The organism is Olivibacter sp. SDN3 (assembly GCF_014334135.1).
GTDB lineage: Bacteria > Bacteroidota > Bacteroidia > Sphingobacteriales > Sphingobacteriaceae > Olivibacter.
The window spans coordinates 5,075,091-5,132,761 of sequence record NZ_CP060497.1 but is presented as its reverse complement, the minus strand read 5'-3'; the positions used below and the strand labels follow the sequence as shown (position 1 = coordinate 5,132,761).

Genomic DNA, 57,671 nt, shown 5'->3' with positions numbered 1-57,671 from the left:
TTAACTGGATGCTCAATAGCATATCAATCTGATTGAAACGTTGTTTATCTACTTTATTCCGCTGCTTTCCCCAAGTTTCTTGCATGTCTTTGACCCCTTGCACTCCCATGTCGTAGTGCTGACATAGCGCTTCCCAAAGGCTTTCTCCGGAACGTAGCTGATAAGTCCAGGGTAGATGGTGAAACCAGAGAATAAACTCTTCGGGACATGTTTTTAGATCTTCAAATTTCTTACGTACGGGATCTGCATATTGACTTAAGGCATTGCTTCCCGTACTTGTTCGATCAAAGCCGATACCCTGTTCATCTGCGTTGTGGTAATAAACGGAAGTCCAATCTGCTCTGGCTTTATCCTTAATCCAAGGTCCGGGACCATAATGGTGATCCCAGCCCATGAGGTGATGTAGCCCTAATGGCGTCATATATCGAACAATGGTCTCCCGTGATTCCATCATCATCTGTTGCACATCCTTAACAAAACCTTGGTCATTTGTAAAAGTAAGACGGATCCAATTTGCTGCGATTTCTGCCGCACTACCATTTGGATTCCAAGCAAATTTACCATAGGCATACCAATTGGCCTGTCCAAAAGGATGGCCTGTCCAATTTCTGTCAGATCCAATATTCGCCACGCCTGCCATAGCGGTGAGCGTTTGTTCATCTAAGCTGCCCTCGATTACTTTGTAGACATAGGACTGCTCGCCTTTACTGTAGGTGTCTGATTGTAAGGTCTCCTCGAACAGTGGGCCTAGGTAAGCCAAGTGGGTGGCAAAGCCAAGATATTCCTGCGTTAGTTGAAACTCCATCATTAAAGGCGTTTGCGGCATAGCGCCAAACAGCGGATGAAAAGGTTCGCGCGGCTGGAAATCAATAGCGCCATTTTTAACTTGGACGATAACATTTTCTGCAAATTCGCCATCTAGTGGTTGAAATTCGCTATATGCCTGTTTGGCACGGTCGTCAGGAACTTCGTCGTCATATACAAAGGCACGCCACATGACGATTCCTCCATGTGGTTGAAGCGCTTTGGCCAATACGTTAGCTCCTTCCGCATGGTCTCTTCCATAATTTTGTGGTCCGGGCTGGCCTTCAGAATTGGCTTTTACCAAAAAACCACCAAAATCCGGAATATGTTTATAGATTTCCTGAATTTTTTCATGCCACCATTGAATAACAGTAGAATCTAATGGGTCGGCTGTGTTTAGCCCGCCTATTTCTAAAGGGGCACTGAATCTGGCGGTGAGATAAACCTTGATACCATAAGGGCGAAAAACTTCAGCTAACGCTGCGGCTTTTTCCAGGTAGCGCTCGGTCAGTGTGAGTGCGTTGGCGTTGACATTGGTGAGCACGGTGCCATTGATGCCAACAGAAGCGTTAGCCCGTGCATAGTCGACGTAACGTTGGTCGATATAATCCGGTAATTTGTGCCAATTCCAGAGCGAATGGCCTGCATACCCTCTTTCAACACTGCCATCTAAATTGTCCCAATGGTTCAACACTCTGTGTTTTATGTGGGGTTCTTCTTTTATGTCGATATGTGAAATAGGTCGATGCGTTTGAAGAAGCTGTAAAAAATGGAAAATGCCATACAAAGTGCCGATCTCGTTCTGTCCGATAATCAGTAGGATAGTAGCACCATCGACCGTTGTTTGTTTGATCATAAAGCCTTCTTCCTTTAGCCTTAGCTGCTTAATGTCTATTGCCAGGTTTAAGGAGGGGATATTCTCCAATGTGCTTACGACAAGTGTATTATTGTTAATAGCTGCTTGCTCCTGCGGCAAGTGGTTTAACATATCTTTAAGGCCATTCAGTAACTCCTTTTTTGCTAACCTCAATGTCTGACTATTGGCCGGAAAAACGATATTGCGCAAAGTCGTTTTGTACGTCTGAGCCAGAGGATCATTTATAGGTTGATAATTTAACCATAGTTTATACCCGTCGTCAGCCATTGTTTTAAGGCCCGTAAACAGTAAACATAAGAATAAACATATACTAGTGATACGTGGTTTAGTCATGGCCTTTATTTATTATTGTTTTTTAAGGAGGAGTCTCTTACGATTAATTCATGCCTTAATACGATGGAATGAGTGAGTGATATAGGTTGATTATTGTATAGATGGTTAATCAACGTTTTGGCTGCAAGTTCTCCCATTTGAAAGCCCATATAGTTAATGCTGCTAAGGGTAGGTTCGATCACTTTAGATACAGGGTCGTTATTAAAACCTACAAATGCAATATCATTTGGAATATGTAGTCCGTGTTGTTTCAGCTCGTGCATACAACTGGAAGCACAGTTATCATTTGATACGAAAACGCCATCAGGGATTTCCTTCCTATTGATTATCTGGTGGGCGGCCTGTATGCCGTCTTCCTGTGAAAGACCGTTAAGGAGCAGAGAGTCATCACTGTAGGGCAGGTCGTGATCTTTTAAAGCATCACGGAAACCTTTCCAACGATCCTGATAAACATTTTTTGACAGGTTAGCGGTAATATGTACAAGTTTTTTGCAGCCTTGATCAATTAAATGTTTGGTGGCTTCGTAGCCAGCTCTGTAATTGTCGAGTACTATATTGGGGAAGTTAGGATGATCGAATATCCGGTCGAAAAATATTACGGGGATTTGCTTTTTGAGAAATTGATCAAAGTGTTGAATACTTTCCGTATCGTAAGCCAAAGAAACTAGCAGGCCATCAACTCGATTGTTGAACATCGTATTGGCATTTTTGATCTCTTTATCTACCATTTCCTGTGATTGACTGATAATAAGGTTAAATCCTGCATCGTTGATAACTTTTTCGATACCCGCGATGGTGTCCGACATGAAATGGCTATTTAATCGGGGAACAATAGCCCCAATAGTGTTGGTTCTGTTGGTTCTTAGGCTGCTGGCAACAGCGTTCGAGCGATAACCCATACTTTTAGCTGTTTCTGCTATTTTTTTTCGTGTACTTTTTTTTATTGCAGGGTTGTTTTTTAAGCCTCTACTTACTGTGGTCGGAGAGATATTGAGTGCCGCAGCAATATCATAAATAGTAACCTCCTTGTTTTTATTGGTAATCATTTGGATTAGTCATCATTGGTTTAGGTAAAAGTAATAAAAAAAATGCAATCGGTTGCATTTTTTTTATTACTTATAATAATGGAATATTGATACGCTTTTGTGGAAGGAATATAAGTGCGATGCCCTTGGCTGTCGAAAATAGATGCACTATGCCCAATAGAAAGACATCTAGAATGGTTTAGGAGTTTATGGGAATGATCGGAGAAAAAGGTTTTTTTGTATACGACCTTAAGTGCTGGTAATAGCTAGTAGACACAGATGCGTGCGCGTTAGGAAGCTAGGACAACTTATTATTTAGTTCCTTTCTCTAATTTCTTTTTGATATATTTTACAAGCGACGGTTTGGCCTCATTTTCTTCCATATTGCTTAGCTCGAGTTCCAATGCGGTAGTACTTTTTTGTATTTCAACTAAGGAAATGATCAAGGAGACAGTGAAGAAAATAAGACTCAATCCGAAGAGGAGTTCAGCCCAGGGTGACCATTGCATAAATACAAATAGCATGCAAAGTACACATGCTACAAAACTTAAAACACCATAAGCTTGCATGTATTTGATAAGTTTAAGGCGATATCGAAGGTTTTGAATCTGTCCGTGAATGATGCCGCTTTGATTATTGTCTAAATATTTAGCATGTAGGCTTCTAACCAATGTTGCCAATGCTAAGAAACGATTGGTATAGGCAAGCATAATTAAGCTTATTGCAGGGAATAACAAAGCTGGTGTAGTTATGGTAATCATTTTAAAAGGCTTTTGATATACAAACTGATAAAATTTACTATTGTTTACGCTATTGAATTCAACGGATTTTCACTTGGCAAATATCCTTTTTATTATCTTATTTACTTGCCATGGTAACTTTGTTGCTGTTTCCCGTTCATTAAAATAGTTTGATATGATAAATTGTTGCAATACGCTTAAAACACGAATTCTATTACTGTACATTTTCTTTGGTAAAGATAAGAGATGCGCACAAGAATTTCGGGGAAAATAGCATTTTACAGAACTTTGCGTTTTTATTTTTTGTTATAAGTAAAAATTAGAAAAAATATTGGCAAAGTCTATCTGTTTGTTTCTGCTATTGAGCTTTTATTTGGTGCCATTAGCGCTCGCCCAAGTCAGTGACTCGACTCATTATCATATGAGTTATTCGTCTTCAGGTTCGGTTAATAAAACGGGAGACGGTACGGCTTATCTTTTGAATAACGGGTTGAAATTCAATGTGAAGAAGAAAGATATTTCGTTGAATTTCAATAATAATTGGGTTTACGGACGGCAACGGGATATCCTTACCAACAATGATTTTTCCAGTTCATTGGATTTTAATCTCTATAAAACATTCCCGCATTTTTTCTATTGGGGTTTAGCAAATTACAATACGAATTATTCGTTAAAGATCAACAATCAATTACTAACGGGTTTAGGTATTGCATATAACTTCTTAGATGGTGATGAAGCCTATTTAAACTTAAGTAATGGCGTACTTTATGACAAAAGCGATCTTTTACAAGATGACACTGTCCGGGAAATATATGATACTTTCAGAAATTCGCTCCGCTTGATGTTTCGGTTTAATATTAAGTCGTTTATTGTATTGGAAAGTAGTAGTTTTTGGCAGCAATCGTTTAATCATCAGAACGACTATATTATACGTTCAAATACAAGCCTTTCTTTCAAATTGAGCGATTGGCTCAGTTTAACGACGGCTTTAAGTTATAACAGATTGAATAGAACAGCAAGTGAAAATTTATTGCTGACTTATGGACTTACACTGCAAAAGTATTTTTGAAAAGCCCTTTTCATCTTCGTTCATTTTTTAGAATTATCCAATTGACCAGATACTACATTACGGTGCATTTCCCCCCAGTCAGAGATGTTTTTTAACATGTCGTGCATTGATTGGCCAAGTTCTGTTAATTCATATTCTACTCTGGGAGGCACCTCAGGATAAATAATGCGGTTAATGAGCTGGTCTGCTTCCAGTTCTCTTAACTGAGCAACCAGCATCCTTTCAGATATATCTGGAATTAACTTACGTAATGTACTGTAACGTATTTTGCCTTCATTTAACAATCTCCAAAGTATATTAGATTTCCACCGGCCACCAATAAGTGAAAGCGCATATCCCATGCCACAAGTTGCATTTATTTTTTTTTCATTCAAGGTATTTGTAGAACTCAATTTTTTCATTTCTTATTTTTTTGTTAGTACTTAACAATTTTGTCAGTTCTCACAAAAATAAAGTAATAGACTTACTTTTACGAAAAAATGAAATTATTATGGAAAAATTAAAAGGAAAAATTGCCTTTATAACTGGTGGAAGCCGGGGGATGGGAGCTGCCATTGCTAAACGTTTGTCGAAAGCTGAGGCAACAGTAGTTTTTACACATTCGGGTAGAAACCCGGAGCAAGCGGCTTACGTTTTAGAGCAGATTAAAGAAAGTGGCAAAAATGAAGGTCTTTCGTTGGTGGCAGATAATAATGATACCCAGTCATTAATCGATGCCCTGAAAACTACCATCGATAGGTATGGTACAGTTGATATATTGATCAATAATGCAGGTGTTTATATAGATAAACCTATTGTAACATATTCGTTAAAAGATTTTGAGGAAGTGATGAATGTAAATGTGAAGGCAGTATTTGTTGCTTCGCAATATGTTGCCCGCTATATGAAGCGAGGAGGCAGAATTATTACCATAGGAAGTAATATGGCGGAACGCCTGGCTTTTCCTGGTGGTAGTTTGTATTCGATGAGTAAAGCAGCCCTTGTAGGTTTGACGAAAGGGTTGGCTAGAGATTTGGGAAGCGCAGATATAACCGTCAACTTGGTTCAGCCAGGTCCTGTTAACACCGATATGAATCCTGAAGATGGCGCTTTTGCTACAACGATAAAGGAGATGATGGCGATCGGTAGATATGGTACAGTTGATGAAATCGCAGGTTTAGTTTCTTATCTCGTCAGTGATGAAGCACGCTTCGTCACTGGTACATCTATTACCATTGACGGGGGATTTAACATATAGTACCGCAGGTTAACGGGAAAAGGAGGAGGACCTCTTTTAAAAATGTTAGATAAGCAGTTGATGCATTCTACGAAGTCAATTCACTTATATTATTTACCATACTGAAGAGAATGGTTAATTATACATCAGTAGTTTTCTATAGCATATGATCGAGTATAATTGCCTATTTAGTTTTTGTTTGGATAAAGCCAACAAGGCTTAAAACCTTTTAGCCGAAGGTGAAATTTAATTATTTCTCATTATTTCTCATTATTTCACATGTTGCTTTGGTGGGTATACAATTCTAAGCTTCTATCCCGATATAAATAGTATATCTATATATTTGTAACGATTTGTTACGTGATTTTATATAAGGTATTGTACTACTGATCTTTAATTGCTCTACAAGCCTGTTTAAAAAAATTATTCCAACCGTAACCAAAAACAGATACGATGGTATTTGTTTTGAGAAGTGTAGGCCCATCAAAAAATGATGGGCTCTTCTCTTTGAATAGCTTTGTTTTAAAGGATAATTAGGGATCCTCGCTCGAAGATGCTTTGTTTTTCACATTTTTTCACATAAATATACCGTTAATTCATCATTAAATTATCATTTCTAACCTAATTGTATAGAACTTTACAAAGTATTATATACATTTGTAACACAATCATCGGCATGATTTCCTCATGTGTGAGTTTGATACAGGAGAGTATATTAATTGCTTAATTATAAAGATCTTCTACAGTTACGGTTGGATATTTTAAGTGTAGAGACCACCTACTGATTTATTTCGGTAGGTGGATTTTTTATGGTATTCCCTATTAAACATGTTAAATTTAGTATGATTCACTGAGATAATTATCGAGTTGATCGATCACCTTTTATTTCATCAACAATTATATGCTACAAAGTAAGTGGTTAAGTTAAGCTTACTTTATAGCAAAAAAGTTAATTTAAAGTCTCTTCTACAGTCCCACAACTGAGCATTTTATCTCCGAAATAAGGGTTTTTAATAGATTTTGATGGGCTTAACCAATTGGCTCCCTGGTTGTTGAACGCCATAGGGCAATGTGCTATATAAAACTCACCCGAACTTACACCTTCAGCTTTTGCTAAGTTAATAAGTGCATCGCTCATAGGAGAGAAATTAGCACGTTGCTCTTCAATGGTACCCGAGGCCAAAATTTCACCGGCTGCCGTTTTAATGCTCTTTGAGTTAGCAGGTAGATGCTCCGCGGCCTCTTCGATTAGAAGAGCCGCCTCCTTTGCTTTTTTAGCATCTTCTGTTACCAATGCTTCCTGCAAGGTCAGATAATGGGGATAGATAGCATTGAAACTATCGTTGTTCGAGGTAGCCGTTATTGAACTATTGTCTTCAACAACATTTTCTTCATGCTGTTTATGATCTTGATGCTTATCGCTATTATCAGCGGATGTACATGACATAAAAAAGCTTAAGGCAGCGATAACCGCGATTCCGATTTTTAAATGAGTTGTTTTCATATTATATGTTAATTGTTTAATTACTTTATTACTATTGATCTAACGGTTGTCCTCCTTTTTTCAAAACATATTCACTATAGAGTAGATATGCTCCACTGATAACTACCCGTTCTCCTTCTTCCAGTCCAGAAATGATTTCTGTACGGTTCAGTGATGCGTTGCCGATAGTAACTGCTTTCGGCTCAAACCGTTCATTTGTTGTGGTCACCCAGACATGACTACTTTTTCCGTTGTTGATAATGGCGTTGGTTGGGACGGTTATTGTTTTCGAGGCCGATGAGCGAGACAGTAAAATGGTGGCAGGCATACCTGCTTGGAGCATTTGGTGCGCGTGATTATCAATCGTTCCCCTGAGTTGCCTAACTTGTGCGTTATTTTGTAAAACGGGTGTGATGAACTGTATAGTCATTTTATGATGCGTAGTATCGTTACCTATCAAAACACTAAGTTCTTGCCCTTCTTTTATCAATGATGCTTCATGCGGATAAATATCGGCCTCTACCCACAAATTTTGATAGTTTTCTAGATTGAACATAGATGTCCCCTCATTTACATATTGTCCTTCCGTTACTAAAATCTCTGCTATTATACCAGTGTTTTGTGCGTATATGGTGACGGATGGTGCGGGCTGCCCTTTTGCCAACAAAAGATCTAATTGCTGGGAATTTTGTCCGTATAATAGTAACTTTTGCTTGGCAGCCTCGAAAATAGCTGCAAACCTTTTATCTTTTGCAAATTGCTTAGCTTGTTTGTGTGTTATTAGAAATTCTTGCTGCAATGTGAGCAGTTCTTCAGAGTATAAAGTATAAAGGGGTTGCCCTTTACGTACAGCGATACCAGTTTCCTTCACATATAGTTTTTCAATACGTCCATCATTCCGACTACTGATATAGTTAGTGCCCTCGGGATTTACGACAAGCCTACCATTAATTGAAGTATAATTATTGAACGCTCCTGTCCCGACTGCTACTATACTAATATTAGCTAATACTTGCTGATCTTTACTTAGTGTTAAAAAGGCATCTTTATTATTTTTGTCGAAAGGAACGAGATCCATACCACATATCGGACAAGTGCCAGCTTTGTTCTGTATGATTTGTGGATGCATAGGACATGTATAAGTATTTGTTGCTGTTGCATCCACTTCTGTTTCCTTATTTTCTTTGCTATTACAGGACGCTAACAGCAAAGAAGGTAGGATCGCGGACCACAGGAGTGTTTTTAAAAAATATTTTCTGTTCATGATGCTTCTCTATAAAATATCTATTCATCGTCTGAAATAATGAAGTCTTCACTATCAACTAGATAAGACGCGTTTTCGGCGATAAGCCAATGTTCAATTGGATTTAGTACCTGTATCATATTTGCAGTACTAATCCCTGTATTGACAGAGATCGGACGAAATATTCTCCCTTCTTTTCTGAATACGACACTTTTCTTTCCTAAGCGGATAACTGCTTGTTTTGGGAGCCAGTAACCTTCGTGTGTGGTTATTGCTACGGTTCCATTTAGTAATTCTCCGACAGTAAATGCGTTCTTTTTTAAATAAACCCTCGCCAGACTAAAATTTTCACCCGCGTTAAAGGTTGGTTGAATGAGCCTTATTTCCCCCAGGTAACTTTCGTCAGTATCACTTAATTTATTAAACAATACCTTTTTGCCCTTTTGAATTTGTGTGGCTATTGAAGGCGGAATCGCAAACTCGGCGATTAAATCTGTATTTGTGTAGATGTTAAAAATTGTTTGCCCGGTTGAGAGGTATTGACCCGTTCGCAGTATAACCGGAGCTGGAGCACTGGCAGATGAGTTAGAAATGTCTTGCTGGTTGCTTGATGAATTATTCATACCATCCATTTCTCCCTCAGGAGCATCTCCTACGGAAGCCATTGTATTTACTGTAGAAGAGGGTGGGGTCACTGGTTTTTCAAGAATATATCCACTGGCAGGACTATAAATTGGAACCCGGTATAAAACATTTTTTGATTGTAAAAGTTGCTGTATTTGCTCAGCGCTGAAACCTAAATACTGTAATTTCTGAACCGCTGCTTGCAATAATTTTTCATCCTGCTGTTGATGTAGCATTAATAACTCGCGTTGAGCAGTTACTAATTCAGGTGAATAGATCTCCAAAAGGAGCTGGCCTTTCTTGACTGGTTGGTAATTATACTTGACATATAAACGTTCAATTCTTCCACTTATCCTACTACTAATAGAGGTGGCATTACGATTGTCGTAAATGATCCGTCCGGAGATATTAATAGGTAATACTTTGGAACCTTTTTCCACCGAAATAGTTGGTGTATTGCTAACTATTTGCCGATTAGTTGCTCCCGTAAGCTGAAGGATTGTTGTGTCAACAGTTTCATATCCATGAGCTTCATGAGATGTTGCGTGTTCTTCCTTTGTTGATGAACAAGCCTGTATAAATAATAGTAACACTAGTGCTAATATTTTATTTATATAATTCCTTTTCATAGTTTACAATCATTTGATAGAACTTTAACTTCTCGTCAAATAAGGTGTTTTGCATCATGTTAAGTGCTTCCCAATCAGCTAATAAAGTAGGTAGTTGCTGTTTGTTTTCACGGTAAGATTGAAAGTTTGCTTCCATTGAGCGTTGGAGTGCTGGAATAACTTTCTGTTCTATTCTTCTAATGCGCTCTTTCATACTAGCTATTTCATGCTGCATGCCATAGATCATTCCTTGACTTTCAAGTAGCATTCCTTGGCGTTCTTTCTGCATGGCCTCAAGATTCAGTTGCATGGCCTTTGTTTCGCTTTTATACATCTTACTACTCCATGGAGCTATTGGGATACTTACCATTCCCATTATACTGTATGCCCTAGGCATCATGTTTCCCAGAGGAGCCATGTGGTCAAAACGGATTTTAAAATCGGGTTTCCGTTCGCTTCTCATGGCATCAATGCCGTGACGCATCGTTTGTATATCGGCATTCATTTTTTGGATATCTTTTCTCCGTTCTGCTAACACTGTGGTGTCTAACGAAGCTTCCAATATAAATGTTGGTTTAAAAGCCGTATCTATAGCAAAGGAGTTATTTGCAGATTGATTCATCAAGCTGTTTAACCATGCTCTAGAGCGGGCAATTTCTGCTTCTTGCATACGCAACATATTATGATTTTCTTCCAGTTGAGCCTCGAGCTTGTATACATTGCTAAGTTGTGACTGGTTATACTCGTAGCGGATAGTTTCCAGTTGCTTCATACTATTGATTAACTGTTCATTTTCTTTTAGAAGATTTATACGTTTTTCAGCGATAGTCCAGTTATAGTAGAGCGTTTTTGCCTGTGCCTTTAACTCGTTGAGATCAACTGCACGGTTAGCTTCTTCTATCACACTTTGCGATTGAATGTACTGTTTGTTTGCTTGTTGTTTGCTGGGATTAGGTATCTCTTGTTCGATATTGAACATAAGCGCTCCTTTGTCGCCATCGTTCATGACCCGTTGTCCGGGATAGGGAGTCATAAAAGTACCAGCCCCCACCATCGGCGCCATCCATGATGTAGCAGATTGTGCACTGTATTCAAAACTTTTTCCTTTTAAAGCATAAACTTTAAGTTTTACGTTCTGTTGATCAATACGTTGTAAGATCGTATCAAGCGATAACACCTCATTGCTCTGTTGAGCATGCAATGCCATCGGTAGCAGCAGAATGGTGTAAATAACTTTTAATGTGCTGTATATGAAATGTTTAATGTTTAGCATCATAAATTTCCAATTTTCCATATTTGCGTAGTTCGTATTCTTTCGTCATCAGAAAAATTAATGGCGTAACCAATAAAATATGTGTGGATGAGGTGAGTACACCACCGATCATAGGTAGTACAATTGGTCGCATAACATCTGTACCCACACCGGTAGCCCATAGCACCGGAAGCAAACCAAATAAGGATACGCAGACCGTCATGAGTTTGGGCCTTAATCTTTTTGCTGCTCCTCTGATAACATATTGTCTGAGATCTTCTTTAGTTATCGTTTCGCTGCTATTTCCTTTTAATTTTACCAGTTGCTGCATCGCGTCGTTCAGATAAATTACCATGACAATACCTGTTTCTACAGCTATTCCGAACAAAGCGATAAAACCTACGGCGACAGCTACAGAAAGATGGACTCCCCAGAAGTAGATCATGTAAGCACCACCTATTAATGCAAACGGAATGGTTACTAAGCTTAAAAAGGCTTCCCTTATGGAGTGGAATGCAAAATATAAGGCAAAGAAAATAATTACCAATACAACAGGTGCTATCCATAGGAGCGTTTGTTGTCCGCGAATAAGGTTTTCGTACTGTCCGCTCCACTCGAGAAAATATCCTTCAGGAACAATATTATCGGCGTTATTCAATTTTTCCATTGCATCTTGCACGGTGCTTCCCAGGTCCCGGTCACGTACGTTAAACATGACCGCCCCGCGAAGAATGGCGTTGTCTGAAGTGATCATGGGTGGGCCGTTTTCGTAATCGATTGTTGCTACAGCACTAAGCGGAACTTCGCCAAAAGTAGGGCTCTGTAAGGGAACACGACCTAGTTGGGAGATGCTATTACGATGATCCTGTAATAAACGCAGGTTGATGCTGAAGCGTCTGCGACCTTCAATGGTCTGACCAATATTGGCACCCCCAATGGTTGATTCGACCGTTTGATTGACGTCATCGACGGTAAGCCCATATCGGGCAAGAGCTTCTCTATTCACATCCACATGCAGATATTTACCGCCCGTAATCGGTTCAACAAATAAATCTTGAACTCCTGGCGTTCCTTCTAAAGCATCGCGTACCCGCTCTGAAATGCCGGCTATTGTATCGATATTTTGACCAAATACTTTGACGCCTACGTCAGTTCGAATACCGGTAGCCAACATGTTTATCCGGTTAATTATCGGTTGAGTCCAACCATTAACAACTCCGGGAATCTGTAACTTTGTATCTAATTCTTGTATCAGCCTTTCTTTTGTCATGTTTTCACGCCATTGGTTCTTGGGTTTCAACATAATGATCGTTTCAATCATGCTAATAGGAGAATTATCTGTAGCTGTACTCGCTCGACCTGCTTTACCCAGCACCTTGTCTACTTCTGGTACGCTTTTAATAATTTTGTCTTGTACCTGTAATATACGTTTCGCTTCGCTGTTACTAATGTCTGGTAAGGTCACCGGCATGAAAAGAATACTTTGTTCGTCCAAAGGAGGCATAAATTCTGTTCCCAGCCTTTTCAAGAGGGGGATGGTGATTAGCAGTGCAATGACATTGATCGCGATGGTTGTATTCCGCCATTTCAATACGCGCTTGATCAATGGCTCGTATATTTTCTCCAAAAATCGATTAATTGGATTGGCGTTATCTGGTCGGAATTTTCCTTTCATGAAGAACGAAATCAGTACAGGTGCTAACGTAATGACCAATAAAGCGTCAACCATCATAATAAACGTTTTCGTAAAAGCTAATGGATGGAAAAGTTTGCCTTCTTGGCCAGTAAGCATGAATACTGGTAAAAAGGAAGTGATGATGATAATAGTAGCAAAGAAAACTCCGCGGCTAACCTGTTTGCTGCTTTTTCCGATGATTTCCAGGCGTTCTTCTTCGGAGATCCATTGGGGTGTTCGTTTAAACAATCTTTTCAACCAATTCATGTTACTTACTTTTTAAATGCTCCTGTTGTTCCCTACTTTCATATTTCTCTGCTAAATGCTTATAAGCATTTTCGCTCATAATAATGCCGTTATCTACGATCACACCAATTGCCAACGCGATACCTGTTAAGGACATGATGTTCGATGAAATATCAAAGGCATTCAGTAAGATGAAGCTGATCGCAATAGTGATAGGAATCTGTATAATAATACTTAAGGCACTTTTCCAGTGGAATAAAAAGATAATGACAACTAGGGATACTACGATCATTTCTTCTATTAAGGTATGTTTGATAGAATCTACTGATTCTTTAATAAGTTTTCCGCGATCGTATACAATATCAAATTTCACACCTTCTGGAAGACCTTTCGTTACTTCTCTCATTTTATTCTTTACCTTTTCTGTAACCTCTGCAGCATTCTCTCCATAACGCATGACCACAATACCTCCTACGCGTTCTCCTTCTCCGTCTTGATCAAAAATACCCAAGCGCGGTTCTCCCGTCATCTGTACTGTGCCAATATCCGATATCCGGATCGGATTACCCTGTTGATTGGAGATGGGAATTTGTTCGATATCTTCTCTAGATTGTAGATAACCACTTGTTTTAATAATATATCCTACGTCGCTCATTTCAAATTTACGTCCACCACTTTCATTGTTATTGGTACGCACGGCGTTTATTACATTTGGTACCGACAGTTTATAGTATAGCAACTTATTGGGATCAATGGTTACCTGATATTGTTTTTGGAAACCGCCAAAAGATGCGATTTCACTCACCCCAGGTACATTCTGAAGCGCAAATTTTACATACCAATCTTGTATGGCACGTTGCTCTCCCAAATCAACATTAGGAGCATCCAAGGTATACCATAATACGTGGCCAACACCGGTACCGTCAGGTCCGAGCGTTGGTGCTACACCGGTTGGGAGCGTGCTACCTATTGTACTCAGCCGTTCCAGAACACGTTCCCGTGCCCAATAGATATCCGTTTCGTCGTCAAAGATGATGTAGATGAAGCTCATGCCAAACATAGAGCTGCCGCGAACGTATTTAATACTGGGAAGCCCTTGTAAATTAGTGACTAACGGGTAAGTTATCTGATCTTCAATGAGTTGCGGGGATCTGCCCATCCATTCTGTGAAAATAATAACTTGATTTTCGGATAAATCGGGAATGGCATCAATAGGATTTTTTTTAACAGAAAAGGCTCCCCACACGAATAATCCGACGCTAAGCACCAAAACAATATAGCGGTTACGCAATGACCAATCGATGATGTTGTGGACCATGGATTTAATTTATAAACGATGAAAGATTTGAATAGCTGTGTAGCAGCATTGTAAAATCAGAGGGTTACTGATTTGCTGGAAGGTTACAAAGTAGTACTATACAAAGCAATTATAATTGCTAAATATATGATACACACTAAGTAACATCTAGATAGAAGGGTATTAAATTCTGTAGATACAATTTAGCATATAGATGGTGTGATATGCTTTATCGGGAGGTGCATGACTAAATGGATAATCTATCGCAATATTCGTTAACGTTTTTGCAGGACGTAAAACATCCGTGTGAAGAAGTATGGCAGGCAGCTCCTGAAGATATTTATACGATATCTCTGTAGCCGCTTTGTGATCTTTCTCTAGTTTAAGCTGTTTGTGTTCTTCTTTACAACATTTTTTTTCAGCGGAAGATTTGTCTTTTGACATGCCACAGGCACCGCATTTGCTCATATCTATTTGCCACAAAGTAGTTTCCACATATCGATCCATACAATAATGGGTATATGTGCTAAACCCGGTGGCGATGCCAAGGTATAAAAAGGCCAATATGAAAGCAAATAACTTTTTCACTAGTACAAAGGTATAAAAAAAATAAATAGCAGCTTTTATATTTTGACCAGAAGAAGTTATATAGTTTATGGTTTTTTGCATGTAGCGTTTTCAAAACTGCATTAAACTGATATATCATAATACAAACTATCCTTATATTTACTTCCGTCTAATACTCTTAATATGATAAAGTTCAAATACTCCGTATTTTTTTTCGTTTTATTCTTTTTTCAAGCAGCGCATGCTCAACAGCACGAAGATTCGCTATATATCCGCAATTATTATGAAAAGATTGAACGGTACATCCCGATGCGGGATGGTGTAAAGCTGTTTACTTCGATTTATATTCCAAAAGACAAATCGAAAAAATATCCCTTTTTGATCAATCGTACTCCATATACTGTTGCTCCCTATGGTGAAAGCGAATATAAACCCAGTTTGGGGCCTGACCCACTTTTTATTAGAGAAGGATACATCTTCGTTTATCAGGATGTTAGGGGAAAATGGATGAGTGAAGGAACATTTGAAGACATCAGGCCACATATTGGTAATAAGAATAACAACAAACAAGTGGATGAAAGTAGTGATACTTATGATACGATCGACTGGTTATTGAAAAATATAGACAATAACAATGGTAAAGCCGGTATATATGGCATTTCATATCCTGGTTTCTATTCTACCGCAGCTCTTCCCGACGCCCATCCGGCTTTGAAAGCCGTATCGCCGCAGGCACCGGTGACAGATTGGTTTAGAGGAGACGACTTTCATCATAATGGTGCTTTCTTTTTGGCAGATGCGTTCAATTTTTATAGCGGATTTGGTGTGCCGAGACCCAGCCCCGTAACACCTGATAACACACCTAAAAAAATTGCTTTTACGATGAATGATAATTATGGATTCTTTATGGAACTGGGTGCGATTAAACATGCGAAGGAGAGATATTTTGGCGACAGCATTAAATTTTGGAATGCGCTAATGGAACATGGTGTACTGGACACTTTTTGGAAGGCACGCGAAATTACCCGCCATTTAAAAAATATAAAACCCGCGGTGATGGTGGTAGGCGGCTTCTTTGATGCTGAAGACACTTACGGCGCTCTGCGAACCTATCGTGCTATTGAAGAACAAAATCCAAAAGGAACCAATCATCTGGTTATGGGGCCATGGTTTCATGGTGCATGGGTGAGAAGCAATGGTAGCTCTTTTGGAGATATTGTTTTCGGACAGGAAACGAGTACTTGGTATCAAACAAACATGGAACTGCCTTTTTTTAATCACTATTTGAAGGGGAAAGGAACTTTTGATCCGGCAGAAGCCACTATTTTTATCACAGGAAGTAATGAATGGAAAGCTTTTGATGCTTGGCCGCCAAAAGACACAGAGAGGAAACGACTTTATTTGCATGCTAAAGGTAAGCTGAGTTTTGAGAAACCTACCGAAGTGGATAGTTACGATGAGTATATAAGCGATCCAAATAATCCGGTGCCCTATCAGCAAGGCGTTCATGGGTCGAGGAGCAGGGAATATATGATAGACGATCAGCGCTTTGCTGCTAAAAGGCCTGACGTTATGGTCTATCAAACGGAGGTACTTACTGAAGACGTTACTCTTACTGGAGAGCTATCCGCGAAGCTGAAAGTTTCCACAAGTGGTACAGATGCCGATTACGTCGTTAAACTAATTGACGTTTATCCTGACGATGCCGAGACCCCGGAAGCTGGTGAAAAGGAAAAGGATGTGATTATGGGAGGCTATCAGATGCTTGTACGGGGAGAGGTTCTGCGTGGAAAATTCAGAAACAGCTTCGAGACACCTGAACCTTTTGTTTCAGGAGAAATTACGGATGTGCAGTATGCATTGCCTGACGTGGCGCATACCTTTAAAAAAGGTCATCGGATCATGATACAGATACAGCACTCATGGTTTCCCTTGGTTGATCGCAATCCGCAACAATTTATAGATATCTATCGCCAGGCAGAGGACGATGATTTTCAAAAGGCGACTAACCGTCTTTATCACGATAAGATAAATGCTTCTCATATTGAAATAGAAGTGCTGTGAGGGATATAATAAGTTTCAAAACATCACTTTGAGATAAACCGATCGTGCGTGGGCATACTACAACAATAGTTTCGGAATTAATCCATCTTTTCGTACATGTAAAAAAAATGCTTATACCAGGTGATATTTCCTTATGAATTTACACATATTATATAAAGCTATGGATATGGAAGTTTTCGATACAAATAAAAGTACTTCTCCAATTTCCGATGAGCAATGTTTAGCGCTGTATAAGGAAGTATTCCCGGCCGTTGCGAGATACATTGGAAAAATGGGAGGGACGCTCAATGAAGCCAAAGATGTTTTTCAAGACGCGCTAATCATTTATTATGAGCAGGTACTTCGTGCTGCTGTCCATATAAAGCGCTCCGAAAAAGCCTATATTTTTGGTGTTTCCCGGTACTTATGGTATCAAAAACAAAAGCGTGAGGATAATAATAGTTACAGACCAATAGATGACCGTCTTGAGGAGGTGAGTGATGGAGCTTACGAAGAGATCTCCGAAAAACGCTTGTTGATTTTATTATCGAAAGCCGGAGATCGGTGTATGCAATTGTTAACCGCATTTTATTATCATAAGCTTTCTATGAAAACACTCGCTGAAAAATTTGGCTTTGCCAGTGAGCGTTCTGCAACCGTACAAAAATTTAAATGTTTAGGAAAGATAAGAGACTTTGTGAAGGAAAAGGCACTACAATATGAAGACTTTATTTAATCATACTGAGCACTTAGAGGCGTATATTTTGGATAAGCTTTCACCCGAAGATCGATTAATATTCGATGCACAATTGCTATTGGACCGCGAAGTGCAGGATAATTTGCACTGGCAAAAAAGGAGTTACGGAATCGTGAAAGCTCATGGCCGGGAACAGCTGCGAACGCAATTAAAAAAAATTGAACAAGAGCTTTTTTCAAAATCTGTTCATAAAAATTTTGTACAGCGTATCCTGAGTTATTTTTGATGCTGATAAAGTATTCAGGATAGAAACCGCTTATTAATGATAATCATTTAACTCATAATCAAAATGATGGAATTTAGAAAATTTGCTGTATCCCATTTTGGGATAAGTGGGAACACCTATGATCAGTACGCAAAGAAAATGAGTCAAAAAGTACATTTGTCGATGACTCCCTATATTACGGAGGAGCGACAACTCAATGTAGCACAAATGGACGTATTTTCCAGACTGATGATTGATCGTATTATATTTCTGGGAGAGCCCGTTGACGATAGGGTAGCCAATATCATTCAGGCGCAGCTGCTATTTTTACAATCTGCCGATCCGCTTAAAGACATTCAACTCTATATCAATTGCCCGGGAGGATCTGTTTACGCAGGTTTAGGAATCTACGATACGATGCAATATATTTCACCAGACGTAGCAACCATCTGTACCGGAATAGCATTATCTTTTGGTGCAGTGCTGTTGTGTACGGGAACACCGAAAAAGAGGGCAGCATTGAAACATGCTCGTGTAATGATCCATCAACCGTCCGGTGGTATGCAGGGTACGGCAGCAGATCTGGAAATCAATGCACGGGAGATCCTGAAATTGCAGAAGGAGCTGTATCAAATAATTGCAGACCACAGCGGACAGTCTTATGAATGGGTGCATACATCATCTAGCCGTGATTATTGGATGACTGCTGAAGAGGCAAAAAGCTATGGAATGATCGATGAGGTGTTGCAGCGAAAATGATTTACCGGGGCCTATTCGGTTCAGCCATTTATAGGTAAGCGTTGACATAAATAGCGAAAGCGTCACCAAGGTATAACCGCTGGTGACGCGTTATTATATTACGTTTAGTAACGTTTTACTTCTTTTGTGCCCGACCGCTCTTTCGATCACTTTTTCTACCGATTGCATATCCGCCACCGCCACCGATAGCTGCGCCAATGGCCGCACCACGGAGCCTTTTATCTTTGTCGATCAACGCACCGACACCAGCTCCAACACCTGCGCCAATAGCGGTTCCTTTGGCGGCGTCACTCCAGCCTTTCTTCTTGTTTGTGGCAACGGGTTGCTGCGGTGTATTCGATGTACCAACTTCATCATACTGCTCTTCTTGATTGGTGTTTTCATTGTCGGCAGCTGATGGACGACCGTATGGCTGTTGAAAGTCTTGATCGGCCGTCTCTTCTTGTGCTAAACCCGCTTTCTCAGCTGCTTCGGCATTTCTAAAGCTGTCGAGCGTTAAGCTATCTTTAAGGTGTTTTAATGCCGCTTCTTTTGCAATAGCTTCCTCCGTTGTCTTATTATTAGAGTTACATGCCGTAACGCTGATTCCGGCTATTAAACACATCGCTATTATTCTGTTCATCACTTTAACAATTTGAATATTTACGCTGCTACTTATGAAAAAACTGTGCCAAATTATCTTTTTTCTTGTTGTCTGCGTAAATTTTGATTTGATATCGGAATATCCGCGTCCAACCGAAAAAGGGATTACATGTCCTATGTATGATTTTTTATCCAGAAATTTTTCTTTGTTATTTAGCGATATTTTTTGAATTTTTACAGCAAACACCTAATATTGTATGGCTTTGACTCTCGACTCATTTAAAGGTTCCCTTGCATTCGACGTTCCTCCAAAAGGTCTTTCTGTTCATTTTCAGGCACTTTGGTATGATGCCAAAGGCAACTGGGATGCTGCGCACGGATTAATTGACCAATTGACTGATTCAATGTCCGCACATGTGCACGCTTATCTGCATCGGAAGGAAGGCGACGAATGGAACGCCAATTATTGGTATAGACGTGCGAATAGAGCCTTGCCCCAAAAATCACTGGAAGAAGAGTGGGAAGATTTGTTTGTTCTTCTTAGTGAAACAGCCGAAAGGTAAAAATCCGGCGGAGTGTAACTTGGATTGTGATGTTTTTTTGAAGATAACTTCCCGATTTACAACACTGGATCTTCGTGCCTAGGATAAGACCAGACTGAACAAGCTAACTAACTCAAATCAAGTTCGGACCAATAGCGCTCATTTTTCGGGGTTTATCGGGAAATATCCACGCCGTATACAGGGATTTATCGAGGGAAGGTAAGTAAATATAAATCAGTAGCAGATCAGGTCTTGGTATACGGCCGAACGTAGTCAGGTGTTGATTGTGGAAAAGACAGAACAAGATTTCCTCTTTTTTCTGAATTTGTTTTGTAGCGGAATTTACATATGTTTACGGTTCGTAAATATAAAATAAATGCTATTATTGAAATGGAAAGAAGAAGTTTTATCAAAAGTACAGTCGCTCTAGGGGCTGGTTATTACCTGAGTAATAATTTAGCCTTCGCAAAAGCCGACGATTTTCCGGAGGTGAGAATTGCGGAAAATATGCGCAATTTTACCAGCGAAGAAGTGGAAAAGGTCATAAAGACCTTTCAAAGTAAAGTAAAGAATAAAGAACTTGGCTGGCTCTTTGGTAACTGTTTCCCCAATACCTTGGATACCACGGTTTTCTTCCAATCAACAGACGGCGTACCGGATACGTATGTCATTACCGGGGATATTGATGCCATGTGGCTTAGAGATAGTAGTGCGCAAGTGTGGCCCTACCTATCACTAGTGAAAAATGATAAGCCGTTGAGTGATTTAATAGCAGGGGTGATAAATAGGCAAACGGACTATATACTAAAAGACCCATACGCGAATGCATTCTATGACGATCCGGAAAAGGTAGGTGAATGGGCAAGTGATAAAACCGAAATGAAGCCAGGTGTACATGAACGGAAATGGGAAATAGATTCCCTATGTTATCCTATTCGTTTAGCCTATCACTATTGGAAAAGTACCAAGGACACGTCGCCTTTTAATGAAAGTTGGAAGTTGGCTATAGAGCAGATATTACAAACATTCAAAGAGCAGCAACGTAAAGATGGTAGTAGTCCCTATCGTTTTGAACGGGTGACAGGGCGAGCCACAGACACTTTGCCGATGGACGGTTACGGTTATCCTGTGAATCCCGTGGGCTTGATATGTTCATCTTTCCGGCCAAGTGACGATGCTACCGTGCTGTCCTTTTTAATTCCTTCCAACTTTTTTGCTGTTGTTTCTTTAAAACAGGCTGCCGAAATGGTGGAAACAATTCTCAACGATACAGCATTATCCAGCGAATTGAAGGCCTTAGCTCAAGAGGTTGAAGAGGCGCTTGAAAAGCATGCTACCACAGAACATCCAAAATATGGAGAGATTTTTGTCTTTGAAACCGATGGTTATGGCGGTCAGCTATTAATGGATGATTCAAATATTCCTAGTTTATTGTCTTTGCCTTACCTTGGCGCTGTAGAAGCCAACGATCCACGGTACGTCAATACACGTAAATTTATTTTATCTGAAGATAATCCCTTTTTCTATAAAGGTGAATTTGGTGAGGGGGTTGGCGGACCCCATATTGGAAAGGATATGATATGGCCGATGAGTATCGTCATGCGGGCGCTTACCAGTAAGGATGATAAAGAAATAAAAATGTGTATACAAATGCTGCAGAAGTGTCATGGTGATACGGGTTTTATGCATGAATCTTACCATAAGGACGATCCGAAGAATTTCACAAGAGCTTGGTTCGCGTGGACAAACACGCTTTTCGGTGAGTTGCTTTGGGAGACTTATCAAAGGAAAAGAAGTTTATTAAACTAAAATTTATTTATTAAAAACAGCTAAAATGCTTTAGTGTTGTAAATATGAAGGTCGAAGATAAATTCTTCGACCTTTTTTATCGTTTAAACGATCTAATTTTTATATTTAACCCAGATTATGCATTAGACTTTCTATTATGCGTTAACAAATTTCAAAATCAGCCAATTGTTGTTTTCGACCATACCGTAGCGCCGCTATGCTTCAGTCTCCGAACAACCAGATTTTCTTGTTTTTTAGCGTCTATCACGAATCCTGATACATAATCCAGATTTAACAAAAAGTATATGATGTTTTATTTAGATAATGAAACTGGATGGACAGATTTAGGTGGTGGCCTAAGGAGAAAAATCATGAGCTTCAACGACCAATTAATGATGGTAAAGGTCAGGTTTGAGAAAGGCGCAGTGGGAGAGCTACACCAACATTTCCATACACAACAAACATTTGTAGCAAGCGGTGTGTTTGAGTTCACGATTGGAGCGCAGAAGAAAATTATAAAAAGAGGCGATTCCTGTTTAATGCCTTCGAATGTATTACATGGATGTGTATGTATAGAGGAAGGCGAGTTAATCGATATTTTTTCACCAATCAGAGAAGACTTTTTAAGTTAGGAATAATTTTTTAACCATTATTTTATCCTCCATTAAGAATCCTGATCCGATATCAATATTTTCGAAACCTATTGTTGCAAAACCAATTCGGGTATAGAAGAGCTCAGCTTCATTGAATCTGTTGACATTCAGTCGTAACTCATCGTTGCCTTTTTTTATAGCAATAGTTTCTGCCGTTTCCATTAATTTTTTCCCAATGCCCATTCCTTGTGTCTGAGGTAAGACATAGATTTTATGAATTTTAGTATGATTTGTGCCTTTATAGGAGCTTTCGTAAGATAGGAAACCTAAAAAGTTGTCGCCCTTCTTAGCAAGTAGAAAGCGATGACCAAAGTCTGCTAACTGTTGTTGTAGCGCAGTTTCGCTGTACATCATTTGTAACATGTAGTCAATTTGTCGAGCCGACAAGATATTGACAAAGGTTATGGGCCATGTTTTGTAGGCTATCTCTTGTATAGTGGGTATGTGTTCATTAGTGCCGTCGATAATTTTTATCATATTCTGTGTTTTCCCATAACAAAATTAGCAAAATTTCTTTTAGCTAATTTGCTAAGAAACAGGCCATCAAATAGAAAAGACTCTTTAAAATCTATCTCCTTTTCTGAAGTCAGTTTAAGTAGGTTGCAGGATATAAATTTAATCAGGCGCTAATAATTTCTAATAAAGTTGTTTCTTTGTACCATAGAAATGGCTAAGATTATAAAGTTTGCAATTACTGGAGGCATAGGTTTTGTGCTTGATTTTTTGTTTACTTGGCTTTTCAAAGAAAAAGTTGGAATAAATCCTTATTTAGCCAATGCAATCGGTTTTACGGTAGCTGTTGTTAATAATTTCTATATTAATAAAAAATGGACATTTAACGATAGAAAAAAAGACACAAAGAAGCAATTTAGTTTTTTTGTGTCTTTTTCTTTGATAGGTTTACTGTTAAACACGTTGTGCCTATTGTTGTTTACCTCTTATTTCTCTTTAAACTTCTATGTAAGCAAACTAATAGCCATCGCTTTGGTTTTTATATGGAATTATAATATAAATAACATAATAACCTTTAAAAAACATGGGTGATAGGCATCTGTCATTTTGGATGAACAATTCTTACAAACCGTTCAACGAAGAAAAGAAATTTACGTTTTTTATTGTTGTTGTAGCTTTTTTTAGTATTTTTTCGTTGTTTGGTGGTATTATGGAGCCGGATGGTGCTTTATACGCATCAATAGCAAAAAATATGATTCTGAGGGATGATTGGATAAACTTATACGTTAGAGGACAGGATTGGTTAGATAAACCACATTTAACGTTCTGGTTGGCGGCTATCTCGTTTAAAATTTTCGGAATCAATGACTTTGCCTATAAACTACCTTCTTTGCTCATTAGCTGGCTCGGGTGTTGGTACATCTATCAATTTTTAAAGCATATTTATTCAAGGAAAATAGCATTGATAGCTGTTATTATCTACTTAACAGCGTTTCATATTATCATTTCCAACTTTGATGTGCGTGCCGAAATTTACCTAAGTACGTTTACTTTCGCCGGAATATATTATTATTATAAAGGTCTGCGACAAGGATTTTTCCCTATACTTGCAGGTTCTTTTTATTTAGCTTGCGCCGTGATGGTGAAGGGAATCTTTGTACTCATTCCAGTTATAGGGGCATTTGTCTGCTATTGGTTGATAACTAAGCAATGGAAGGAGTTTTTGCGACCTAAGTGGTGGTTAGCCCTCGCGTTGGTCGGTGTTTTTATAATTCCGGAATTGTATACGCTGTATGTGCAGTTTGATTCACACCCAGAAAAATTAGTTTTTGATAGGCAAGGAGTATCAGGCCTTAAATTCTTCTTTTGGGATAGCCAGTTCGGGCGGTTTTTTAATACCGGACCAATAAAAGGGAAGGGTGATCTGTTTTTCTTCGTGCATACTACGCTGTGGGCCTTTTTACCATGGTCTCTGCTGTTTATCATTGCTGTAGTAAGTGGTCTGGCAAAAAAACTGAGGAGCAAACGAGTGCCCGAAATGCTGTTGATAACCGCAAGTGCGGGGATAACCTTTGTATTATTCTCCCTATCGAAGTTTCAATTACCACATTACATAGTCATCATCATTCCGCAGTTTTCTATTATAACAGCAATTTATTTAGGGCATGTTGATCATGGAAAATTACGCACATTGATTGCCGTTCAGCATTTTGTGTTTTTCGCTATCATATCGCTAATAATTGCTTTGCTCTTTGTTTTCAAACTTGCCTACACCACTTGGATAATAGTCTTGCTTGTAACAACTGTCGTATTGGCCTATTTTAAGCTGGGCCATTCACTGGTACAGTCGATTGTCTGGAGAAGTAGTGTGGTTTCTATAGTTTTTATGCTGTTTGCCTATGGATTCTTTTATCCGCAATTGTTGAAGTATGAATCAGGTAGAGAAGCGGGCTTATGGTTAAAAAAGCATCGACCAAAAAATGCATCATTCGTTTACGGCGCTGAAAGTTTCGCATTCGATTTTTATGCGCCAGGGGAGGTGAAGTATGTGAGCGATGTTTCAGCAATAGTGGATAATAACACATCTGCTACGGTGATTTTTACTTCCAAGGAGCATATCGCTTATTTACAGCAGGTATTCAAGGTAAGGTTACTTGAAGAATTTCACCATTTTCATATAACAAAGTTAAAAAAAGAGTTTCTGTATTATAAAACGAGACCCACCGTCTTAGGGTCCTATGCCTTGATAGAGGTGAGTAAATAGTATATTTTAGCTACATGCGTAAAAATAAGTCAACGTTGTATTTAAGCAAAATCGAATCAGATTACCCATGGGATTTGTTTTTACTTGCCGATCCCAGTATGAAGGCGATTAATGAGTATCTTCCAGGCAGTGCTTGTTACCTGGCTTTTAATGGAGGCGGAGAAACAGTTGGTGGAGCGATAGTTAGGAAAGCACATCATGGATATTATGAGTTAATGAATATAGCCGTTTATGAAAAATTTCAGAAGCAGGGTTGGGGTATCAAATTACTGACGGCTATTGTGCAAAAGGTGCAGCAATTGGGAGGAAAGAAACTGGAACTTGGAACCGGTACTTTTGGTTATCAATTAAAGTTTTATCAAAAAGTAGGTTTTCGGGTAACAGGTATTGAAAAAGATTTTTTCCTAAAAAAATATAAAGAACCAATAATAGAGGACGGTCTTCAGCATAGTGATATGTTACGGTTATCACTTGATTTGGAGGATAGCTAGTCCTATCCTCCGACTTTATCGATCGCTTCCGCTAAACTTTTATCTTTTTCAGTAACAATATTGCCTTGGTCATGTGTTGAAAGCCATATTTCGACTTTATTCCATTCATTGGTCCACTTTGGATGATGATTATGGGATTCGGCTATCATGGCTACTCTTACCATAAAGGCAAATGCTTCGGCAAAATCTTTGAACTCAAAAAGTCTATGTAGGCAGTTGTTTTCTTTTTTCCACATAATAGTAATTGTTTATCTCTGGAGATAACAACTATTATTATGATTTGTTATAAAAAAAACCTATTCCCACCCCCCACCTAATGAACGATAAAGGTCTACCAAGGCGTCTAGTTGTGCTTTTTTAATGCCTGCCAATTCCAGTTCGCTTTGCAAGACATTTTCTTGGGCGGTGATGATTTCCAGATAATTAGCCATACCGGTTTCAAATAATAGTCCAGCATGATTAATAGCATTTTGTAAGCGTGTGGTACGGTTTAAAGCAATGGATTCTCTTTGCTCAAGTTTATCAATAGCAATTAGCGCATCGGAAACTTCTCCAACTGCAGTTAATACAGATTGTTTAAATTTTATAACCGATTTCTCTTGTTCTATTTTTGCGGTTTCATGTTGCGTTTTAAGTTGACGACGTTGCAAAATCGGTTGTGTAATACTGCCTGCCACCATACCGAATAGGGATGCTGGTACATTAAACCAATTGCTGGCGGTAAAGGCGTTAACCCCCGATTGCGCTGTTATAGTCAAAGACGGGTACATATTGGCCTGTGCTAACCGTGTCTGCGCGTTTGAGGCTAAAACACCTATTTCGGCACTCTTTACATCAGGCCTTCTGCTCAATAAGGCAGATGGAACGCCAGCAGTAAGTTTTTCTGGAAGTATAACACGATTCAAACTACTAATTGGTGTTATTTCACTGGGAAATTTTCCGGTTAAGAGCTGGATCGCATTTTCCTGTGTAGCTATACGTTGTTCAAATTCTGGAACCAAAGAAGCTGCGGCCAAACGTTGCGCCTCGGCCTGCTCCAGTCCTAATAGCGTTATTTCGCCAACATCGTATTGCTCTTTGATGATATGGAGCGTACTGTCAGTAAGCGCCAGATTTTGTTTGGCAACGTCCAATTGCTCCCTGAGCATTAACAGGTTGTAATAGCCTTTGGCAATACTTGAAACGAGCTGGGTCTGCACAGCCTTTTTGGCTTCCTCGGATTGTAAATACGATGCAAGAGCAATTGCCTTTTGATTACGTATTTTACCCCAAACATCTGCTTCCCACGATAGTGCAAGCGCCGTTGTGTAATCTTCTATATGTGTTGTTCCCAGAAATTGATTTAAGCTTATACCATTCAAGCTATTATCGGACGGTCGAGACGAATTCGCAGCTATTTGGAGATTAAGGTCGGGGTAATAACCTGCCTTAGCTTGTTTGAATAATAGCTGGGCAGTTTCCATATTTTTTATGGCGATCTGAAGATCATAATTATTAGCGATCGCTGTATCAATCAGATCAATAAGTTTACTGTCGGTAAAGAACGTGCGCCAAGGAACAGACGCTAGGGTTGAAGTGTCTGATGGATTGGTCTCGGCACCACGGAAACTATTCGGAATGGTCGCCTCGGCCTCTAGGACTTTATCGGTAGTTTTGCAAGCAAAAAATAGTGCTTGCAAAACTAAAACTATTATGATATTAAATTTAATGTTCATTTTTTATTATTTAATGCGCGATGTTTTCGTTAGCTTAATTGAATCGTTTCGGCTTCGCTTAATTGTTGTACCGACACATTGTTGTTCGTTGAGTGGTTAAGGGGCTTAGGTGTACCAGATACTTTTTCCTGCAAATATTGAAATATAATGTAAAGTACCGGTATGATAAATAACCCAAGAATAACGCCAGATAACATGCCTCCAGCTGCGCCTATACTGATGGAATGATTGCCTTGTGCCGAAGGTCCGTTAGCGCTCATCATCGGGATCAGTCCAACTACGAAGGCCAGTGATGTCATAATAATAGGCCTTAATCTTAGCTGAGCCGCCTCCAATGCAGCCGATCGGATAGACAGTCCATTTTTTCTTCTTTGTACGGCGAACTCAACGATTAAAATAGCGTTTTTGGCAAGCAAGCCAATAAGCATTACCAGCGCAACCTGTACATAAATATTGTTTTCAATGCCTGTTAAACCGATGGCCACAAATACGCCAAATACACCCGTTGGTATAGAAAGTATTACGGCCAAGGGCAATATGTAGCTTTCATATTGTGCGGCTAACAGAAAATAAACAAAAATCAGGCATAATATAAAAATAACTGTCGATTGCCCCCCGGAGGTAATTTCTTCCTTGGTCATACCTGAAAATTCGTAGGAGAAACCAGTTGGAAGGAATCGTTCAGCTACCTGTTCAACCGCTTGGATTGCATCACCCGAACTGTGCCCTGGTGTTGGTATGGCATTGATGCCTATGGAATTAAAAAGATTGTACCTGGAAACGGTTTCCGGACCATAAACACGTTTCAGCGTTACTAGGGTGTTGATAGGAACCATTTCTCCAAGTTTATTTTTTACATACACGCCATCCATGGAAGAAGGTTCTGTTCTATCTATTTTGTTGGCTTGCACCATCACCCGATAGTATTTTCCGAAGCGATTGAAATCTGATGCCTGCGCACTCCCGAAATAGGCCTGCATGGTTTGCAAAATATCCTTCGTGCTTACACTTAGTTGTTCTGCCTTAACATCGTCCACTTCCAGTTCGTATTGTGGATAATCCGCTCTAAAGGTGGTAAAAGCTACTTGTATTTCAGGACGATTCATTAATTCTGCTAAAAAAGTCTGGCCAACTTGATCAAATTTGTCCAATTTCCCTCCGGTACGATCTTGTAATACCATGTCCAAACCATCAACATTGCTGAATCCGGGAACAGTAGGAAAGGTAAAGACAAAGAAATTGGCCCCTTTAATAGAGGTGAGTTTCTCACTTACAACATTCATTATTTCGTTGATGTCTTTTATCTCGCCTCTTTCATTGTGCGGTTTAAGTAATATAAACGCGACACCGGCAGAAGGACTGGTGGCTTCTATCAGAATGTTGAAACCAGAAAGTATATTAAGCGTTTTTGTAAATGGTGCATTTTGTAACTGTTGTTCAGCTTCTTTTAACGCGTTCGTAGTACGTTCCAAAGAGGCACCAAGAGGCATAGAAAGTGATATAGCAATAAAGCCTTGATCTTCTGAAGGTATAAAGCCGGTAGGCGTTTTTCTGACCATTAAAATAGTGGTCACTAAAACTAAGGCTAAAGCCGCAATACTAAACCATTTAAACCGAATCAAAAAACGGAGCCCACCTAAATAATTATTGGTCAATTTACTGAAACCCGAGTTAAAGCCAGCAAAGAACTTTTCTTTGAAACTCAACGATCTTGTAGTTTGTCCTTCATGGTTGACCTCTTTTAAGAATAAAGCACACAGGGCTGGGCTAAGTGTTAACGCGTTGATTGCAGAAAGCACAATGGCTATTGCCAAGGTAAAAGCAAACTGTCTATAAAATACACCGGTTGATCCTTCCATAAAACCTATCGGTAGGAACACGGCCGACATCACCAGAGTAATGGATATAATAGCGCCGGTAATTTCACCCATAGCGGAGGTAGTTGCCACTCTTGGTGGGAGTTTTTGATGCTCCATTTTTGCATGGACGGCTTCTACCACTACGATGGCATCGTCTACCACAATTCCAATCGCCAACACCAAAGCGAAAAGGGTCAGTAAATTAATGGAGAAACCAAATAACTGCATAAAGAAGAACGTTCCAATGATAGCAACAGGCACTGCAATAGCTGGAATAAGAGTTGATCTGAAGTCCTGTAGGAAAATAAAAACTACCAAAAACACCAAAATGAAGGCTTCGATAAGTGTATGTTTCACTTGGTCGATGGATTGATCTAGCGCGTCTTTCGTATTGTATAGCACTAGATATTTTACACCTTTTGGAAAACTTTTTTCTGCTTTTTCCATGAAATCCTGAATCCCTATCTGAATTTCATTAGCGTTGGAGCCTGCTAATTGCATAACACCAATGTTAAGACCTGCCTTGCCATCAATTCTGGTATGACTGGCATAAGTATACGACCCAAGCTCGATTTTGGCCACGTCTTTTAGCCGTAATACCGATCCATCGGCGTTTGATCGAAGGATAATATTTTCGTAGTCCAACGGCTCATTAAGTTTTCCTTTGTACTTAATAATAAACTCAAATGCTTCCTTGCTGCTTTCTCCAAATTTACCTGGCGCAGCCTCGACATTTTTATCTTGTATGGCCGCCATTACTTCATTAGGCGTAAGTTTATAGGTCGCCATTTGGTTGGGGTCTAACCAGACGCGCATGGAGTAGTCCTTGCTACCTCCAAATATAATGGCCTGACCAACTCCGGGTATTCTTTTAAGTTCTGGAATAATATTGATTTGTGCATAATTAGCCATAAACGTTTGATCATAGGCATTCTCGTCTTCCGTATAGAGGTCTAGTACCATAATCAAGCTGTTTTGCTGCTTCTCGGTAGTAATACCAGCCTGTACTACCTCAGCGGGCAGCTGATTGGTAGCCTGTGCAACTCTATTTTGCACATTTACTGCCGCCTGATCTGGATCGGTACCTAATTTAAAATATACCGTAATCATTAAGGACCCATCATTGCTTGCTGTAGAGCTCATATACGTCATATTCTCTACACCATTGATAGATTCCTCTAATGAGGGGGCTACGGCACGGATAACCGTTTCGGCGTTAGCGCCTGGATAGAGTGCCATAACCCGAACAGCAGGTGGGGCAATATCGGGGAATTGCTGCAAAGGTAATTTTATAATACCCAACACACCAAGTATAACAAGCAATATAGATATAACAGTGGCTAATACCGGTCTTTCAATAAATCTTTTTAACATGATTTCCTATTTGTTAAATGCTGTCAATGTGAGGCTGTCTAGTGATACTTTTTGAGGGGCAATGACTTGATCTTCCTGTAAGAGATCCATTCCTTTATAAATAATAAAATCGCCTTCTTTTATTCCCTCTTTTACTAAATAGTTTGCATCGCTTTTACCTACAATTTGAATTGGTTTCCTACTCACCTTATTGCTGTCCCCTACAGTGTATACAAAGATTTTATCTTGCATTTCTACTGTGGCCATTTGCGGAATAACCAGTACGCTTTCATACTGTTTCCCTAACTGTATTTTTCCGGTGTTTCCGGAGCGTAATAGTCCTTCTTTATTTGGGAAGGTTGCCCGTAGGGTAATTGATCCGGTGTTTTTATCAAATTGCCCATCGATCATATCAATTTTTCCTGATTGTGGATAGGGAGACCTATCAGATAAGAGTAAGGTAACAGGAGGCAGTTTTTGTAGTTTTTCGTCCAGTGTACTGCCTTCATGTTGATTTTTAAAACTGACAAAATCGTTCTCACCCAATGAAAAGTATACATGTAATTCATGTGTATCGGTTAATTGTGTAAGCGCCGAGGCATCAGTTGGACTTATTATACTTCCCTGTTTTTTTAATAATCTGCCAATATAACCGTCTACTGGTGCTTTGATGACCGTGTAACTTAAATTAATTTTAGCACTGGCCACACCCGCTTTGGCTTGTTCGAGGTTTGCTTTTGCAACATTTTCCGCAGCAACAGCTGTTTTAAGTTGAAAGTCTGCCAATACCTTGTTGTTCACTAACCTAGTCTTTTTTTCCACTTCTAATTGAGCATTTACAAGAGCAGCTTCGGCCGCATGCAAATTTGCAAGCGCATTGTTTAATTCTTCACGATAAGGATTATCATCTATTTTAAAGAGCGTCTGGCCCTTACTGACTTTTGCTCCCTCATCTACATAAATTTGCTGTAAGATCCCATCAATTTGCGGACGGATCTCTACGATACTCGTTCCCTCTATTGTTGCCGGGTATTCCTGGTAAATAGTTTGTATACTTGAAGAGGCTTCTATAACAGGAACTTCTTCTGGTGGTAACACGGCGTCGTTGTTATTTTCGTTTGTACAACTACTAATTAAAAAGGGAATTGAAGCTATGGTAGCTATTTTTAAAACATTATTAAACAATTTAACAACGTTAAGTACTGGGGAAAAACTATCCTTTATTATTGTCGAAAATAGCGATTTCATTTGTAAATTTTTTTAGATTGCGATTTATTAATTAACTGTTTTTAGGCAGTTATCGAGAATTTATGCTTAAGTGATAACTCGATTACTTAAATAGTTGTCTTAAAACTACACCTACATGATGATAGGTTGATGGAAGTCTGACAAGTTGTTATTTTAATCATCTTGTTCTAAGTGTTTAACGGTGTTAAATAATTTATTATTGTTATAGATATGTTAAAAAAAATCGATTGACGGCTAATCGACTAAGGAACGAGTAATGCCGTGTATCGCATCTTTCAGTACCTCCTGATTGACTTCATCACCGAATCCCTTATTTACCAGATTAATAGAAATTAAACCATGTATAATAGACCAGTAAGTAAAATACTTTTGGCAGATTAAATCTTCTGAAGGATTACTGTCTTTCATGACTTCTTTTATTACCTCACTGATAATTGTTGCATGTGAATCAAAACATTTAAATGATTTTTCCATTTCGCAACATTGAGTTCCAACACCGTACATCAATTGATAAAGTTCTTTTTCTTCGAAGGCAAAATACCAATAAGCCAGCCACATCGCTTCTAATTGTTTTTCAAGTGTTATTTCTTTTTCTTTGGCAGCTTTCACGGCTTTTGCTAACATAAGATAACCTTTACCCGCCAATTCTGAAAGAATGGCCTCCTTATTCACAAAATACTCATAAATCATGGGGGCAGTATATTCGATGATGTCAGCAATTTTACGCATGCTTATCGCCTGAACCCCTTCCTCTTTAACGATCTGTAATGATGCTTCCAGAATTTTTATCCGGTTCCCATCTTTTAACCGTTGTATCCGCTCTTTACTTCCCATGATTTCCTATGGCCATTGTAAATTTATTTAACAGTGTTAGGCAAACTTCGAAATTATTTTTGAAATACATTGACATTTAATTGTCATTTAAAATAAGCTGTTTTAAAATACCCTTACAACCTTAACGAAACGCCTTTTATAACTTTCATTGAATGGTGTTTCTGTAACACTATAAGCCTTACCTGAAGTACTATGAATAAAATGTATAGGTTTCCCGGAAGCGGACGTTATAATGCCGATATGACCGATTGTTTTTTTTTGTATGTTGGGACCTGTAAAAAGTATGAGGTCGCCCTGTTTGGCTTCCTTTAATGAGATGGTACGGCCGTGATTTTTGAAACTAGCAGAACTTCTCGGAACATCGATACTAAAATTTTTAAATACATAGTTAACAAAACCTGAACAATCAAAGCCTACCTTTGGATGACTAGCTCCATACTTGTATTTTATTCCTTTCAAGCTTTTGGCAAAAGCAACCAGTTTATCGGCCGTCAACGTAGATGTGTTGAGGGAAAAGCTCGGTGCTGAACTCTTAACAATGGTAAATGCGACTATATTATTCAAGGGGAAAAATGTGACTGCGAAAGAAAGCAAGATAATATTTCTAAAATGATTCATGATAAATGTTACTTATTGTATCTGTATGTCGTACAGATCAGGAAACTTTTTGGATGAAATCCTTATCGTGATTTCGTAGAAAAACTTGTGCTACATCTTCAGCTCTTCCAGTGAAGGGACCTGAGTTCTCTATTTTTATGGTTGACATTGCTGCTGCAAATTCTCCCGCTTCCTGTACTCCTTTACCAGCAATAGTTTTGTAAAGGTAACCCGCCATATAGGTGTCTCCACAACCAGTTGCGTCTATTATCTCTAATGGAGGGTACGCTGGTATAGTATAAAATATGTTTTGTTTGTAGATAATGGAACCTTTACTTCCCAAGGTAATAACTACTTCTTTTACACCAAGGTTGGCCAATCGTTTAGCTCCTTCGAAAATATCTTTCGTGCCAGTAAGCGTTTCCATTTCAAATTCATTTGCCTTTAAGATATCCACATACGGCAATGCTTCCTTTTTTTTACCCCAGTCGTTGTAATATACTTCTTTATTTTTTATTGTTCTCAGATAGCCTTGAATATCCAAAGACACCCGTCCTTTTGTCGATAAATATTTAATTATTTCTACGGGGATATCTTCTTCCAATAAAGGGCCTAAGTGGAATATCTTAGCATTTATATCGAGCAGGTTTTTCATGTTGAATGGGTCTGCTTGCTGAGATACTCTCTGCGTGCGGTGATCTTGGTTTTTGCTATAAATGTTTTCAAAATAAACCGTATGTTTACTGGGCAACACCTTAACTTGCATCTTCTTATGTTGCATAATATCCGCTATGTATTTTTCTTTTTCACCCAGGGCTGTTACCAACTTGAACGACACATCAAAATTTTTCAACGCATTTGAAAAATAAAAGGAGGTGCCACCGGGCATCCGTTTTGTAGTTGAGGGTGTGATCACCGTATCAAGGGTGATATGACCAATGCAACAGATATCAAATATCAACGTCTTCATTCACTAGTAATTTAGTTTTTCTGCTTTTGTCTATAGTTTAACGAGCTATTTATCGTCATAAAGGCAAATTCTATTGCATTGAGAGCAAAGCAAAACCCTGCAAATGTACTTAATAGTGAAAATAATTGAATAATATTTTGATAAATAAATTATGGCTTGTGTTTTTCTTATCGAATCTTAAATACAAACACCGTCTGTTTAGGAAAATCGTTAAATTGTTTTAATTTTAGCAAAATGATATTTTAAGTGATGTATAAAGATGTATAAACCTGTAGAAAAGAAAGATTTTGGAGTGAAGGAAATAGCCCGGCTGGCAAATGTTTCTATTGCCACCGTAGATCGTGTGTTACATAATCGTAAAGGAGTTTCCGAAGCAACAAAAAAAAAGATTAACGATATTATCAAAGAGTTTGATTACAAACCTAATGTGATAGCTAGTCGGTTAGCTTCGAAAAAAACATCCAATTTTGTAGTGCTAATCCCGAGATCAACGGAGACCGATTTTTGGGAAGCGCCTATGTTGGGAGTTGACCGCGCGCTTAAAGAGTTGAAACAATACGGCATAAGGGTAACAAGTTATTTTTTTGATTTAAATGACAAGAAATCGTTTGTTAAACAAGTTGAATTGATGATGCAACAGCCGATAGACGGCATATTAATGGCGCCGTCGTTCATTGATGAAGCATTGGAATTAATTGATATATGTAGAGAAAGAAAAATTCCTTATGTGTTCATCAATTCCGATATTCCCAGACAAAACAGCGTTTGCTACATTGGCCCACACCTTTTTTGCAGCGGTTATCAAGCCGCCCAGCTGATGGATTTTGCAGTGAAAAAAGGAAAATTATTAGTAGTGAACGTATCTAAAGAGATTGATCAGTACCATCACCTAGTCCGTAAGGAAGAGGGGTTTAGAGCTTATTTTGAAAAGAACAACCGATCTTTGGAGATTGTAAAGATTGACGTTAAGAAAACAGATCGGGTGTCTGTCGAAGAAGCTTTGGATCATGCGTTTAATCAACACAAAGAAATAGAGGGGGTTTTTGTTACAAACTCAAGAGTGTCGTCGGTAGCACATTATTTTGAAGTAAATGGCATTAATAAGCTGTTGATTGGATATGACTTTTTACGTGAGAATATTAAATATCTTGAGCTTGATATCATTGATTTTTTAATATGTCAAAAGCCTGAAGAGCAAGGGTATAGAGGAATCATGACCTTGTATCGATACATTGTGTTAAATGAACGAGACATTAAAGACCGGTTTATGCCTATTGATATCGTGACGAAGGAAAACTATCGTTTCTATCACAATTAAAAAGTTTAAGTAGTGAAAAAAGATTTGTAAGTTGTTTTATTTTTGTATATTGCGGTAACGTAACCGTTTTTACAAGCCAAATTAAGATCCATAGTTAGGATAGATTAATAAGAAAAAGCTGGAAATACGAGTTGTTTTATTTTTATTGCGTGTACGTACACGATAAAATAAGGAATGATAAAAATCATGAAAGATATGCTTAATCGTCGACATTTTATTAAGAATGTCGCTTTGGCTGGGATATCAGTTAATTTTATAAACGAGCCGATTGATTTACTTGGAAAGTTCACATGCGCTGAAGGTATGCGAGTAGGGATTATCGGGTTAGATGCTTCTCATAGCATTGCTTTTGATACAAAAGGTGTTCGAGAGATTGGGCCATATAAAGGATATCAACCTCTTTTAGAAAAAATTGTGAAATTTTTTGGAACAATTGTTCCTCCAGTAAGCAAGCAAGAAACGTTGGAAATTTTGGCTTTTATAGAGGCTGCGGATATCAGTAAAAAATGGGGAGGAGAAAGTGTAGCGTTAGCTGAAGTAATGAAATAAATACTTGTTAATCAGTAAAAAAATCGATTAATGTTATTCCAGGAGTTTACACGGCAGATATACGTTATTTGTTACTTATGGACAGTTGTATTCATAAGTTGTACGACTGATCTAGCGGCACAACAGCGATCAATTAAGTGTTTAGGTAATGACAGCGTTTGGAATATATTAACCCCTTATTTCTGTGCGCCCGACTCCTTAAAAGATAGAAAAGGAAACTATAGATCAGTATTTGACAACTATGATAGTAAGCAGGTGCAGCTAAAAGCGAACTGGCGGGAGCGTAGAATGAAAATTAAGAAAAAGTGGCATTCGATGATGGGGGTGTGGCCGCCACTGCTGGAAAAGCAATTGTTCGAAATAATAGATACGATCGATAAAGATACCTATTATAAGCATCTAGTAAAATTTTATTTGACTCCACAAGAACAGACAGAAGCTTACCTGTTAGTGCCTAAAGGCCAAGGGAAGAAACCCGCCGTTATTACAGTTTTTTATGAGCCGGAAACAGCTATTGGTGAAGGGAAACCCAATCGTGATTTCGCATTACAACTAACAAAAAGAGGCTTCATCACACTATCCGTTGGAACAAAAAATGCGTCGGAACGACAGGAGTTTTCGTTGTTCTATCCCACTATAGAACACGCGAAAGTGCAACCTCTTTCCATGCTGGCTTATGCTGCTGCGAATGCCTATCATGTATTGGCTAACCACATTGAAGTAGATGCGTCCAAGATTGGCATTATCGGACATTCATTTGGAGGAAAATGGGCTATGTTCGCCTCCTGTCTGTTTGACAAATTCACCTGCGCAGTGTGGTCAGATCCAGGTATTGTTTTTCAGCAGGATAGAGCTTCTGTTAACTATTGGGAACCTTGGTACTTAGGTTATCATCCAAAGCCATGGCGAAAGAGAGGTTTAATAACAGCGAGAAATCCGGCAAAAGGGCTATACCCACAACTAATTTCTGAAGGGTATAACTTACATGAGTTACATGCGTTAATGGCTCCGAGGCCATTTTTAGTATTAGGAGGGGCGGAAGATCCGATTGAAAGATGGGTTGCTTTGAATCATACAATAGCGGTTAACAGATACTTGGGGTATGAAAATAGGGTTGCAATGATCAATAGACCGAACCATGAGCCAAATAGAGAATCAAATGAGATAGCTTATTTGTTTTTTGAATATTTTTTAAAGGAATGATAGTAACGAAGGCAATGTGTGGCTAGATTTTATATTTAATAGGTATGGGTATATATAAGTGATTTATGCGAAAATGACGCTTTGTTTAATAAGTGGTACGGGAAAAGAAATTAATATACCATTTTTCTCGGTTTTTGTATGGATTGTAAATACTTACTACCTCGTTGATAGTTGGTAATTACTCGATTAGACGGTACGATTATTAAATCTATTCAATATAGATTTAATATATCGTGTTTATTTTTAGTAGATTATAGATTAACTTCGTTAGAATGATTTAGATTAATAAAGATTGTGTCTTATAAATTAATTATGATGAATAAAACAAGAAGAACACGTAGAGAATTTATTAAAACCGCTACTGTGGGAGCTACAGCTGTTACTTTCGGTGGAATACTTCCAGGTTTTACCGCAAGGAGTTATGGGCAGATTATGGGATCGAACGAACGTATCAAGGTAGCCATGATGGGGGTCAACGCTAGGGGGTTAGCTTTGGCAAACAATTTTTCCCAACAACCTAATTGTGAGATTACCTTTGTGTGCGATGTGGATAGCAGAGCCGCAGCAAAATGTATCAGTCAAGTAGAGAAAAATCAATCAAAAAAGCCGGAAGCGGAGCCTGACTTTAGAAAAACATTGGACAAAGATGAAGTGGATGCACTGGTGGTAGCTGCACCTGATCATTGGCATGCACCTGCTGCTATTCTTGCTTCTAAAGCTGGTAAACATGTTTATTTGGAGAAACCGTGTAGTCACAATCCTCATGAAGGTGAATTATTGATCGAAGCGGCAAAAAAGTATAAAAATGTTATCCAAATGGGGAATCAGCGACGCTCTTGGCCGAATGTTGCCGTAGGTATTGCCGCCTTACATGATGGCATTATAGGAAAGCCGTATTTCGCCAAAACATGGTATACCAATAACCGGAAGTCAATTGGTATAGGAAAAGAAATTGCGATTCCGGAGTGGCTTGATTTTGATCTGTGGCAAGGGCCTGCGCCAAGAGACGCATACAAGGACAATATCATACATTATAATTGGCATTGGTTCTGGCACTGGGGTACTGGCGAAGCGCTTAATAATGGTACACATATGGTTGACTTAGCTAGATGGGGCTTACAGGTTGATTACCCTAGCAAAGTTACTTCTGCCGGTGGTAGGTACCATTATAAGGATGATTGGCAAACTCCTGATACGCAGATGATATCGATCGAGTTTGGAGATCAGGCGATGATTACCTGGGAAGGACGTAGTTGTAATGGACGGTCAAACGAAGGGGCTAGTGTTGGTGTCATTTTTTATGGAGAAAAAGGTTCCCTGGAGATTCAGGGTGGTAATGCTTACACTGTTTTTGATCTAGACAACAAAGTGGTGAAAGAAGTGAAGAATGAGACCGGCATTGATACCAGAAACTTAACCAATCCCTCGCAGGCGCTGGATGCTATCCATATCCAGAATTTCTTCGAAGGAATAAAAAATGGCACGCAGCTTAATGCGGATATTGTTAGTGGACACATCAGTACGTTACTAGTGCAATTAGGAAATATCGCGCAAAGAAGTGGTGGACTTTTAAACACGGACTCTTCAAATGGCCATATTTTGGATAATCCCGAAGCAATGACATTATGGCAAAGGGAATATGAGCCGGGTTGGGAACCAACTATTGCATAGGAAGATGGAGAAAATAGCTGTTAATGCACTTTCAAAAAAACAGACGACCATTTCTATACTGATCATTGGTTCGATGTTTTTTATATTTGGATTTATTTCTTGGGTAAATGCTATATTAATCCCTTACTTTAAGATAGCTTGTGAATTAACTCATTTTCAGTCATATCTGGTAGCATTTGCTTTTTATATTGCTTATTTTGTAATGTCAGTCCCTGCTTCCTACTTGTTGAAACGTGTTGGGTTTAAGCAAGGTATGATGATCGGTTTCTTCGCAATGGCTTTAGGTGCTTTCATATTTGTTCCTGCTGCTTTTACTCGTACCTATGAGATTTTTTTGGTCGGTTTATTTACGATTGGTGTTGGTCTGGCCATCTTGCAAACAGCAGCGAACCCATATATTACTATATTGGGCCCAAAAGAACGTGCCGCGCAACGGATAAGCATCATGGGCATCTGTAATAAGGGCGCAGGGATTTTAGCTCCAATTTTATTTGCCGCTGTTATTCTCAAGCCGACTGATCAGGCACTCTTTGACCAGTTGGATCAATTATCACCTTTGGATAGAGCGTACGAGCTTGACGCATTAATCAGAAGGGTGATCACTCCTTATACCGTGTTGGGCTTCTCGCTTGTACTAATAGGTTTAGGTATTAAGATATCTCCTTTGCCCGAAATTAATACGGAGGAAGAAACCGCGGAGATTGCTGCCGCAAATAGTGATAAGCATAGTATTATACAGTTTCCATATTTGATTTTAGGGGCTGTGGCCATATTCATACACGTTGGTACCCAGGTGATTGCTATCGATACAATCATCAATTATGCGGGATCGATGAATGTACCCTTACTCGAAGCAAAAGTATTTCCCTCTTATACGCTGTTTGTAACTATATGCGGTTATTTGTTGGGAATCATTTGTATTCCAAAATGGATCAGCCAGGTTAACGCTTTTCGCATATGTACCGTTCTCGGTGCCTTACTTACCTTATTGATCGTATTCGCCAAAGGAGACATTTCTTTATTAGGTCATCAAACAGATATTTCCATTTGGTTTGTGGTACTACTGGGCTTTGGGAACTCACTTATTTGGGCCGGTATTTGGCCCTTGGCACTGGATGGTTTGGGGCGCTTTACCAAGCTCGGTGGATCTCTACTGATTATGGGGCTTTGCGGAAATGCGATATTACCTTTGATCTATGGTCATTATGCGGATATTTACGATTTGAGGACCGCCTACTGGGTTTTATTTCCCTGTTACCTATACCTTATCTTTTATGCGATAAAGGGGCACAAAATTAGAAGTTGGACCAAATAATTTTCAAAAATTTAGATTTAAGCCAAAGGGCTGATATAAAACAGTATATGACAGAACAGACGATAAAGATATATAACGGAAAATTAATAGGCATAAACCGAATAATAGAACATGCGGTTATTGTTTTGCGTAATGGAAAAATAGACATGATAGCACAGGGAGATATCACTATTCCCGACGCTATAACGATAAACGCTCAAGGGAAATATATAACGGCTGGGTTCATTGATATTCATGTGCATGGGGGCGGCGGTGCTGATTTTATGGATGGAAATGTGGAGGCATTTCTCAAGGTCGCAGAAACACACGCAAAATATGGTACAACGGCAATGGTTCCCACAACATTGACCAGTGATAAAGCGCATCTGTTGGAAACGCTTCGGATATATGATGAAGCTCATTTACAGAACACGAATGGTGCGTCTTTTTTAGGTCTGCATATTGAGGGACCCTATTTTTCCATGAATCAACGGGGTGCCCAAGATCCGAGGTATATCCGCGATCCGGACCCTAAAGAATACAAAGAAATATTACACGCTTCCGATGCTATTGTACGATGGAGTGTTGCTCCGGAAAAAAAGGGTGCTATTGCTTTCGGACGGTATCTTCGTCAACACGGCGTTATTCCTTCTATAGCACATACAGATGCTATATATGAAGAGGTTATTGAGGCTTTCGAAAATGGCTACAACTTAGCTACGCATTTGTATTCAGCAATGTCCGGTGTTACAAGGAAAGATGCATTTCGCTATGCGGGGGTTATAGAGAGCGCCTTTATCATTGATGAGATGGATGTGGAAATTATTGCGGACGGTATCCATCTTCCAGCTCCTTTATTAAAGCTTGTTTATAAAATAAAGGGACCTGATAAAATCGCTTTGATAACCGACGCTATGCGTGGAGCAGCGATGCCTGCGGGTCCCAGTATGCTGGGTAATATCAAAAATGGCTTACCTGTGATCATCGAAGATGACGTCGCTAAACTACCGGATAGAAGTTCTTTTGCTGGCAGCGTAGCAACGACCAATAGGTTGATTAGAACGATGGTGCAGCTTGCGGATATTTCATTGACAGAAGCCATTAAGATGTTAACCTATACACCCGCACGTATTATGGGCGTAACAGATAAGAAAGGTTCCCTTGCAGTAGGCAAGGATGCCGATATTGTGATTTTAGACCAGGATTTTAATGTACATCAGACCATTATAAAAGGAAAAATTGTATATGATAGCGCACAAAGTTGATCAATTGGAAGTTCAAGTAAACGTTAATCGTAGCGAACTGGGTAGAGCTGCTGCTGCTGATGTGGCAGAAAAAATTTTACAGTTACAGCAAGGAGACAAGCTCTTGAACGTTATTTTTGCCGCAGCCCCTTCTCAGAACGAGTTCTTAGCTGCTCTGATAGAAAATAAAGCCATTAATTGGAATAATATTCGTGCTTTCCATATGGATGAGTATGTCGGTTTGCCAGCCTCCGCGCCACAGCGCTTTGGTAATTTTTTACATCGGCATATTTTTTCGAAAGTGTCTTTCCGCGAGGTACATTATATCGATGGAAGTGCGGAACGTATGGAAGAAGCATGTAGAGCATATGCCGAACTACTCGATCAGTATCCTCCGGATATCGTTTGCATGGGAATAGGTGAAAATTGCCACATAGCGTTTAATGACCCGCCCGAGGCAGATTTTGAGGATCCAAAGCGCGTGAAAATCGTTAGCTTAGACGCGGCATGCAGACGTCAGCAAGTTAATGATGGTTGTTTTGAACGCTTAGACCAAGTGCCTTTAAGAGCCATTACACTAACAATTCCGACACTTATGGGAGCTGCGCACATTTTTTGTATGGTTCCTGGAGCTACCAAAGCTTCGGCGGTTAAAAATACGTTATCTGAAAGGGTATCTACTGAATTTCCATCAACGATATTGAGAACACACCGAAGTGCACGCCTGTATTTAGATAAAGAAAGCGCTGAGTACTGTTTGGCAAACAAGATGGGTGTTTAAATTAAATATTACCTTTTCGCCATTCTTCTACAGCGTAATTTGCGGCTCTTGCGCTCAACGCCATATAGGTTAAGGAAGGGTTTTGGTTACCTGTAGAAGTCATACATGCGCCATCGGTTACAAATACATTCTTGCAATGGTGTAACTGGTTCCATTTGTTAAGTAGAGAAGTTTCGGGGTGATTTCCCATTCTAACACCACCCATTTCATGTACTTCGAGCCCCGGATTTCGATAACCAATGGCCTGCTGGTCTGTTGTGCGGATATCTTTGCAACCGGCTTTTCGTAGCATGGCACTACCTTCTTTTAAGAAATCTTGTAGCACTTTATCATCATTTTTCGTGTATTCAACGGATGTAATTAAAAGCGGAATACCCCATTGGTCTTTTTCTGTCGTGCTTAAGCGTATATGGTTTTCATAAATAGGAACAGTTTCTCCCTGCATCATCATAGCGATCATCCAATCTCCGGCCTCGGTCAGTTCGTTTTTCAACTCCCGGCCGATGCCACCCACAGGTCTATTCCAATTTGCTCTACTTGCGCTAAAAGCAACCATATAACCTCGTAGAAAATCGGTTTCCTGACCATAAACATTTCTAAAAGAAGGCATAAACAGTTGTGTAGGTCTCCTTCCATAATAATAGCTGTCAGTAAAGCCTTCGAATTTAGCGGTAATTCTACCTCTATAGTTGTGAAAAGCAATATATCTTCCCAAAAGTCCGTTGAGATTACCTAGTCCATCAGGGAATTTGGGTGATTTCGAATTCAATAAAATGAGATTTGTATTTAAGGTAGAACCGTTCACAAATATAAATCCTGCACGATAAATAGTTTCCTTTTTTGTATGCGTATCTATAGCTTTTACACCCGTTGCTTTATCAAGTTGTTCGTCATAAATAATAGAAGACACAACCGTGTCTGGCAATATGGTAAGGTGTCCGGTTTTTTCGGCCCAAGGTAGAGTAGAGGCATTTGAACTAAAATATGCACCAAAAGGGCAGCCTCGTTCACATAAAGATCTCGCCATACATTTCGCTCTTCCTTGTTCGCTGTGAATAGTTTTGGGTTGCGTCACATGTGCGCATCGACCCATAATAATGGGCCGGTCGGGGTAGCTTTGACTGATTTGTTTTTTTAAATGCTGCTCCACAACATTCATTTCGAAGGCAGGTAGCACTTCACTATCGGGCAAATTATCCAAGCCATCTTTATTACCTGAAATACCCACGAACTTTTCAACATGGCTATACCAAGGGGCGATATCCGCGTAACGTATCGGCCAGTCGACTGCAAAACCATCACGCTGTGGTGCCATAAATTCATAGTCGCTCCAACGTTGTGTTTGTCTGGCCCATAAGAGCGATTTGCCACCAACCTGATACCCTCTTATCCAATCAAATGGTTTTTCCTGAATATAAGGATGGACCTGGTCTTTGACATAAAAATGTTCAGTAGATTCGTTATAGGCGTAATGCTTACTGATGACAGGATTTGCTCCAATCATCTGTTTTGTTTTGGTATTACGGTGATCAAAGTCCCAAGGGTTTAACATAGCAGTGGGATAATCCTCAATATGTTTTACCATCCGTCCGCGCTCAATTAATAGGGTTTTTATCCCTTTTTCACAAAGTTCTTTGGCTACCCAACCACCACTTATCCCTGAGCCAATGACGATAGCATCGTAGGTGTTTTCCTTTGTATTATCGATGTTCATTTATTTGTAATCCTTTCTATGCTGTTTTACCTGTTGACTTGAAATACCTGTTTGCTGAGAGGTGAATTTTCGTCTAACGTAGGTAAGTATAGCAGCTAATTCTTCGTCTTCTAAAAACGAAAAGTTAGGCATTTCTTTGTTGCCTTCCAAAACTAATTTAATGAATTTTGTTTGATTGTTTTCCACAATAGTGTTCTCCACAAGGGAAGGGTATATAGCTGGAATTCCACGTCCATCCGGTTTGTGACAGGACAAGCAATAATTTGTATACAGTGTTTCTCCATTACTGAGGGAAGTGTTTTGTACGACTGCCTTCGCGTGCAATATGGAGTCTTTATTATTGGTTTTTCTGTTCAGCTTGGAAATCCGGATAATCTTGTCGTCCGCTTCTTCGGCAATTCCATTAGGATTCCAATCCTTATTGCTGGTTGAGAAATACACTTCGCCTTCAGGGGACGTACAGATCGCGCGGATCCTACCAAATACCTGCTGAAATATAGGATAGTCAACCGTTATTTTATCTTGGTTTGGATTGAGCTGTAAGACCCGGATACTATTGCCTTTCAAGGTCGCTAATAAAAGACTGTTTTTCCATTCAGGAATTGTAGCATAATTATAATAAGCTAGTCCTGCTGGAGCAACAGTTGGTGTCCAGGCAATCAGCGGTGAAACTACAGGCGTGTCCCTTGCAAAATGTTTTTCCTGTTCGCTATCTACATAGCCTTCTATTGTTGGCCACCCGTAGTTTTTCCCCTTTTCTATGCGGTTCACTTCATCGTCAGTGGCGTCTCCGTGATCAGAACTGAAGAGCTTGTTATTTTCAGTGTAGGTCAAACCCTGTGGGTTGCGTAAGCCCCATGCCCAGACGGGGTTATTTGGAAGGGGATTGTCTACGGGAATGGAACCGTCAATATGATAGCGCAGTATTTTTCCGTTGACGGACAGTACGCTTTGTGCATTCCCATTTTGCGCACCGTCGCCTGTTGCCACGATCACTTCGTCCTCCGGGGATATGATAACCCTCGCTCCAAAATGTGCTTTCCATGCTGGGTATTCTAAGAAAACCAAGGGATATAACAAGGAATCTTCTTCATAGGTATAGCGTACTACCCTAGAAACGTTCCTTTTACTTGTTTTTCGGGCGGTATAAGTGATAAAAACATATGGTTTCTTAGCAAAATCTGGGTGCAAAGTCATTCCCAACAGGCCTGACGTCCTTTCCTGGAAGACGTCGGTCAGTTCGAGCATCACTTTTTGCTCACCGCTTTTTAGATCTAATCTGCTTATGCGACCGAATTGTTCGGTAAACCAAAGGTGACCATCAGTATCCAGGGCGATCTCCCAAGGTACACATAGACCTTTTGCTATGGTGTCAATACGAAGAATGGTAGAATCTAATAGATAAAGATACTTCGAACTGTTGAAGGTATTTTGTTCGCTACCACTGTAAATCCATATGACGAGAAGGGTGCCTAATATGCCAAGTGTGACAATAGCTTTTTTCATGTATGCGTATTTTCAGTCATGTTGCCGGTATTTCATGAACGGTCAAAATCTTATAGTTTGTAAGGTTCGCGGTATGCGTAATGTAACCGTTTATTGGCTTCATCGTTATCAATAAAAACCTCCTTTTTCGGATCCCAGTGCAGTTGTTGTTTGAGTTCCAGTGCGATATTGGCTAAATGTGCATAAATAGTAGAGTAATGTCCTTCCAATAACGGGCAGCAGGGCGTTTCCCGTTTCTTTATGCAAGCTAAGAAATTCCGAACCATATTTTCTGTGATATTAAGTGAATGGCCTTCTGGTAAATTGTCTGCTGTCAGTTCAAAAGATTCATCTGTTAAGTAATCATTGTTCCATTGCTGAAACTGTCCTTCAGTTGTATGGTAAATTTTATATCCTTTATCACTGATATACATGGTACCCTTCGTCCCCCGGAACTCCAGCTCTCCATAAGGAAAAGGTTTGCCGCTAGATCCTTCATAGATACCTAGAGAGGCGATGGCACCTTTGGAAAATTCATAACAGATCTGCATGGTATCCGGAATTGTCCGGTCGTCATCGATCAAGTAATTGCCACCCATTGCGGAAACGGAGATAGGCATTGTCTCGTCCAGCATCCATCGCATCAGGTCAATATAATGTACTCCCCAATTTGCCATCTGGCTTGAATATGCCTGCCACCACCTGAATTTATAAGGAGCAATGTTATACTGATAGGGCTGGTAAGCGCATGGACCTAGCCATAGCTCCCAATCAAAATTTTCTGGCGGTATTTCAGGCTGTAATTTTCCGATACCGTTTGGAAACAGGTTGTTGAAAATATAGGCGCGTGTTGCGGTGATTTTACCGAGTTTGCCGGCTTGTATGATTTCCGCTGCTTTTCTGTGTACGATGGAGGCCCTGCGATGGAGACCGACTGTTACCAAACGATCACTCTGTTGTTGAGCCTCTAACATCTTTTGTCCTTCATAAACGGTCATACCTAAAGGTTTTTCAATGTAGACATCTTTTCCAGCGCGGATAGCGTCTATGGTTTGTATGGCGTGCCAATGATCAGGTGTTGATATACAAACGGCGTCAACATTTTTGTCGGCCAATAGTTCTTTGTAGTGTTTATACCGTTTAACATTAGTCGGTAGCTTTTCCCCCATTTGAGGTATCCTGGCACCATTTTCCTCTTTAAAGCGCCGATGCACCTTACTGTAATCCCTTAAAAGATAGGGTTCATAGATATCACATAAAGCAGTAACTTCACAATTGGCCTGTTCCATAAAAATGTCCAGCAGTTGGGAGCCTCTATTCCCTATACCGATAAAACCCATCTTTACTTTATCTTGAGGGGTTCCACTATTCATGGAATAGCCCGGTAAGGTTCCCAGACTGAGGACAGCTGCTAAGGCAGTGGAGTCTCTCAGAAAAGACCTTCTGGAATGTTGCATATCTACGTTTTTCATATTCTTTAGCATTTATTTGACAATCCTTATCTTTTGGTAAAATGTTCTTGATAATGGTCGGATTCTTTAAAAATACCACCGCTGTTTTCATAATAATCATCGTCCAATATAAAAACACCGTTTTTCTCACTTGTCCAACTCTTCCCGCAGAGCGGATGGTAGCTGCACATACGCTCCCAATTTTTATAGTTTTGCTGGCCATTGGTTTCTATCAATCCCATGCCAATATCAGGGAAAGGCCTGTACCTGCAAACCAGGTTTTTATGCCAGTCAACCAAAATAGGGTTCACCGTTAAGTCAGAAAATGCACAAGGAATATTTCGTTCATGTGCGATTTTGGCTATTTTAATGGATAAGCTTAGTGTTTTAGCTATTCCTTTCAATATAAAAGTTTGGTAACCTTGCTCTATCCGACGATAAGCGCTTTTTTCATCAACTATACTTTCGTCGCCGGCAATGCGAATTTCCAGATCAGAGATATCTTCTTCATTTGTTTCGGTAAAAGGTTCCTCATAAAATAAAATTTGTTGCCTGGCTCCGATATTTTCGGCATAATCTAAATAGCGCAGTAAGGTTTCCTTCTTTTCATACCGCCCGTTTGCATCCATGGTATACCGTATTTTGCCATCAGAAGTATAGGGAGTTTGGCAGTGCCTTAAGACCTCGTGGATCTGTAATAATCTTTCCGAGTCCCGCTGAAGCATCTGTTCCTGATCTCCGGGGAAACCTGTTTTAATTTTGAAAACAAAATAACCTTGTTTGGCAGCCTGTTTGACATCGTCTATAGGCATATTGTAGGGAATTTGATAAGCTATGGCAAGCCTGTTATTGCGATAGGAAAGTGAAGATTGATAGGCGTCGGGAAGAAGCTGATTGAAAGTTGTGAGTTGATTTTCACCGGCGTATACCAGCCACGCTGCATGATCTATACTGACCAAAGCATTCAGCATAAAGTTAATATGTAAGTCATCTTTATTGGTTAGCCGTTTGCCTATGGCCGTGATCTGAGGTAATATTTGTTCCTGTAAATGAATAGGATCAAAAAATAGCGTCTTTTCGATGACACTTAAAGATTCCTGAGTTAATTTATACATTAACGAGTTTCCGGCAGTTTCAGTATGCTTAGCGAAGAGACTAGCGTCACTGTATAACACACTCTGTGTGGACAAACCGAGGCCTGTGTAACCGTTGGCACTTGTTAATTGGCTTGCTACCTGCCATAATGCTGTGAGGTAATTTCCTTTGAATCCGAAAGAACGTATTAATTTCTCCTGCTCAAAACTTGACGCGCTATCTTCAATATCAATTAATGGTTTATTCATCGTAATCAGTTGGGTTTGTCGATAGAAATTTCTCCACGAAAGCATCATCGGTCAATTGTGGGTAAGCCTTACAGACACGATCGATTTCTGCTAATTGGCCTTCGGATAAGTTCTCTGAAACATCTAAACACCATCTACCTTTTAGTAAACCTTGTTTGCGTAACACTTCGTGTATCCCGGGAATACAACCATGAAAATCATGAGCAGGATCAAAAATGGCAGCATTCATATCGGTTATCTGCGTTCCTTTGGTTAACAGCTGAGCCACATTCTGATATCCGTTTGTCTTACATTGTTTAACTTCTTGAAGCAGTTCCACTGCCTTTTGTGTCCAAACCGCCCAATGTCCTAGTAAGCCCCCTACAAATTGTTTGGTAATATTTTTGCCCATTATGGGAAAGGTGTAGGATGTTAATAAATCGGCAACAATGTTATCGTCATTTCCGGTATATAACGCGATATCTTGCGGGCGACTGGAATGACAAACTGCCCGTACAACGTCTAAGGTTTGATAACGATTAAAAGATGCAACCTTTATGGCATGCACATTACGTATTTCAGCGAATTTTAACCAAAAATCATAACTTAGAATTCGCCCACCCACACTGGGTTGAAGGTAAAAGCCAAAGATGGGTATTACTTCCGCTATCCTTTTTATATGCTCAATAAGTTCTTGTTCCGACAAGCTATTTAAGCCGGCTAAGCTTACCAGTCCTAAATCATATCCATATTTACGGGCAATGGCTGCTTCCTTTAAGGCCTGTGTTGTTGTTCCACAAATACCGGCAACCTTTAAGAACAGCGCATCCACCACTTTTAATCCGATCTCATCCGCAGCTAATTCCAATACGCGTTCATATAGGTTGATTTTTGGATCCCGTATAGCGAATTGCGTGCTATGTACGCCTATAGCTATTCCCCCGGCGCCGGTTGCAAGATAGTAAGCCGTTAATTGACGTTGACGTTTTTCATCCAACTTCCTGTCGGCGTCTAAGGCAAGTGGATGCGCAGGGATAACTGTCCCTTCCAGTAATTTTTTTTTCTTATCAGGCGCTAGTTCTTGCTTGTTCATGATTTTTGTTCTGTTTTTAGAATTTCCCTGTTCTCTCCTGAAAATGTGTAGGTTTACGGACGGTGTTCTTCCCATCTTTCAGCCATTCGGCGGTGAGTGAGATCATTTGTTTTAGGGTAACCTTTGGATAACCAAATAATTGATGGGCTTGAGCGGCATTACTTAAAAGAGCTGTAGGACGCTCTTCGTTGATAAATTGTGGATCTTTGCCGAATAATAATCCAAATTGATTGGCTAACCATCTCACCGAAACCGTTTCGGGTCCGGTTATATTCAATATTTTTGCAGGTACTTCGCAATGAAGGAGGGAGCGCAAGGCGATTTCGTTGGCATCCGCTTGCCAAATCACATTTACATTTCCCATAGAGAGATCAATAGACTTTTGTTCCTGTACCATTTTAGCAACTTCCATCAACACACCATAGTGTAGGTCGATAGCATAATTAAGCCGGTAAATCAAGGTAGGTATTTGATATTTAGTGGAAAAATATTGAAACAAACGTTCTCTACCAAGACAAGATTGTCCGTATTCTCCTATCGGTTCGGGAACGTCTGTTTCACAGGCTCCACCTCTAACCACTGTAGAGAAGGGGTATACATTTCCAGTAGAAAAAGCTACGATGTTGGCATCTCGATAACGTTCGGCAACGCGCCCAGGTAAATAGGTATTCATAGCCCATGTAAAGGATTCATTGCCCGTCGTGCCAAATTTCTGCCCGGCTAGGAAAATGACGTTCTTGGCATCGGGCAAAGAAGCTAATTGTTTTTCATCTAGTAAGTCGGCTGCAATGGTTTCTATACCCGCGGCCTTTAAATCTTTTTGTGCAGACGGTTCAGAAAATCTGGAAACACCAATAACACGTTTTTGTTGGCCCGTATGGTCAATAGCCTGTTTTGCTAATTTAGCCATGCTGGGGCCCATTTTACCGCCAACACCCAGTAACAGGATGTCGCCATCGATTTTAGTAATATCTTGTAACAAATCCTCCGAAGGAGTATATGATTGTTGACTTAATTGCATTAAATCTGACATAAAAATATATTTATCGATTAAAAAAATAATTCTTGTAAATTTCTGACTGCTAATAATATAAGGATCATTAATCCAATTATTCCCCAAATTTTTGTAACCGTGTTATTGACTTGATATCCCATAATCCGTGGGTCACTGGAAATCAGATATATTGCTATACCAATGAATGGGACTAGGAAGATGGTTACACTTTGCGCCATGACAATCAGCTCCAGCGGCATCTTGCCAAATACAATGGCAATAACACTTCCGATAACCATGACCAAGGCGATAAAAAAACGGATGACCTTGGTGTCCAGTGCCCGACTAATACCAAAAGCGTCTCCTAAAAGCGTTCCGCCGATTGTGGCATTTCCAATCAGCGAAGAGAAAGAAGCGCCAAATAGTCCCAAAAGAAAAATATAAGAGGCGTATCCACCAAAAATAGGTTCTAAAGCTTTAGCCATATCCAAAGCATTCGTTACGGTAATTCCGTCGGCGTGCAACACCGCAGCTGCGGCAATCATGACCATGGCACTCATAAAGCCGAGTAGTAGGATGCCGATGATATTGCTGTTGCCATGCTGATCAGGACTTGTACGTAGTTTTCTTTTTTCCTGCACAAGATAGGCCTGGTAGAATGCCCCAACGATTGAAAAGCACGAAGCGAAGAAAGCAATGACCAATCCAACCGATTCCGACGGAATCCGTGGGATGAAACCGTCAACGATACCAGTGATATCGGGCTTTATGAAAAACAGCGTTGTGACAAACGCGAATAACATAAGCACAATCATGACAATCATCAGCTTTTCCAATACCTTGTAAAGGTCTTTCAGAAAAAGCAATCCGATGCCGATAATCGTAAACAATATAATCCACGGCGTGGCAGAAGTACCATTTATTTCTGCTATGGAAATGCCAACACCCACAGCATTTCCAGACTGAAAGGAAGTTGCGACAAAAAAAACACCGAGTCCAACGGCGACGGATATGCCTTTGCCCCATCGTTCACGGATGATATGTAATAATGATTTGGTCGTTGATAAGCCTATGCGATTTGTCATTCCTGTGAATATGATCATAAAAAACGTGGCTATCACGACGATCCATAGTAATTGAAAGCCATAGTCAGCACCCAATTTTGATGTGATTGTCATTTTACTAGGGCCAAACACCAGAGCAGCAGTAACAAGTCCGGGGCCGAGTGATCTTAACCAAAGCTGGGCGGTATGCTTGGTATTGGATTTCGACTTATCCGGTGTCATAGTGTGTTTAATTTCATTTTTTGTTGTTTCATTCATCGCTTACAGATCCTTGATTAATAACCTTCATTTTGAACTAAAACACCCTCGTTAGACTGCTCGATTTGCCGTTGTGGGATAGGAAAGAGCGTCATATAGGCTTGTGGATTAAGGCTAACGGTTACCGGGCTTTGGTTAGCATTATTGAATAAACGTTCTTCTTCCTGCATCACTTCCAGAAAAAGACCCGACCTTTTTAAGTCGAACCATCTTTCGTTCTCATAAGCGAACTCCAATTGTCTTTCTAAAAATAAGAGTGCTATAAAATCGCTTTTTGAGGTAATATCTGCCATGGTATAATCATGTTCATCATTACCAAAAGCCCTTTCCCGCACCGTGTTCAAGGCTTCTAAGGCAACAGGCAATTGCCCTAAATGGTAGGCTGTTTCTGCCTGCAGGAGAAGTACATCGGCATAGCGGATAATAGGTATATCCAAGCCGGACTGGCCTTGTGTATGTGCTACGGCATATTTATTTACGTAGGGATACCATATGGCGGGGACGTTCGGTGTATTGGGCGGAATCCACCATTCGGTTATGGTGACGTCTTTGCGGGAATCAAGTTGATGGTATTTTTTATGTAGATTCCATGAAGGTAAGGCAATTTCGTTACCGCGACTAGCAATGCCGATTACCCCTGAGTTTGGCAGGAAATCAGTCGATAAACTATGTCCATTTGAACCATCTATATAATTTAAAGAAAAAAGGGTTTCCTCATTATTTTCCGTGGCAATCTGCCATAAGGATGCAAAGTCCTCTACCAAGGAGAAAGTTGAACCAAAAGTGCCAAAAAATTCTTCCAGCTTGACATTAGCGTTGTCCCAGTCTTGTCGGTAAACATAAACTTTGATCAGGAGTGCCAAAGCAGCGGCTTTATTCGTTCTTCCGTTTTCAATCGCTTGTTTATTGGGTAACAGGTTAATAGCCGTTTCGAGATCTGCAATCACTAAAGAGAATATATCCTGCGCATCTGCTCTGCCAATATCTACGGCTTCTTCAACGGATAAAATGTCTGTTACCAAAGGTACATCGCCAAATAGCCTGACCAGATCAAAATAATATAGCGCCCGCATAAACCTTGCTTCACCTTCATATTGCGCTCGATCTTCTCCCTGATAGTCTGTAGGGCGGTCGATATTTGTCAATACGGCATTCGCCAGAAAAATCCCGTTATAGGTAGCTTCCCAAAAGTTGGCGATCAGTGGGTTTGTTGCGTTGACTGCCAGCATATCCATTTCCGGGGTGCCCTCGATCAAGGTGTTGCTTGCAAGGTAAAGATTATCTGTAGGGACTTCCAGAATGCGGTAATCTGTTGGCTTTCTACTTTGATAGCTATTATAAATACCTAATACAGCCAAGTCGATGTCTTTTGAGGTATTATAATAGTTTGTTTCTGTTAAAATGGATTCCGGGGTTGGATTCAGTAAGTTGTCGTGACATCCACAAAATAGTAGGAATAATCCCAGGTATGTATTGCGTAACTTTTTCATAAGAATATTCGTTAGAAGTTGACGTTTATTCCAAATGTATAAATCCGGTTGATTGGTTCTGATCCGCTGTTATAACCGGGAGTACTGTTAATACCATCAATTTCACCGGCCGTATAGCCCTCTGGGTTATAACCATGGAAATTTTTATCTGTCACCATTAGTAAGTTATTAATAGAGGTATAGAACCTGCATTTTCTCATACGGAGTTTTTTTGATAAATGTTCGGGGAGTGTGTACCCAAAGTTTAAGTTTCGGATAGATAAGAAAGAAGCATTTTCTACGTAAATGCTGGAGTTTGCCTGATATTCAAGTTGGCTAAGCGCGGCTGCAGGCATTCTCCCATCTCCGGCTTCATCTGCTGACCACCATTGTCCTTCCACCAACGAACGTCGCATAGCCCCAAGCACATTGCCTTGGTAGTACTGATTTTCAAAATTGTAGGTTTTTGCGCCAAGTGACGCTTGTATTGCAACACTTAAGTCAAAATTTTTCCAGGAAAAATCGTTCACCATGCCTAATATCATCTTAGGCATGTAGTGTCCTAAAGTGATACGGTCATCGGGCGTAATTCTTCCATCGTTATTGACGTCCTCATAAATTGGATTTCCTGGTTTTGATCCAGATAAAATGGGATTATTCTCTACATCAGCCTGATCTGATAATACACCGATAGCATTGTAGCCATAGTATGAGAACATCGGTTCTCCTAAACGTAAAAGCCAGCTCATCCCAAACCTATCCGTATAAATACGTTCTTCCAGTCCCCCGAGGTCAACTACTTTATTTCTGTTTCGGGCAAGATTGAACGAAGTGTTCCAAGTAAAGGGCCCCTGTAGGTTTTGTGAGGAAATTTCAAGTTCGATACCTTCATTGCGGATTTCGCCAATATTAGTAAGCCAGCTCGTGAATCCGGTGATAGCCGGTATCGATACATTATAGAGTAGGCTGGAAGTATTCTTCTGATAAAGGTCAACAATTATATTTAAGCGGTTCTGAAAAAGGCCGAGATCTAAACCAATGTCATATTCCTGTGTTTTTTCCCAACTTAAGGAAGGATTTCCCAGCGTTGTCTGCGCCTGTGCGTTTACCAGTTCATTGCCCGGTGAATAGTAAACACTTCCGATCTGTCCCAGATAGTCGAAATTTCCAATATTGAAATTTCCTGTTGAACCATAGCTTGCACGTAGCTTGAGATCACTTATGGTGGTCACATTACTCATAAAGCCCTCCTCAGAAATACGCCATGCAGCAGAAGCCGATGGGAACCAACCCCATTTGTTATCGGGTCCAAAACGCGACGACGCATCTGTTCGAATTGAAGCGGAGAATAAATACCTATCTTTGTAAGCATAATGTATCCTTGAGAAGTAAGACACCAATCCCCATTGTGTCTTGGAGGTTCTGGTTTGGGCAGGGTCAATGATTGCATTATTCAAGGTTTGGATAATATCATTATTGAATGATCCGGGCACCGCACCCATGGCAGAAGAACGGGAGTTGGTTTTTTGATAGGACGCACCTAGAATCGCATCAAAGTGATGATCGCCGAAATCTTTATTGTAGCTGAGCACATTTTCATTTAAAAGATTAATATGTCTGGCATCTGCAGCGGTTCCCGTAGACAGCTCATTGGTTGAACCCCAGGATGTGCGGAATCTGTCGGAAGTATTGTATTCAATTGTTGTACCTACCGAGGTTTTGAAAGACAGTCCTTCTGCAAGATCTATACTGGCAAACATTTCTCCAATAGTGGTCATGGCATCATCATAATAAAAAGACCCCTCCATAAAGGCCATGGGATTATTCTGACCCGACACCACTAGTCCCCAATAGTCACGCGCCCGTGGATAGCTTCCGTCGGGATTCTGTACGGGTACGAAAGGGGGGTACTTTACCAAGTCGATCATTGAGTGGGGCGACAAACGGTTACGGGTAAAATTGGGATTGATCATAAAACCCATATTGATTTTTTCATTCACTTTAACATCCACATTTGCCCGGGCGCCATAGCTTTTGAACCAGGTGTTTTTTAGCGTACCCTGTACATCTTTTACAATAGCCGAGGCATAGTATTTAACATTTTCCGTACCACCACTCACAGAGAGGTCATAGTTTTGGAAAGGCGCAGGTGATAACAATGCATCCTGCCAATTGGTATTGGCGTTATTCCGTAGTGCATCACTCACCTGGTATTGTGCGGGTCTCCGATCATCTCCCCATATCGGTATACTTGTATCTCCTCCTACATAAGCATATTCCCTGTTTTGATATTTAACGGCATAGGCATAATATGCATCCTTATCTAACCAATCTTTATGACCAATGGCATTGGATATTCCACCATTGACATTAATATTCAGAATAGGCTGGCCGGTTTTTCCTCTTTTCGTCGTCACAATAACAACGCCTCCTGCGCCTCTTGAGCCATAAATAGCGGCGGAAGAAGCATCTTTTAGTACTTCAATGGATTCCACGTCGTTCATATTGACATTGGCGAAGGAACCACCAGGAAAGCCATCGATGACAATCAAGGGGTCGTTACCGGCGTCAATGGAACCGGAACCACCTCTGATGCGAATGAGTGGGGCTGATCCCGGAGCGCTACGGGTTTGTGAAATATTGACGCCTGCAAGCCTGCCCTGAAGAGCCGTTTCCGGCCGAGCAAGCGGAATCTGTTCCAGGTTTTTATTTTCCAGTTTTGTTACTGCGGCTGTGACGGATGATTTTTTCATCGATCCGTAGCCGATAACTACAACTTCGTCTAATGCAGAGATATCTTCCAAGAGGGTAACTGTCAGAGATGTTTGGTTATTAACCACGACCTCTTGTGATATATAACCCACAAGTGAAAAAGACAATGTGGCTGAAGCAGGTGTGCTGATACGGAAACGTCCTTGCTCATCGGTGCTTGCAACAATGTTATTGATGGTATCTTGCACGGTGACCCCAGGCAAGGGGCGTGTGTCTTTGCCCATTACCGTACCCTGAATAGTTAGCGTTTGCGCATATAGTTTTCCAAAAAATAGGACGGGGAGCAGATAAAGCAAAATGTAGATTGGTTTTCGGAATAGCTCAGATCTCATGGCCTTAAGTTTTATATTCGTCACTTTTATTTGTTTTAACTATTATCTTTTGTAGGGAGGTTATACGCGTGTACGTACACGTGTATGGTTAAATAGTTATTCACCTACAATGATAGCCCTCAAATACATTAAACTACTACTAAATTTATAATATCGGTTACGTACACGCAATATAACTAATAAAAACAAACTATCAAATTTTTTTACGTTTATCGGCCTATCCTTTGTCTTTGAGATTTGTTTTTTATAGTGGAAAAAATTAATTTCGTACAACGAGCAAGCCGTTATAAACCTGATTGCTGTAATCCGCTGGCGACATATATATAGCATGTATTGCTACAAAATCGGAAAAACCAATGCACATTAACTCAAAATCACTAAAAAAGGATCATGGTCGAAATATCGATGCATTTGAGGTCTTATTTCAGCGATATTATAAAGTGATGTGTGCATATGCCTACTTCATTGTTAGAGAAGAAGAAGAAGCCAAAGATATGGTACAAGGTTTATTTATAGAATTATGGGAAAAAGGACGTCTGGATAAATTAGAAGGTGATGTGAAAAATTATCTTTATAAAGCTATACATAATAAATGCTTAAATTATGTAAGAAATCGGGAGGTCAAGTTACGAAAACACCTAAATTATCACGATTGTCAAAAGTATGATGCGGCAGTGGAACAGGAAGACGATATGCGATCACTAGAAAAGGTGTATAATGCATTAGAAGCAAACTTGAATGAACTTCCTACACAAAGACGTGAAGCCATAAGTTTGGTGTACCTGCAAGATAAAAAATATCGGGAGGTAGCCGATACAATGGGGATCAGTATTAACTCCTTAAAAACACATTTAAAAATAGGGTTAAAGAATCTCCGAAAAAAAGTTGAAAAATTAAAAAAAAATTAACCCGAATTGATATTATCCGTGTAGTAATGATGATGGCAACTGAAGAACGTATACGTCAACTATATATAGAGAAAATAGCTGGGGTAATCTCCGAAGAGAATGAGCGGTGGTTACAGGAACAGCTATTACAAGAAGAGGAGAGTCGTAAGTTATGGCAGCGTCTTCAAATACGGGGGGATCGTATCGATCTCGAGGCTTTCGTCATGAACATTGATGTGAAAAAAGATCTGACCAGCGTAAAACGTAAGTTACGCAGTAATGCTAGTGGTCATAAAAGAAAAATGGGACTGACTCATGCCGCAGCAATTTTACTGTTATTCGGTGTAGCTGCCTACATTTTTCAGCTGTTCAATACTATAAATGATTCCAAGAAACAGGAAGAAAATACTAAAATTGCGGCGTTTGACGGAAAAAAAAGAGAAGTTCAACTTTTGGTAGGAGAAGGAGAGGAAGAAGTGGATTTAGAAAATACACGTAATACGATAAGTGTTGCCGGACAGACGGTGAAAAGAGAAAATGGAGAGCTGATATATAGAGACTTGGCTAATTCCTTGGAAAAGATCAATACATTGGTTGTT

50 protein-coding genes (2 of these 50 cut by a window edge) are annotated in these 57,671 nt (G+C 39.8%); 21 read left to right on the top strand and 29 right to left on the bottom strand.

The window, feature by feature from the left end:
- The 3 genes from H8S90_RS21735 to H8S90_RS21725 all read right to left on the bottom strand — a co-directional run.
- Window positions 1-2,014, bottom strand: partial view of an alpha-glucuronidase family glycosyl hydrolase gene (locus H8S90_RS21735; protein WP_187339892.1) — the 5' portion only. 143 nt of this gene lie to the left of the window's left edge; only the first 2,014 of its 2,157 coding nucleotides appear in the window; its start codon is at window positions 2,012-2,014; its stop codon lies beyond the left edge, outside the window.
- Between the two features lie 5 nt (window positions 2,015-2,019).
- Entirely contained in the window at window positions 2,020-3,060 is a 1,041-nt protein-coding gene (locus H8S90_RS21730) for a LacI family DNA-binding transcriptional regulator (RefSeq protein WP_187339891.1), read from the bottom strand.
- Between the two features lie 290 nt (window positions 3,061-3,350).
- Entirely contained in the window at window positions 3,351-3,800 is a 450-nt protein-coding gene (locus H8S90_RS21725) for a DUF2721 domain-containing protein (RefSeq protein WP_187339890.1), read from the bottom strand.
- 310 nt (window positions 3,801-4,110) lie between these two features.
- Between H8S90_RS21725 and H8S90_RS21720 the strand changes: the two genes are divergently transcribed.
- The gene (locus H8S90_RS21720; RefSeq protein ID WP_255501691.1) at window positions 4,111-4,848 is read left to right on the top strand and encodes a DUF481 domain-containing protein; all 738 of its coding nucleotides are present in this window, start codon (window positions 4,111-4,113) and stop codon (window positions 4,846-4,848) included.
- A 20-nt stretch (window positions 4,849-4,868) separates the two neighbouring features.
- Here the strand turns inward: H8S90_RS21720 and H8S90_RS21715 are convergent, their stop codons facing one another.
- Window positions 4,869-5,249, bottom strand: a complete 381-nt coding sequence (locus H8S90_RS21715; RefSeq protein ID WP_187339889.1) for a helix-turn-helix domain-containing protein — start codon at window positions 5,247-5,249, stop codon at window positions 4,869-4,871.
- An 89-nt stretch (window positions 5,250-5,338) separates the two neighbouring features.
- Here H8S90_RS21715 and H8S90_RS21710 point away from each other — a divergent pair, with 89 nt between their 5' ends.
- Window positions 5,339-6,085 carry an SDR family NAD(P)-dependent oxidoreductase gene (locus H8S90_RS21710; RefSeq protein ID WP_187339888.1) on the top strand — a complete coding sequence of 249 codons (747 nt, stop codon included), beginning with the start codon at window positions 5,339-5,341 and terminating at the stop codon, window positions 6,083-6,085.
- A 928-nt stretch (window positions 6,086-7,013) separates the two neighbouring features.
- Here H8S90_RS21710 and H8S90_RS21705 read toward each other — a convergent pair.
- The 7 genes from H8S90_RS21705 to H8S90_RS21675 form a co-directional block, all read right to left on the bottom strand.
- Window positions 7,014-7,568 carry a DUF3347 domain-containing protein gene (locus H8S90_RS21705; RefSeq protein WP_187339887.1) on the bottom strand — a complete coding sequence of 185 codons (555 nt, stop codon included), beginning with the start codon at window positions 7,566-7,568 and terminating at the stop codon, window positions 7,014-7,016.
- A gap of 31 nt (window positions 7,569-7,599) precedes the next feature.
- Window positions 7,600-8,811, bottom strand: coding sequence for an efflux RND transporter periplasmic adaptor subunit (locus H8S90_RS21700; RefSeq protein WP_187339886.1), 1,212 nt, complete (start codon window positions 8,809-8,811; stop codon window positions 7,600-7,602).
- Window positions 8,812-8,831: 20 nt separating this feature from the next.
- Window positions 8,832-10,043, bottom strand: a complete 1,212-nt coding sequence (locus tag H8S90_RS21695; protein ID WP_187339885.1) for an efflux RND transporter periplasmic adaptor subunit — start codon at window positions 10,041-10,043, stop codon at window positions 8,832-8,834.
- Window positions 10,021-11,298, bottom strand: coding sequence for a TolC family protein (locus H8S90_RS21690; protein ID WP_255501690.1), 1,278 nt, complete (start codon window positions 11,296-11,298; stop codon window positions 10,021-10,023). The genes H8S90_RS21695 and H8S90_RS21690 overlap by 23 nt, the downstream gene beginning before the upstream one ends.
- Window positions 11,282-13,216, bottom strand: coding sequence for an efflux RND transporter permease subunit (locus tag H8S90_RS21685; protein WP_187339883.1), 1,935 nt, complete (start codon window positions 13,214-13,216; stop codon window positions 11,282-11,284). The genes H8S90_RS21690 and H8S90_RS21685 overlap by 17 nt, the downstream gene beginning before the upstream one ends.
- Before the next feature lies 1 nt (window position 13,217).
- On the bottom strand, window positions 13,218-14,513 hold the full coding sequence (locus tag H8S90_RS21680; protein WP_187339882.1) for an efflux RND transporter permease subunit: 1,296 nt from the start codon (window positions 14,511-14,513) through the stop codon (window positions 13,218-13,220).
- A 162-nt stretch (window positions 14,514-14,675) separates the two neighbouring features.
- Window positions 14,676-15,080, bottom strand: a complete 405-nt coding sequence (locus H8S90_RS21675; RefSeq protein WP_187339881.1) for a hypothetical protein — start codon at window positions 15,078-15,080, stop codon at window positions 14,676-14,678.
- A 162-nt stretch (window positions 15,081-15,242) separates the two neighbouring features.
- On the opposite strand from H8S90_RS21675, the gene H8S90_RS21670 reads away from it, so the two are divergent.
- From H8S90_RS21670 to H8S90_RS21655, 4 genes are all read left to right on the top strand, one after another.
- On the top strand, window positions 15,243-17,123 hold the full coding sequence (locus H8S90_RS21670; protein ID WP_370525667.1) for a CocE/NonD family hydrolase: 1,881 nt from the start codon (window positions 15,243-15,245) through the stop codon (window positions 17,121-17,123).
- Window positions 17,124-17,289: 166 nt separating this feature from the next.
- Window positions 17,290-17,838: an RNA polymerase sigma factor gene (locus tag H8S90_RS21665; protein WP_187339880.1), complete on the top strand. Its 549-nt coding sequence runs from the start codon at window positions 17,290-17,292 to the stop codon at window positions 17,836-17,838.
- Window positions 17,822-18,085: a hypothetical protein gene (locus H8S90_RS21660; RefSeq protein ID WP_187339879.1), complete on the top strand. Its 264-nt coding sequence runs from the start codon at window positions 17,822-17,824 to the stop codon at window positions 18,083-18,085. Before H8S90_RS21665 ends, H8S90_RS21660 begins: the two co-directional genes overlap by 17 nt.
- Window positions 18,086-18,151: 66 nt before the next feature.
- Window positions 18,152-18,823: an ATP-dependent Clp protease proteolytic subunit gene (locus H8S90_RS21655; protein ID WP_187343138.1), complete on the top strand. Its 672-nt coding sequence runs from the start codon at window positions 18,152-18,154 to the stop codon at window positions 18,821-18,823.
- Between the two features lie 115 nt (window positions 18,824-18,938).
- Here H8S90_RS21655 and H8S90_RS21650 read toward each other — a convergent pair whose 3' ends face one another.
- A complete protein-coding gene (locus H8S90_RS21650; protein WP_187339878.1) occupies window positions 18,939-19,445 on the bottom strand; it encodes a YMGG-like glycine zipper-containing protein in 507 nt (168 codons plus the stop codon).
- Window positions 19,446-19,662: 217 nt separating this feature from the next.
- Between H8S90_RS21650 and H8S90_RS21645 the strand changes: the two genes are divergently transcribed.
- The 3 genes from H8S90_RS21645 to H8S90_RS21635 all read left to right on the top strand — a co-directional run bounded on the left by H8S90_RS21645 (window position 19,663) and on the right by H8S90_RS21635 (window position 22,367).
- The gene (locus tag H8S90_RS21645; protein WP_255501689.1) at window positions 19,663-19,968 is read left to right on the top strand and encodes a hypothetical protein; all 306 of its coding nucleotides are present in this window, start codon (window positions 19,663-19,665) and stop codon (window positions 19,966-19,968) included.
- Window positions 19,969-20,337: 369 nt separating this feature from the next.
- Window positions 20,338-21,756: a glycoside hydrolase family 125 protein gene (locus H8S90_RS21640; protein WP_187339877.1), complete on the top strand. Its 1,419-nt coding sequence runs from the start codon at window positions 20,338-20,340 to the stop codon at window positions 21,754-21,756.
- A gap of 284 nt (window positions 21,757-22,040) precedes the next feature.
- A complete protein-coding gene (locus tag H8S90_RS21635) occupies window positions 22,041-22,367 on the top strand; it encodes a cupin domain-containing protein (protein ID WP_370525666.1) in 327 nt (108 codons plus the stop codon).
- Here H8S90_RS21635 and H8S90_RS21630 read toward each other — a convergent pair.
- Window positions 22,359-22,865: a GNAT family N-acetyltransferase gene (locus tag H8S90_RS21630; RefSeq protein WP_187339876.1), complete on the bottom strand. Its 507-nt coding sequence runs from the start codon at window positions 22,863-22,865 to the stop codon at window positions 22,359-22,361. The genes H8S90_RS21635 and H8S90_RS21630 overlap by 9 nt on opposite strands.
- Before the next feature lie 189 nt (window positions 22,866-23,054).
- Between H8S90_RS21630 and H8S90_RS21625 the strand changes: the two genes are divergently transcribed.
- The 3 genes from H8S90_RS21625 to H8S90_RS21615 are packed head-to-tail and all read left to right on the top strand — an operon-like array spanning window position 23,055 to window position 25,595.
- On the top strand, window positions 23,055-23,432 hold the full coding sequence (locus H8S90_RS21625; protein ID WP_187339875.1) for a GtrA family protein: 378 nt from the start codon (window positions 23,055-23,057) through the stop codon (window positions 23,430-23,432).
- Entirely contained in the window at window positions 23,425-25,104 is a 1,680-nt protein-coding gene (locus H8S90_RS21620; RefSeq protein WP_187339874.1) for a glycosyltransferase family 39 protein, read from the top strand. Before H8S90_RS21625 ends, H8S90_RS21620 begins: the two co-directional genes overlap by 8 nt.
- 14 nt (window positions 25,105-25,118) lie before the next feature.
- Window positions 25,119-25,595 (top strand): N-acetyltransferase, encoded by a 477-nt coding sequence (locus H8S90_RS21615; RefSeq protein WP_187339873.1) that lies wholly within the window; start codon window positions 25,119-25,121, stop codon window positions 25,593-25,595.
- A 2-nt stretch (window positions 25,596-25,597) separates the two neighbouring features.
- On the opposite strand, the gene H8S90_RS21610 is transcribed toward H8S90_RS21615, so the two are convergent.
- The 7 genes from H8S90_RS21610 to H8S90_RS21580 all read right to left on the bottom strand — a co-directional run bounded on the left by H8S90_RS21610 (window position 25,598) and on the right by H8S90_RS21580 (window position 34,171).
- Window positions 25,598-25,831 (bottom strand): 4a-hydroxytetrahydrobiopterin dehydratase, encoded by a 234-nt coding sequence (locus H8S90_RS21610; RefSeq protein ID WP_187339872.1) that lies wholly within the window; start codon window positions 25,829-25,831, stop codon window positions 25,598-25,600.
- Between the two features lie 60 nt (window positions 25,832-25,891).
- On the bottom strand, window positions 25,892-27,310 hold the full coding sequence (locus tag H8S90_RS21605) for an efflux transporter outer membrane subunit (protein ID WP_187339871.1): 1,419 nt from the start codon (window positions 27,308-27,310) through the stop codon (window positions 25,892-25,894).
- A gap of 29 nt (window positions 27,311-27,339) precedes the next feature.
- On the bottom strand, window positions 27,340-30,543 hold the full coding sequence (locus tag H8S90_RS21600) for an efflux RND transporter permease subunit (protein WP_187339870.1): 3,204 nt from the start codon (window positions 30,541-30,543) through the stop codon (window positions 27,340-27,342).
- A gap of 6 nt (window positions 30,544-30,549) precedes the next feature.
- Window positions 30,550-31,770 (bottom strand): efflux RND transporter periplasmic adaptor subunit, encoded by a 1,221-nt coding sequence (locus H8S90_RS21595; RefSeq protein WP_187339869.1) that lies wholly within the window; start codon window positions 31,768-31,770, stop codon window positions 30,550-30,552.
- A 234-nt stretch (window positions 31,771-32,004) separates the two neighbouring features.
- Complete coding sequence (locus H8S90_RS21590; protein WP_187339868.1) at window positions 32,005-32,604, bottom strand: TetR/AcrR family transcriptional regulator; 600 nt, start codon at window positions 32,602-32,604, stop codon at window positions 32,005-32,007.
- 102 nt (window positions 32,605-32,706) lie between these two features.
- The gene (locus H8S90_RS21585) at window positions 32,707-33,222 is read right to left on the bottom strand and encodes a C40 family peptidase (protein ID WP_187339867.1); all 516 of its coding nucleotides are present in this window, start codon (window positions 33,220-33,222) and stop codon (window positions 32,707-32,709) included.
- Between the two features lie 37 nt (window positions 33,223-33,259).
- Window positions 33,260-34,171 (bottom strand): PfkB family carbohydrate kinase, encoded by a 912-nt coding sequence (locus tag H8S90_RS21580; protein ID WP_187339866.1) that lies wholly within the window; start codon window positions 34,169-34,171, stop codon window positions 33,260-33,262.
- 259 nt (window positions 34,172-34,430) lie between these two features.
- Here H8S90_RS21580 and H8S90_RS21575 point away from each other — a divergent pair, with 259 nt between their 5' ends.
- The 7 genes from H8S90_RS21575 to H8S90_RS21545 all read left to right on the top strand — a co-directional run bounded on the left by H8S90_RS21575 (window position 34,431) and on the right by H8S90_RS21545 (window position 42,231).
- Window positions 34,431-35,489, top strand: coding sequence for a substrate-binding domain-containing protein (locus H8S90_RS21575; protein ID WP_187339865.1), 1,059 nt, complete (start codon window positions 34,431-34,433; stop codon window positions 35,487-35,489).
- Between the two features lie 174 nt (window positions 35,490-35,663).
- Window positions 35,664-36,038: a hypothetical protein gene (locus H8S90_RS21570; RefSeq protein ID WP_222852157.1), complete on the top strand. Its 375-nt coding sequence runs from the start codon at window positions 35,664-35,666 to the stop codon at window positions 36,036-36,038.
- Window positions 36,039-36,068: 30 nt separating this feature from the next.
- Window positions 36,069-37,241, top strand: coding sequence for an acyl-CoA thioester hydrolase/BAAT C-terminal domain-containing protein (locus H8S90_RS21565; RefSeq protein WP_187339863.1), 1,173 nt, complete (start codon window positions 36,069-36,071; stop codon window positions 37,239-37,241).
- 312 nt (window positions 37,242-37,553) lie between these two features.
- Entirely contained in the window at window positions 37,554-38,912 is a 1,359-nt protein-coding gene (locus tag H8S90_RS21560) for a Gfo/Idh/MocA family protein (protein WP_187339862.1), read from the top strand.
- Window positions 38,913-38,916: 4 nt separating this feature from the next.
- Window positions 38,917-40,227, top strand: a complete 1,311-nt coding sequence (locus H8S90_RS21555; RefSeq protein ID WP_187339861.1) for a sugar MFS transporter — start codon at window positions 38,917-38,919, stop codon at window positions 40,225-40,227.
- Window positions 40,228-40,274: 47 nt separating this feature from the next.
- Entirely contained in the window at window positions 40,275-41,471 is a 1,197-nt protein-coding gene (gene nagA / locus H8S90_RS21550; RefSeq protein ID WP_187339860.1) for an N-acetylglucosamine-6-phosphate deacetylase, read from the top strand.
- Window positions 41,452-42,231, top strand: a complete 780-nt coding sequence (locus tag H8S90_RS21545; protein ID WP_187339859.1) for a glucosamine-6-phosphate deaminase — start codon at window positions 41,452-41,454, stop codon at window positions 42,229-42,231. The genes nagA and H8S90_RS21545 overlap by 20 nt, the downstream gene beginning before the upstream one ends.
- Window position 42,232: 1 nt before the next feature.
- Here H8S90_RS21545 and H8S90_RS21540 read toward each other — a convergent pair whose 3' ends face one another.
- The 9 genes from H8S90_RS21540 to H8S90_RS21500 are packed head-to-tail and all read right to left on the bottom strand — an operon-like array spanning window position 42,233 to window position 56,185.
- Window positions 42,233-43,945, bottom strand: coding sequence for a GMC oxidoreductase (locus H8S90_RS21540; RefSeq protein WP_187339858.1), 1,713 nt, complete (start codon window positions 43,943-43,945; stop codon window positions 42,233-42,235).
- Window positions 43,946-45,451, bottom strand: a complete 1,506-nt coding sequence (locus H8S90_RS21535) for a PQQ-dependent sugar dehydrogenase (RefSeq protein WP_187339857.1) — start codon at window positions 45,449-45,451, stop codon at window positions 43,946-43,948.
- A gap of 50 nt (window positions 45,452-45,501) precedes the next feature.
- Window positions 45,502-46,902 carry a Gfo/Idh/MocA family protein gene (locus tag H8S90_RS21530; RefSeq protein WP_187339856.1) on the bottom strand — a complete coding sequence of 467 codons (1,401 nt, stop codon included), beginning with the start codon at window positions 46,900-46,902 and terminating at the stop codon, window positions 45,502-45,504.
- 26 nt (window positions 46,903-46,928) lie between these two features.
- Window positions 46,929-48,224: an enolase C-terminal domain-like protein gene (locus H8S90_RS21525; protein ID WP_187339855.1), complete on the bottom strand. Its 1,296-nt coding sequence runs from the start codon at window positions 48,222-48,224 to the stop codon at window positions 46,929-46,931.
- The gene (locus H8S90_RS21520; protein WP_187339854.1) at window positions 48,217-49,296 is read right to left on the bottom strand and encodes a dihydrodipicolinate synthase family protein; all 1,080 of its coding nucleotides are present in this window, start codon (window positions 49,294-49,296) and stop codon (window positions 48,217-48,219) included. The genes H8S90_RS21525 and H8S90_RS21520 overlap by 8 nt, the downstream gene beginning before the upstream one ends.
- Window positions 49,297-49,312: 16 nt before the next feature.
- Window positions 49,313-50,329: an NAD(P)-dependent oxidoreductase gene (locus H8S90_RS21515; protein ID WP_187339853.1), complete on the bottom strand. Its 1,017-nt coding sequence runs from the start codon at window positions 50,327-50,329 to the stop codon at window positions 49,313-49,315.
- 17 nt (window positions 50,330-50,346) lie between these two features.
- Window positions 50,347-51,612: an Nramp family divalent metal transporter gene (locus tag H8S90_RS21510; protein ID WP_255501688.1), complete on the bottom strand. Its 1,266-nt coding sequence runs from the start codon at window positions 51,610-51,612 to the stop codon at window positions 50,347-50,349.
- 17 nt (window positions 51,613-51,629) lie between these two features.
- Window positions 51,630-53,102, bottom strand: a complete 1,473-nt coding sequence (locus H8S90_RS21505) for a RagB/SusD family nutrient uptake outer membrane protein (RefSeq protein WP_187339852.1) — start codon at window positions 53,100-53,102, stop codon at window positions 51,630-51,632.
- A gap of 11 nt (window positions 53,103-53,113) precedes the next feature.
- Window positions 53,114-56,185, bottom strand: a complete 3,072-nt coding sequence (locus tag H8S90_RS21500; protein WP_187339851.1) for a TonB-dependent receptor — start codon at window positions 56,183-56,185, stop codon at window positions 53,114-53,116.
- A 356-nt stretch (window positions 56,186-56,541) separates the two neighbouring features.
- On the opposite strand from H8S90_RS21500, the gene H8S90_RS21495 reads away from it, so the two are divergent.
- Window positions 56,542-57,093 (top strand): RNA polymerase sigma factor, encoded by a 552-nt coding sequence (locus tag H8S90_RS21495; protein WP_187339850.1) that lies wholly within the window; start codon window positions 56,542-56,544, stop codon window positions 57,091-57,093.
- 26 nt (window positions 57,094-57,119) lie between these two features.
- Window positions 57,120-57,671: the start of a FecR family protein gene (locus tag H8S90_RS21490; protein WP_187339849.1), read on the top strand. 606 nt of this gene lie beyond the right edge of the window; only the first 552 of its 1,158 coding nucleotides appear in the window; its start codon is at window positions 57,120-57,122; the stop codon falls past the right edge of the window.

Excerpts from the sequence above, each read along its gene's own strand:
- H8S90_RS21685 (WP_187339883.1), bottom strand. The coding sequence starts at position 13,216 with ATGAATTGGTTGAAAAGATTGTTTAAACGAACACCCCAATGGATCTCC.
- H8S90_RS21545 (WP_187339859.1), top strand. The coding sequence starts at position 41,452 with ATGATAGCGCACAAAGTTGATCAATTGGAAGTTCAAGTAAACGTTAAT.
- H8S90_RS21500 (WP_187339851.1), bottom strand. The coding sequence starts at position 56,185 with ATGAGATCTGAGCTATTCCGAAAACCAATCTACATTTTGCTTTATCTG.
- H8S90_RS21680 (WP_187339882.1), bottom strand. The coding sequence starts at position 14,513 with ATGGTCCACAACATCATCGATTGGTCATTGCGTAACCGCTATATTGTT.
- H8S90_RS21695 (WP_187339885.1), bottom strand. The coding sequence starts at position 10,043 with ATGAAAAGGAATTATATAAATAAAATATTAGCACTAGTGTTACTATTA.
- H8S90_RS21595 (WP_187339869.1), bottom strand. The coding sequence starts at position 31,770 with ATGAAATCGCTATTTTCGACAATAATAAAGGATAGTTTTTCCCCAGTA.
- H8S90_RS21645 (WP_255501689.1), top strand. The coding sequence starts at position 19,663 with ATGGCTTTGACTCTCGACTCATTTAAAGGTTCCCTTGCATTCGACGTT.
- H8S90_RS21560 (WP_187339862.1), top strand. The coding sequence starts at position 37,554 with ATGATGAATAAAACAAGAAGAACACGTAGAGAATTTATTAAAACCGCT.
- H8S90_RS21575 (WP_187339865.1), top strand. The coding sequence starts at position 34,431 with ATGTATAAACCTGTAGAAAAGAAAGATTTTGGAGTGAAGGAAATAGCC.
- H8S90_RS21715 (WP_187339889.1), bottom strand. The coding sequence starts at position 5,249 with ATGAAAAAATTGAGTTCTACAAATACCTTGAATGAAAAAAAAATAAAT.
- H8S90_RS21495 (WP_187339850.1), top strand. The coding sequence starts at position 56,542 with ATGCACATTAACTCAAAATCACTAAAAAAGGATCATGGTCGAAATATC.
- H8S90_RS21655 (WP_187343138.1), top strand. The coding sequence starts at position 18,152 with ATGGAATTTAGAAAATTTGCTGTATCCCATTTTGGGATAAGTGGGAAC.
- H8S90_RS21665 (WP_187339880.1), top strand. The coding sequence starts at position 17,290 with ATGGAAGTTTTCGATACAAATAAAAGTACTTCTCCAATTTCCGATGAG.
- H8S90_RS21520 (WP_187339854.1), bottom strand. The coding sequence starts at position 49,296 with ATGAACAAGCAAGAACTAGCGCCTGATAAGAAAAAAAAATTACTGGAA.
- H8S90_RS21635 (WP_370525666.1), top strand. The coding sequence starts at position 22,041 with ATGATGTTTTATTTAGATAATGAAACTGGATGGACAGATTTAGGTGGT.
- H8S90_RS21630 (WP_187339876.1), bottom strand. The coding sequence starts at position 22,865 with ATGATAAAAATTATCGACGGCACTAATGAACACATACCCACTATACAA.
- H8S90_RS21510 (WP_255501688.1), bottom strand. The coding sequence starts at position 51,612 with ATGAATGAAACAACAAAAAATGAAATTAAACACACTATGACACCGGAT.
- H8S90_RS21625 (WP_187339875.1), top strand. The coding sequence starts at position 23,055 with ATGGCTAAGATTATAAAGTTTGCAATTACTGGAGGCATAGGTTTTGTG.
- H8S90_RS21710 (WP_187339888.1), top strand. The coding sequence starts at position 5,339 with ATGGAAAAATTAAAAGGAAAAATTGCCTTTATAACTGGTGGAAGCCGG.
- H8S90_RS21530 (WP_187339856.1), bottom strand. The coding sequence starts at position 46,902 with ATGAAAAACGTAGATATGCAACATTCCAGAAGGTCTTTTCTGAGAGAC.
- H8S90_RS21705 (WP_187339887.1), bottom strand. The coding sequence starts at position 7,568 with ATGAAAACAACTCATTTAAAAATCGGAATCGCGGTTATCGCTGCCTTA.
- H8S90_RS21570 (WP_222852157.1), top strand. The coding sequence starts at position 35,664 with ATGATAAAAATCATGAAAGATATGCTTAATCGTCGACATTTTATTAAG.
- H8S90_RS21585 (WP_187339867.1), bottom strand. The coding sequence starts at position 33,222 with ATGAATCATTTTAGAAATATTATCTTGCTTTCTTTCGCAGTCACATTT.
- H8S90_RS21535 (WP_187339857.1), bottom strand. The coding sequence starts at position 45,451 with ATGAAAAAAGCTATTGTCACACTTGGCATATTAGGCACCCTTCTCGTC.
- H8S90_RS21615 (WP_187339873.1), top strand. The coding sequence starts at position 25,119 with ATGCGTAAAAATAAGTCAACGTTGTATTTAAGCAAAATCGAATCAGAT.
- nagA (WP_187339860.1), top strand. The coding sequence starts at position 40,275 with ATGACAGAACAGACGATAAAGATATATAACGGAAAATTAATAGGCATA.
- H8S90_RS21555 (WP_187339861.1), top strand. The coding sequence starts at position 38,917 with ATGGAGAAAATAGCTGTTAATGCACTTTCAAAAAAACAGACGACCATT.
- H8S90_RS21660 (WP_187339879.1), top strand. The coding sequence starts at position 17,822 with ATGAAGACTTTATTTAATCATACTGAGCACTTAGAGGCGTATATTTTG.
- H8S90_RS21590 (WP_187339868.1), bottom strand. The coding sequence starts at position 32,604 with ATGGGAAGTAAAGAGCGGATACAACGGTTAAAAGATGGGAACCGGATA.
- H8S90_RS21700 (WP_187339886.1), bottom strand. The coding sequence starts at position 8,811 with ATGAACAGAAAATATTTTTTAAAAACACTCCTGTGGTCCGCGATCCTA.
- H8S90_RS21525 (WP_187339855.1), bottom strand. The coding sequence starts at position 48,224 with ATGAATAAACCATTAATTGATATTGAAGATAGCGCGTCAAGTTTTGAG.
- H8S90_RS21605 (WP_187339871.1), bottom strand. The coding sequence starts at position 27,310 with ATGAACATTAAATTTAATATCATAATAGTTTTAGTTTTGCAAGCACTA.
- H8S90_RS21690 (WP_255501690.1), bottom strand. The coding sequence starts at position 11,298 with ATGATGCTAAACATTAAACATTTCATATACAGCACATTAAAAGTTATT.
- H8S90_RS21610 (WP_187339872.1), bottom strand. The coding sequence starts at position 25,831 with ATGTGGAAAAAAGAAAACAACTGCCTACATAGACTTTTTGAGTTCAAA.
- H8S90_RS21620 (WP_187339874.1), top strand. The coding sequence starts at position 23,425 with ATGGGTGATAGGCATCTGTCATTTTGGATGAACAATTCTTACAAACCG.
- H8S90_RS21600 (WP_187339870.1), bottom strand. The coding sequence starts at position 30,543 with ATGTTAAAAAGATTTATTGAAAGACCGGTATTAGCCACTGTTATATCT.
- H8S90_RS21505 (WP_187339852.1), bottom strand. The coding sequence starts at position 53,102 with ATGAAAAAGTTACGCAATACATACCTGGGATTATTCCTACTATTTTGT.
- H8S90_RS21580 (WP_187339866.1), bottom strand. The coding sequence starts at position 34,171 with ATGAAGACGTTGATATTTGATATCTGTTGCATTGGTCATATCACCCTT.
- H8S90_RS21540 (WP_187339858.1), bottom strand. The coding sequence starts at position 43,945 with ATGAACATCGATAATACAAAGGAAAACACCTACGATGCTATCGTCATT.
- H8S90_RS21725 (WP_187339890.1), bottom strand. The coding sequence starts at position 3,800 with ATGATTACCATAACTACACCAGCTTTGTTATTCCCTGCAATAAGCTTA.
- H8S90_RS21650 (WP_187339878.1), bottom strand. The coding sequence starts at position 19,445 with ATGAACAGAATAATAGCGATGTGTTTAATAGCCGGAATCAGCGTTACG.
- H8S90_RS21515 (WP_187339853.1), bottom strand. The coding sequence starts at position 50,329 with ATGTCAGATTTAATGCAATTAAGTCAACAATCATATACTCCTTCGGAG.
- H8S90_RS21565 (WP_187339863.1), top strand. The coding sequence starts at position 36,069 with ATGTTATTCCAGGAGTTTACACGGCAGATATACGTTATTTGTTACTTA.
- H8S90_RS21730 (WP_187339891.1), bottom strand. The coding sequence starts at position 3,060 with ATGATTACCAATAAAAACAAGGAGGTTACTATTTATGATATTGCTGCG.
- H8S90_RS21640 (WP_187339877.1), top strand. The coding sequence starts at position 20,338 with ATGGAAAGAAGAAGTTTTATCAAAAGTACAGTCGCTCTAGGGGCTGGT.
- H8S90_RS21670 (WP_370525667.1), top strand. The coding sequence starts at position 15,243 with ATGATAAAGTTCAAATACTCCGTATTTTTTTTCGTTTTATTCTTTTTT.